The organism is Chlorogloeopsis fritschii PCC 6912, assembly GCF_000317285.1.
GTDB classification, from domain to species: Bacteria; Cyanobacteriota; Cyanobacteriia; order Cyanobacteriales; family Nostocaceae; genus Chlorogloeopsis; species Chlorogloeopsis fritschii.
On record NZ_AJLN01000047.1, the window covers coordinates 57,672 to 115,342 of the forward strand.

51 protein-coding genes and 1 pseudogene (2 of these 52 cut by a window edge) are annotated in these 57,671 nt (G+C 40.9%); 25 read left to right on the forward strand and 27 right to left on the reverse strand.

What is annotated here, in order from left to right:
- Positions 1 to 3,250: the 3' portion of a hybrid sensor histidine kinase/response regulator gene (locus UYC_RS0105465; protein WP_016873641.1), read on the forward strand. Its footprint begins 392 nt before the window's first position; 3,250 of the gene's 3,642 nt are visible here — the last part of the coding sequence; its start codon lies off the left edge, out of view; the stop codon is at positions 3,248 to 3,250.
- Positions 3,251 to 3,358: 108 nt separating this feature from the next.
- Here UYC_RS0105465 and UYC_RS0105470 read toward each other — a convergent pair whose 3' ends face one another.
- Positions 3,359 to 3,730, reverse strand: a complete 372-nt coding sequence (locus UYC_RS0105470) for a transcription initiation factor IIE subunit alpha family protein (protein WP_016873642.1) — start codon at positions 3,728 to 3,730, stop codon at positions 3,359 to 3,361.
- Positions 3,731 to 4,387: 657 nt separating this feature from the next.
- Here UYC_RS0105470 and UYC_RS0105475 point away from each other — a divergent pair.
- Complete coding sequence (locus UYC_RS0105475) at positions 4,388 to 7,141, forward strand: EAL domain-containing protein (RefSeq protein WP_016873643.1); 2,754 nt, start codon at positions 4,388 to 4,390, stop codon at positions 7,139 to 7,141.
- A 241-nt stretch (positions 7,142 to 7,382) separates the two neighbouring features.
- Here UYC_RS0105475 and UYC_RS0105480 read toward each other — a convergent pair whose 3' ends face one another.
- A complete protein-coding gene (locus UYC_RS0105480; protein ID WP_016873644.1) occupies positions 7,383 to 8,987 on the reverse strand; it encodes a bifunctional pantoate--beta-alanine ligase/(d)CMP kinase in 1,605 nt (534 codons plus the stop codon).
- An 82-nt stretch (positions 8,988 to 9,069) separates the two neighbouring features.
- Positions 9,070 to 10,218 carry a septal ring lytic transglycosylase RlpA family protein gene (locus UYC_RS0105485; RefSeq protein ID WP_016873645.1) on the reverse strand — a complete coding sequence of 383 codons (1,149 nt, stop codon included), beginning with the start codon at positions 10,216 to 10,218 and terminating at the stop codon, positions 9,070 to 9,072.
- An 816-nt stretch (positions 10,219 to 11,034) separates the two neighbouring features.
- Here UYC_RS0105485 and glsA point away from each other — a divergent pair.
- Entirely contained in the window at positions 11,035 to 12,012 is a 978-nt protein-coding gene (gene glsA, locus UYC_RS0105490; RefSeq protein ID WP_200862356.1) for a glutaminase A, read from the forward strand.
- A gap of 7 nt (positions 12,013 to 12,019) precedes the next feature.
- Here the strand turns inward: glsA and UYC_RS0105495 are convergent, their stop codons facing one another.
- On the reverse strand, positions 12,020 to 12,373 hold the full coding sequence (locus UYC_RS0105495) for a phenylpyruvate tautomerase MIF-related protein (protein ID WP_016873647.1): 354 nt from the start codon (positions 12,371 to 12,373) through the stop codon (positions 12,020 to 12,022).
- A gap of 297 nt (positions 12,374 to 12,670) precedes the next feature.
- Here UYC_RS0105495 and UYC_RS0105500 point away from each other — a divergent pair, with 297 nt between their 5' ends.
- Both UYC_RS0105500 and ada read left to right on the forward strand, forming a co-directional pair.
- Positions 12,671 to 13,585: a DMT family transporter gene (locus UYC_RS0105500; RefSeq protein WP_235082887.1), complete on the forward strand. Its 915-nt coding sequence runs from the start codon at positions 12,671 to 12,673 to the stop codon at positions 13,583 to 13,585.
- Positions 13,586 to 13,621: 36 nt separating this feature from the next.
- Positions 13,622 to 14,725, forward strand: coding sequence for a bifunctional DNA-binding transcriptional regulator/O6-methylguanine-DNA methyltransferase Ada (ada, locus tag UYC_RS0105505; RefSeq protein ID WP_016873649.1), 1,104 nt, complete (start codon positions 13,622 to 13,624; stop codon positions 14,723 to 14,725).
- 39 nt (positions 14,726 to 14,764) lie between these two features.
- On the opposite strand, the gene UYC_RS0105510 is transcribed toward ada, so the two are convergent.
- The 3 genes from UYC_RS0105510 to lgt all read right to left on the reverse strand — a co-directional run bounded on the left by UYC_RS0105510 (position 14,765) and on the right by lgt (position 17,331).
- Positions 14,765 to 15,244 carry a flavin reductase family protein gene (locus UYC_RS0105510; RefSeq protein ID WP_016873650.1) on the reverse strand — a complete coding sequence of 160 codons (480 nt, stop codon included), beginning with the start codon at positions 15,242 to 15,244 and terminating at the stop codon, positions 14,765 to 14,767.
- A gap of 70 nt (positions 15,245 to 15,314) precedes the next feature.
- Complete coding sequence (gene cobM, locus UYC_RS0105515) at positions 15,315 to 16,145, reverse strand: precorrin-4 C(11)-methyltransferase (RefSeq protein WP_016873651.1); 831 nt, start codon at positions 16,143 to 16,145, stop codon at positions 15,315 to 15,317.
- Positions 16,146 to 16,455: 310 nt separating this feature from the next.
- Positions 16,456 to 17,331, reverse strand: coding sequence for a prolipoprotein diacylglyceryl transferase (gene lgt, locus UYC_RS0105520; protein WP_016873652.1), 876 nt, complete (start codon positions 17,329 to 17,331; stop codon positions 16,456 to 16,458).
- Between the two features lie 182 nt (positions 17,332 to 17,513).
- On the opposite strand from lgt, the gene coaD reads away from it, so the two are divergent.
- Both coaD and UYC_RS0105530 read left to right on the forward strand, forming a co-directional pair.
- Positions 17,514 to 18,086 (forward strand): pantetheine-phosphate adenylyltransferase, encoded by a 573-nt coding sequence (gene coaD, locus UYC_RS0105525; RefSeq protein ID WP_016873653.1) that lies wholly within the window; start codon positions 17,514 to 17,516, stop codon positions 18,084 to 18,086.
- Entirely contained in the window at positions 17,975 to 18,646 is a 672-nt protein-coding gene (locus UYC_RS0105530; protein ID WP_235082888.1) for a DivIVA domain-containing protein, read from the forward strand. The genes coaD and UYC_RS0105530 overlap by 112 nt, the downstream gene beginning before the upstream one ends.
- A 63-nt stretch (positions 18,647 to 18,709) precedes the next feature.
- Here the strand turns inward: UYC_RS0105530 and UYC_RS0105535 are convergent, their stop codons facing one another.
- Complete coding sequence (locus UYC_RS0105535) at positions 18,710 to 19,444, reverse strand: class I SAM-dependent methyltransferase (protein ID WP_016873655.1); 735 nt, start codon at positions 19,442 to 19,444, stop codon at positions 18,710 to 18,712.
- Between the two features lie 153 nt (positions 19,445 to 19,597).
- Here UYC_RS0105535 and UYC_RS0105540 point away from each other — a divergent pair, with 153 nt between their 5' ends.
- From UYC_RS0105540 to UYC_RS0105570, 7 genes are all read left to right on the forward strand, one after another.
- Positions 19,598 to 20,038: a SufE family protein gene (locus UYC_RS0105540; protein WP_016873656.1), complete on the forward strand. Its 441-nt coding sequence runs from the start codon at positions 19,598 to 19,600 to the stop codon at positions 20,036 to 20,038.
- 227 nt (positions 20,039 to 20,265) lie between these two features.
- Positions 20,266 to 21,174: an alpha/beta fold hydrolase gene (locus tag UYC_RS0105545; RefSeq protein WP_016873657.1), complete on the forward strand. Its 909-nt coding sequence runs from the start codon at positions 20,266 to 20,268 to the stop codon at positions 21,172 to 21,174.
- Between the two features lie 384 nt (positions 21,175 to 21,558).
- Positions 21,559 to 22,530 carry a CobW family GTP-binding protein gene (locus UYC_RS0105550; RefSeq protein WP_016873658.1) on the forward strand — a complete coding sequence of 324 codons (972 nt, stop codon included), beginning with the start codon at positions 21,559 to 21,561 and terminating at the stop codon, positions 22,528 to 22,530.
- Positions 22,531 to 22,608: 78 nt separating this feature from the next.
- A complete protein-coding gene (locus tag UYC_RS0105555; protein WP_016873659.1) occupies positions 22,609 to 23,670 on the forward strand; it encodes a WD40 repeat domain-containing protein in 1,062 nt (353 codons plus the stop codon).
- Between the two features lie 201 nt (positions 23,671 to 23,871).
- Positions 23,872 to 24,147 carry a hypothetical protein gene (locus UYC_RS0105560; protein WP_016873660.1) on the forward strand — a complete coding sequence of 92 codons (276 nt, stop codon included), beginning with the start codon at positions 23,872 to 23,874 and terminating at the stop codon, positions 24,145 to 24,147.
- 146 nt (positions 24,148 to 24,293) lie between these two features.
- Positions 24,294 to 25,325, forward strand: coding sequence for a metal ABC transporter solute-binding protein, Zn/Mn family (locus UYC_RS0105565; RefSeq protein WP_026087379.1), 1,032 nt, complete (start codon positions 24,294 to 24,296; stop codon positions 25,323 to 25,325).
- Positions 25,326 to 25,332: 7 nt separating this feature from the next.
- Positions 25,333 to 25,602, forward strand: coding sequence for an HNH endonuclease (locus UYC_RS0105570; protein ID WP_016873662.1), 270 nt, complete (start codon positions 25,333 to 25,335; stop codon positions 25,600 to 25,602).
- A gap of 226 nt (positions 25,603 to 25,828) precedes the next feature.
- On the opposite strand, the gene UYC_RS0105575 is transcribed toward UYC_RS0105570, so the two are convergent.
- Positions 25,829 to 26,029 (reverse strand): hypothetical protein, encoded by a 201-nt coding sequence (locus UYC_RS0105575; RefSeq protein WP_026087380.1) that lies wholly within the window; start codon positions 26,027 to 26,029, stop codon positions 25,829 to 25,831.
- 1,141 nt (positions 26,030 to 27,170) lie between these two features.
- Here UYC_RS0105575 and UYC_RS0105585 point away from each other — a divergent pair.
- Positions 27,171 to 27,500, forward strand: a complete 330-nt coding sequence (locus UYC_RS0105585) for a DUF433 domain-containing protein (RefSeq protein ID WP_016873665.1) — start codon at positions 27,171 to 27,173, stop codon at positions 27,498 to 27,500.
- Between the two features lie 111 nt (positions 27,501 to 27,611).
- Positions 27,612 to 27,752: a hypothetical protein gene (locus UYC_RS37540; RefSeq protein ID WP_157171214.1), complete on the forward strand. Its 141-nt coding sequence runs from the start codon at positions 27,612 to 27,614 to the stop codon at positions 27,750 to 27,752.
- Here the strand turns inward: UYC_RS37540 and UYC_RS0105590 are convergent.
- The 6 genes and pseudogenes from UYC_RS0105590 to UYC_RS0105615 form a co-directional block, all read right to left on the reverse strand.
- Entirely contained in the window at positions 27,718 to 28,086 is a 369-nt protein-coding gene (locus tag UYC_RS0105590; RefSeq protein ID WP_016873666.1) for a hypothetical protein, read from the reverse strand. The two genes, UYC_RS37540 and UYC_RS0105590, sit on opposite strands and share 35 nt — an antisense overlap.
- Before the next feature lie 209 nt (positions 28,087 to 28,295).
- Positions 28,296 to 28,449: pseudogene (locus tag UYC_RS37545) on the reverse strand (LLM class flavin-dependent oxidoreductase); the annotation flags it as partial.
- Positions 28,450 to 28,465: 16 nt separating this feature from the next.
- Entirely contained in the window at positions 28,466 to 28,801 is a 336-nt protein-coding gene (locus tag UYC_RS0105600) for a hypothetical protein (protein ID WP_016873667.1), read from the reverse strand.
- A gap of 304 nt (positions 28,802 to 29,105) precedes the next feature.
- Positions 29,106 to 29,417: a hypothetical protein gene (locus tag UYC_RS0105605; RefSeq protein ID WP_016873668.1), complete on the reverse strand. Its 312-nt coding sequence runs from the start codon at positions 29,415 to 29,417 to the stop codon at positions 29,106 to 29,108.
- Positions 29,418 to 29,432: 15 nt separating this feature from the next.
- On the reverse strand, positions 29,433 to 29,690 hold the full coding sequence (locus tag UYC_RS0105610; protein WP_016873669.1) for a hypothetical protein: 258 nt from the start codon (positions 29,688 to 29,690) through the stop codon (positions 29,433 to 29,435).
- A gap of 18 nt (positions 29,691 to 29,708) precedes the next feature.
- Positions 29,709 to 30,152 carry a hypothetical protein gene (locus tag UYC_RS0105615; RefSeq protein WP_016873670.1) on the reverse strand — a complete coding sequence of 148 codons (444 nt, stop codon included), beginning with the start codon at positions 30,150 to 30,152 and terminating at the stop codon, positions 29,709 to 29,711.
- A 1,259-nt stretch (positions 30,153 to 31,411) separates the two neighbouring features.
- Between UYC_RS0105615 and cysK the strand changes: the two genes are divergently transcribed.
- Positions 31,412 to 32,347 carry a cysteine synthase A gene (cysK, locus tag UYC_RS0105620; RefSeq protein ID WP_016873671.1) on the forward strand — a complete coding sequence of 312 codons (936 nt, stop codon included), beginning with the start codon at positions 31,412 to 31,414 and terminating at the stop codon, positions 32,345 to 32,347.
- Positions 32,348 to 32,362: 15 nt separating this feature from the next.
- Here the strand turns inward: cysK and UYC_RS0105625 are convergent, their stop codons facing one another.
- Both UYC_RS0105625 and UYC_RS0105635 read right to left on the reverse strand, forming a co-directional pair.
- Positions 32,363 to 33,307 carry an ROK family protein gene (locus tag UYC_RS0105625; RefSeq protein ID WP_016873672.1) on the reverse strand — a complete coding sequence of 315 codons (945 nt, stop codon included), beginning with the start codon at positions 33,305 to 33,307 and terminating at the stop codon, positions 32,363 to 32,365.
- 770 nt (positions 33,308 to 34,077) lie between these two features.
- Complete coding sequence (locus UYC_RS0105635) at positions 34,078 to 34,821, reverse strand: Mut7-C RNAse domain-containing protein (RefSeq protein ID WP_016873674.1); 744 nt, start codon at positions 34,819 to 34,821, stop codon at positions 34,078 to 34,080.
- 1,258 nt (positions 34,822 to 36,079) lie between these two features.
- On the opposite strand from UYC_RS0105635, the gene UYC_RS0105645 reads away from it, so the two are divergent.
- A complete protein-coding gene (locus UYC_RS0105645) occupies positions 36,080 to 37,057 on the forward strand; it encodes a sucrase ferredoxin (RefSeq protein ID WP_016873676.1) in 978 nt (325 codons plus the stop codon).
- Positions 37,058 to 37,066: 9 nt separating this feature from the next.
- Here UYC_RS0105645 and UYC_RS0105650 read toward each other — a convergent pair whose 3' ends face one another.
- Both UYC_RS0105650 and UYC_RS0105660 read right to left on the reverse strand, forming a co-directional pair.
- Positions 37,067 to 38,785: a cation:proton antiporter gene (locus UYC_RS0105650; RefSeq protein ID WP_016873677.1), complete on the reverse strand. Its 1,719-nt coding sequence runs from the start codon at positions 38,783 to 38,785 to the stop codon at positions 37,067 to 37,069.
- Positions 38,786 to 39,379: 594 nt separating this feature from the next.
- The gene (locus UYC_RS0105660) at positions 39,380 to 41,266 is read right to left on the reverse strand and encodes an ABC transporter ATP-binding protein (protein WP_016873679.1); all 1,887 of its coding nucleotides are present in this window, start codon (positions 41,264 to 41,266) and stop codon (positions 39,380 to 39,382) included.
- Positions 41,267 to 42,023: 757 nt separating this feature from the next.
- Here UYC_RS0105660 and mltA point away from each other — a divergent pair.
- The 4 genes from mltA to UYC_RS0105680 all read left to right on the forward strand — a co-directional run bounded on the left by mltA (position 42,024) and on the right by UYC_RS0105680 (position 47,057).
- The gene (mltA, locus tag UYC_RS0105665) at positions 42,024 to 43,295 is read left to right on the forward strand and encodes a murein transglycosylase A (RefSeq protein WP_026087382.1); all 1,272 of its coding nucleotides are present in this window, start codon (positions 42,024 to 42,026) and stop codon (positions 43,293 to 43,295) included.
- A gap of 159 nt (positions 43,296 to 43,454) precedes the next feature.
- The gene (locus UYC_RS0105670; protein ID WP_016873681.1) at positions 43,455 to 44,789 is read left to right on the forward strand and encodes an FAD-dependent oxidoreductase; all 1,335 of its coding nucleotides are present in this window, start codon (positions 43,455 to 43,457) and stop codon (positions 44,787 to 44,789) included.
- A 427-nt stretch (positions 44,790 to 45,216) separates the two neighbouring features.
- Positions 45,217 to 46,140, forward strand: a complete 924-nt coding sequence (locus UYC_RS0105675) for an alpha/beta fold hydrolase (protein ID WP_016873682.1) — start codon at positions 45,217 to 45,219, stop codon at positions 46,138 to 46,140.
- Positions 46,141 to 46,307: 167 nt separating this feature from the next.
- Positions 46,308 to 47,057 carry a TerC family protein gene (locus UYC_RS0105680; protein ID WP_016873683.1) on the forward strand — a complete coding sequence of 250 codons (750 nt, stop codon included), beginning with the start codon at positions 46,308 to 46,310 and terminating at the stop codon, positions 47,055 to 47,057.
- A gap of 104 nt (positions 47,058 to 47,161) precedes the next feature.
- Here the strand turns inward: UYC_RS0105680 and ndk are convergent, their stop codons facing one another.
- On the reverse strand, positions 47,162 to 47,611 hold the full coding sequence (ndk, locus tag UYC_RS0105685; RefSeq protein WP_016873684.1) for a nucleoside-diphosphate kinase: 450 nt from the start codon (positions 47,609 to 47,611) through the stop codon (positions 47,162 to 47,164).
- Positions 47,612 to 47,989: 378 nt separating this feature from the next.
- Here ndk and speA point away from each other — a divergent pair, with 378 nt between their 5' ends.
- A complete protein-coding gene (gene speA / locus UYC_RS0105690; RefSeq protein ID WP_026087383.1) occupies positions 47,990 to 50,008 on the forward strand; it encodes a biosynthetic arginine decarboxylase in 2,019 nt (672 codons plus the stop codon).
- Between the two features lie 137 nt (positions 50,009 to 50,145).
- Here speA and UYC_RS0105695 read toward each other — a convergent pair whose 3' ends face one another.
- The 5 genes from UYC_RS0105695 to UYC_RS0105710 form a co-directional block, all read right to left on the reverse strand.
- Complete coding sequence (locus UYC_RS0105695) at positions 50,146 to 51,312, reverse strand: nucleotidyltransferase family protein (RefSeq protein WP_016873686.1); 1,167 nt, start codon at positions 51,310 to 51,312, stop codon at positions 50,146 to 50,148.
- A 61-nt stretch (positions 51,313 to 51,373) separates the two neighbouring features.
- Entirely contained in the window at positions 51,374 to 51,523 is a 150-nt protein-coding gene (locus UYC_RS37555; RefSeq protein ID WP_157171216.1) for a hypothetical protein, read from the reverse strand.
- A gap of 90 nt (positions 51,524 to 51,613) precedes the next feature.
- Entirely contained in the window at positions 51,614 to 52,441 is an 828-nt protein-coding gene (locus UYC_RS0105700; RefSeq protein ID WP_016873687.1) for a segregation/condensation protein A, read from the reverse strand.
- Positions 52,442 to 53,099: 658 nt separating this feature from the next.
- A complete protein-coding gene (locus UYC_RS38780) occupies positions 53,100 to 53,264 on the reverse strand; it encodes a hypothetical protein (protein ID WP_016873688.1) in 165 nt (54 codons plus the stop codon).
- Positions 53,257 to 54,342: an AI-2E family transporter gene (locus tag UYC_RS0105710; RefSeq protein ID WP_016873689.1), complete on the reverse strand. Its 1,086-nt coding sequence runs from the start codon at positions 54,340 to 54,342 to the stop codon at positions 53,257 to 53,259. Before UYC_RS0105710 ends, UYC_RS38780 begins: the two co-directional genes overlap by 8 nt.
- A gap of 185 nt (positions 54,343 to 54,527) precedes the next feature.
- Here UYC_RS0105710 and pdxH point away from each other — a divergent pair, with 185 nt between their 5' ends.
- Positions 54,528 to 55,172 carry a pyridoxamine 5'-phosphate oxidase gene (gene pdxH / locus UYC_RS0105715; protein ID WP_016873690.1) on the forward strand — a complete coding sequence of 215 codons (645 nt, stop codon included), beginning with the start codon at positions 54,528 to 54,530 and terminating at the stop codon, positions 55,170 to 55,172.
- Positions 55,173 to 55,191: 19 nt separating this feature from the next.
- On the opposite strand, the gene UYC_RS0105720 is transcribed toward pdxH, so the two are convergent.
- Together UYC_RS0105720 and UYC_RS37565 are read right to left on the reverse strand one after the other, a co-directional pair.
- Entirely contained in the window at positions 55,192 to 56,361 is a 1,170-nt protein-coding gene (locus UYC_RS0105720) for a tetratricopeptide repeat protein (protein WP_016873691.1), read from the reverse strand.
- Positions 56,362 to 56,492: 131 nt separating this feature from the next.
- The gene (locus tag UYC_RS37565; protein WP_127011381.1) at positions 56,493 to 56,690 is read right to left on the reverse strand and encodes a hypothetical protein; all 198 of its coding nucleotides are present in this window, start codon (positions 56,688 to 56,690) and stop codon (positions 56,493 to 56,495) included.
- 233 nt (positions 56,691 to 56,923) lie between these two features.
- Between UYC_RS37565 and UYC_RS0105725 the strand changes: the two genes are divergently transcribed.
- A protein-coding gene (locus UYC_RS0105725) for an HIT family protein (protein WP_016873692.1) crosses the window boundary here: on the forward strand, positions 56,924 to 57,671 show its 5' portion. 107 nt of this gene lie beyond the right edge of the window; 748 of the gene's 855 nt are visible here — the first part of the coding sequence; it begins with the start codon at positions 56,924 to 56,926; the stop codon falls past the right edge of the window.

Genomic DNA, 57,671 nt, shown 5'->3' on the forward strand with positions numbered 1-57,671 from the left:
ACTAGGAGATGCTTTTGGTGCCGATACTCATATTCCCACGTCCGAAGAACTGGGATTTGATATTGTCCTATCTATATTTGAAACCGGAGTAACACAACGCCTAGAAAGCATTACTGAAGTAATTCAAGCTCCATCAGATGCTCTCACATTAGCTGATATATTACGCTCTCATGCTGAGATTTTTTTCGGCTTGGCAGAATCTTTAAATTTGCCTGGTTTTGGAGAAATTGCCCAAACTATTATTACCGCACTCACAGTTAACCCCACTCAAGCGCTCAAGATTGGCGAAGTTGCTCTTGCAGATCTGCAGCAAGCCAGAGTTCGGGTGATAGCAGGCGATCGCATTCGCGGTGGTGAACCCTCCCCTGCTTTGCAAGCATTCACAAAAGTAACAGATGCAATTACAAATCAAACTAATAATTTATCTATAGGTTCTATAGATACAATAGTTACTCAATCTATTAATAATAACTTTTTGAAAATAGAATTTGAAGAATTATATAATTTTTTGATTAATAATGAGTACCATAAAAAACCGTTAAAACCAGCAATCGCTAAATTTTACTTAACAGTAATTCGCCATCTTTTGGGTTGGTTCAATCATTATCGAGAAATACCAGAACAAGAATTTAGCCTATCTATATTAATTCCTAATTCTCCACCAGAAAATGCTATCAATTATATTGAAAATTGGTTGAAAGATTTCTGGAAATTTTTGCAAAACCAAGAAGATAGCCATAGCCTGTGTCTGTATCGCCAGGGTGCGATCATAAATATCTTGCTGGCGATCGCTAGATTTCAGTACTCCACTGACAGCAATAATCAAGTCATCCGAGCACTCAAAAGCAAAATTGACGAATTAGCAACAGAATATAAAAAATGTCCTCCTCTGACTGCTCACGAAAAAAATTGGATTGAAAACTCTAAGTTAAAAGAACTACTGGTGAGCAAAGAAATTTCTACCTCTACATCTTTTCAAGCTATCAATCCTCTGTTAGAGACAATATGGGGAGAAGAAGAAATTCCTAGTCCTGCTAGCCAATTACCATCGATTCAAGCAGAAATTGAAACTTTTAATTTAACAGAGCGTCCTGAAACACTAAATATTGTTAAGCAGAAAGTAGAAGAAATACCTGAAACAATAATTGAAGTTATTCCTGAGCAAAATATTATAAACAATATTCATAACTTAGAACAAACTTCTGCTTTACCAAATAAAAAAACACTTCATAATTCATCTATCCGAGTAGAAGTTGAAGTATTACAACGCCTCAACTACTTAGCAGGAGAATTGCTAATTTTTCAAAAGCAAGGTGCTTTAAATGATGAAAATATTACAGAATTAATTGAGAATTTATTTAGATATTTGTCCAAACACCAAGCAAATTTAAATAAGTTGCGAGAACTACCGCTAAAACTTCAAAATATCGCTCCTAAAGAGCACTCGCAAAATGTAAGGGAAGTAGAAGTAGAGTTTGACTCTTTAGAAATGGATGAATATACAGAATTTAATCTAGTTTTACACGAAGCTATAGAAGAAACACTACAACTACAAGAAACAGCCGATTCTCTTAACTTACTCATCAAGCAAGCACATCAAATTAAGGACAAAAAACAGCGTTTAGTGCTGAATATGTTAGATAGCTTGACCACAGCCAGAATGCTACCCATCGGAAAGATTCTAAATCGCTTTCCTCAGATGATACAAAATTTAGGAAATGTTTATGGCAAAAGTGTAGAATTGAAACTCATTGGTACAGAAGTGCTAATAGATAAAGCGATCGCCGAAAAACTTTATGACCCTTTGTTACACTTACTGCGTAATGCTTTTGACCACGGTATAGAATCTCCACAAGTTCGCTGTGAACGTGGTAAATCAGAACAAGGTTTGATTGAAATTCGTGCCTACAATCAGGGTAGTCAAACATTAATTGAAATACGGGATGATGGACAGGGATTGAATTTAGAAAAGATTCGTGCTAAAGGTATTGAGCTTAATCATTTACCAGACAATGACAAAGCCACGAGTACAGAAAAACTTTTTGAGCTATTGTTTGTACCTGGATTTTCTACCGCAAGCAAAGTGAGCGAAATCTCTGGACGTGGTATCGGCTTAGATATTGTCCGCTCTCAACTAGAAGCATTAAACGGTTCTATTACAGTTCAATCTGTACCCAATCAAGGAACAATATTTACACTCAAAATCCCTTTTTCTATGACTACCGAACAATTAATGATTGTCCAAGCAGGTGATGCTGTTTACGCCTTGCTTTTAGATAGTATTGAAAAAATCTTACTTCCCAGTGCAGAGCAAATCAGGGAAATTGAAGGCAGAAAAACTTTGTATTGGAGTACAGGTAACGATGAATGTATAGTTAGCATCCGGCAACTTTCAGAATTAATTCAATATAATAGTTCGTTCAACCGAAGTAGTGCATCATATCGGCTCACAAGCAATGAGATTGGGGAAACGATTAAACCCGTGCTTTTGCTTCGCCACAATCAAGAAATTTTAGGTTTAGAAGTTGACCAAATTATTGGTGAGCAGGAGTTATTAATTCGACCTTTAGGAAGTGCGATCGCTCCTCCTCAATATATTTATGGTTGCACAACTTTAGCAAATGGCACCCTCATTTTGGTGATTGATGGTGTTATGTTACTGGAGTCTAAGAAAATGCAAGCAACAGTTGAGATTATGCCATTACCAGTGGCTAATTCGTTCCATCAAAAATCCTTGCCCTTATCTGGAACAACCATGCAATCTCAACTGCTATTGGCTGCCTCTGATTCTACAAATTCTCCAACAATCCCAATCAATCGCCCTCTGGCTCCAACCTACAACACAGTAAAAGTTATATTGGTGGTAGATGATGCAATTAGTCTGCGCCAAACCCTTTCTCTTACTCTTCAAAAATCTGGCTACCAAGTATTACAAGCCCAAAATGGTATGGAAGCTTTAGAACAGTTGCAGCGACATCCTGAAGTTTCGCTTGTAATTTCCGATCTAGAAATGCCAAGGATGAATGGTTTTGAGTTATTAAATAATGTTCGGCAAAACCAAAATTTAGCCAGCAAACCAATCTTAATTCTCACTTCCCGTAGCGCTGATAAACATCGCCAACTAGCACAAGCATTGGGTGCAAGCGCTTACTTAACCAAACCTTATTTAGAGCATGAATTTCTCTCTATTATTAAGAATTTAATGAATGGAGAAATTAATAATTTTAGTAATTTAGTGATGAGTAATTAGTTAGTAGGTAGTAGATAGTGGTTAGTAGTTAACCATTAGCCATTAACCATTAACTATGTACAGACACTCTGTTTGCAGCGTCTCTAACAAATGACTAATGACCAATGACTAATCTTCCAGTGATTGGGCTGGTACTTCAACTGCTGTGACATCAATTGTGCCTTCTGGTGTAAAGCGCTGAAAATGTCCCTGTTGCACTAACAAAGGCTCTCCACAGTTAGGACACTGTAACTGCGTCTTATTCAAACCTGTAAATTCATATTCGCAGACAGGACAGCGATCAGTAACTAGGTTACGTTGCAGCCACCACCTAAATCCGAAAAAGGCAAGAATGGGTGTTAACAAAATTAGCCCAACAATAATCAGCAAGGAATTAACCAACCAACCTAAGCCTAATGACCCTAGCAACCATACAACTGCTATGAAGGTAAGCCAAGGACGGAGATGATACAGATTCAACTCAAAGGTTTTAAAGCTCATTTCTTAAGTGTCGTCTTGCTCTTACTCTAGGATAGCGAGTTTATCGTGCAGTCTCTAGTGCCAAAGGCAGAAGATTGTAATGCCACTCAGGCGTAACTTTTTTGCCTTTTTCAACCATATTGTTATGACTGCTCTTATATATCAATCACTAATAAATTTTTCTGCCTCATAGCAAGCACTAAAACCATTGATTACGAAAATTACGTAGCTGATAGTATTACATATTACACAATGGCTTCGCACCGAGTAATTGGAAGTTGCAGCTGCACAGGCGTTACCTAGCGTGTGATTTCTAATTGCCAGAGCTAGCTCTAGCCTTTGTTGCTACAGAAAAGTTTAAGAAATATTATGTGACTGTGAATTTTTAGTGAAAAATGTAACTATATCTGTCTAAAGGGGTAAATTAAAGAATAGTTTAAGAAGCATATTTAACAATAAAACATCCGTACTTATTTATTCTCAATTAACTCAGAATAATAATGCTGTTTTTATTGTGTGAACTATAAGTGCTAAAACGTTTTTAAGTAAATATACTTAAAACTGTGCTAGAAGTTTATAGCATTTATACAAACTTATAACAGCAAAATCACTGCCTTCCTCTTCTAGTGATACATAAGCAATATGAGGTGACTTGTCAAAGCTTCTTGAAAGGGTGGGATGTTTAGCTTGGTTTCTTTGGCAGTTTATACAACTCTGGCAATGGCTTTTACTCGTAGCAAGGTGTACACAAATCAGCATCAGCTAAACAATAACAAAAAAAAGTTGACATCTGCGACTAAGGAACATATCACTAGCTGTAAGGATACGAATCAAGCCCTATTACAGGAATTGGAATCTTATAAGCAATCAGTATTAGAACCGCAAGAACTACTCTACTCCTTAGCAGAACTTAGCCCATTTCCAATTGTGGTTGTATGTCTCGAAAGCGGCAATATTCTATTTAAAAATCAACTTTTAGAGCCTCTGTTTGGAATCGATTCGTACAAAAAGCTCGACAAAATAACCTCTGAATTTTATGCTAATTCCGCTTTATGGACTCAGTTAACTAACAAGCTTTACAGTGGTGAGCCTGTTAAAAACTTTGCAGTTCAGCTCAAAAAAATTAATGGAAATCTTTTTGAAGCCCTAATTTCAGCCAAAGTTGTTAACTACGAAGATAAACTCGCAGCACTAATCGTATTCAATGAGCAGCCGAGAACAAAGCAGATAAACGCCTTGTTTGGGGATAAAACTGAAGATATAAATGCCCAAGCAAAGCCAGAAAATCTCAACTCTGGTTTTGAAACTAGCACAGGCTCTACGATCCCAGCGTTAGCAATTGAGTACCAACATTTAGAGGCACGCCTACATCTGATGGAACGTGCGCTGGCTGCTAGCAGTAATGGGATTATTTTGACAGATGTCAATCAACCAGACAATCCAATTATTTACGTCAATCCAGCCTTTGAGAAGATGACAGGCTACTGTGCTGGTGAAGTCATTGGACGTAATTGCCGCTTCTTACAAGGAAATGAACGGGATCAGGCAGCTGTTGAGGAATTGCGTATTGCCATTCAAGAACAAAGAGAATGCCATGTGATTTTACGAAATTATCGTAAAGATGGTACTCCGTTTTGGAATGAACTTTACGTAGCTCCTGTGTTTGATGCCTTTGGGTGTCTAACTCACTTTATTGGCGTTCAAAACGATATTACTCAGCACCTGGAGGCAACAGAGGCGTTGCGGGAGCGAGAAGAACAGTATCGTCGGATTGTGGAAACGGCAACTGAAGGAATTTGGGTACTCGATAAAGACAATAAGACTCGCTTTGTCAACCAACAAATGGCAACGATGTTGGGCTACACAGTTGACGAAATGCTCGGTAAGACGCTGTTCTCTTTTATGGATTCAGAAGGACTAGCGATCGCCACTAATCTGCTTTCGCGTCGTCAACAGGGTATTCACGAGACACACGATTTCAAATTTCGGTGTAAAGACGGCTCAGATTTATGGGCGATGATTTCTTGTGCGCCGTTGTTTGACGAGCAGGGAAATTATGCTGGTGCATTGGGGATGGTTACTGACATCACCGATCGCAAACACATGGAAAAAAATTTAGTTCGCCATGCCTTCTACGACGCTCTTACCGGGCTACCCAACCGAGTTTTGTTTATGTGCAGACTAGAGCAAGCCATAGCACGGATCAAACGCTGTCCAGATGACCTGTTTGCTGTACTATTTTTAGATCTTGACCGTTTTAAGCTTGTAAATGACAGCCTTGGGCACTTAGTTGGCGATCGGCTACTAGTAACACTTGCCCAACGTCTCCAAAGTTGCTTGCACCCTGACGATGACGATACTGTGGCTCGCTTAGGAGGAGATGAATTTACTATCTTGCTTTCTCACATTCAATCTGTTGATGACGCCATCCGTGTCGCAGAAGATATTCATCAGATCCTAAAGTCACCATTCAACTTGAATGGATATGAAGTATTTACAACTGCCAGTATTGGTATTGTCTTGGGTACAACTAAGTACTCTCAAGCGGCAGACTTACTTCGAGATGCTGACACTGCCCTTTACCGTGCTAAAGAGCAAGGTCAAGCTTGGCATATGGTTTTTGATACTACCATGTATGATCGGGCTGTAGCACTTTTGCAGTTGGAAACGGATTTGCGCTGGGCAATTGAGCGCAGAGAGTTGCGAGTTTTATACCAGCCAATTGTGTCAGTCGCCACAGGGAGAATTACAGGATTTGAAGCACTTGTTCGCTGGCAGCATCCAGAACGAGGGCTAATTCCTCCTGCTGAGTTTATTCCAGTCGCAGAAGAAACAGGATTAATCGTGCCGATCGATCAATGGGTACTGCGTGAATCTTGCCAACAATTACGACAATGGCAGTTACAATTTCCTGACATCAAGCCTTTGAGCATCAGCGTCAACCTTTCTGGCAAACACTTTTCCCAACCTTGTTTAGTTGAGCAGATCGACCAAATTTTACAACAGACTAACCTTGCTCCCAGCAGCTTAAAGTTAGAAATCACCGAGAGTGTAATCATCGCAAGCCCTGAAAAAGCTGCCTCAGTTCTTCAACAACTCAAAGCTTTGGGGATACAATTGTGCATCGATGACTTTGGTACAGGTTACTCCTCTTTGGCTTATTTGCACCATTTTCCGATTGATGTTTTAAAAATTGACCGTTCCTTTGTGACTCGACTTGACAAAAATGGCGAGCAATTAGCGATTATTCGAGCCATTATTACCTTGGCTGGTAACTTAGGAATGAGTGTAGTGGCTGAAGGAGTAGAAACAACAGATCAATTAGTACAACTAAGGTTGTTACAATGTGACCAAGCACAGGGTTATTTGTTCTCACAACCTTTGAATAGTGACAAAACAAGTATTTTGCTCGCTGCTCGGCCACAGTTTTAGATTGGGGAATAGGGATTGGTTAGTGGTTAGGAGTTAGTAGGGGAGCCAGTGCGATGGGGAGGCAGCGCGGTGGACGGGTTTCCCGGCATAAAGCGACTGCCGTCGGCTCCGCCGACTTGTAGCACCTGGCGTGCGGGTTTTGCTGATTATCTTTGAGTCAAAACAGATAATTTATCTTCTAAACCCGCCCGTACAGTAGTTAGTAGTTAATAGGTTGCTTGTCTATTCCTCCCCTTATCCCCTAATCCCTAGACAAGCGTTGCTGGTAATAGCCCACTATTTTTTCTGTCACTTCATTCACCGAGAGACCATCAGTGTTAACTTCAATGGCATCGGGTGCTTTCTTTAGAGGAGAAACTTTGCGGGTACTATCTTTGCGATCGCGTTCGGCAATATCTTTTTCTAGTTGCTCTACAGAGACTGTAGATTGACCTTGTTTTTTAAAGTCTTTGAGGCGACGACGTGCCCGTTCTTGTACAGATGCAGTTAAAAATATTTTCACTTCTGCATCAGGGAAAACATGAGTACCAATGTCTCGTCCTTCTGCCACCAAACCGCCTTTTTTACCCCAGTTTTGCTGTTGTTTCACTAATGCTTGCCGTACAGCAGTTTGTGCTGCTACTGTCGAGACTTGAGATGTTACTTCTAGTGAGCGAATTGCTTGAGTAACGTCACGACCGTTAATCGAAACTTGTACTGGAGATTGTAAATCCTGACTGGGAGCTAGTTCAATTACACATCTATTAGCTAATTCAGCGATCGCACACTCATCATCAAGGGCAATTCCCTCCTGCAAAATCAGCCAGGTAATAGCACGGTACATTGCTCCTGTATCTAAATAAACTAGACCCAGTTTTGCCGCTACTTGGCGAGCAACGGTTGATTTTCCAGCTCCAGCAGGCCCGTCAATGGCGATGATTGGTTGGCGATCGCGCAAAATCATGTTATCAATCAAACGTGTAGAACCAAGACGAGCAGCGATCGCGATCATTCCTTCCTCCTCAATAATTCCTAAAGGCATCAACGTAGTCGGTTCAACCAATTCAATATATTCCACAGACAAAGAACTGGCGAGTGCAAGTTCTTGCTGCACTATTGAGATCAGCGCTTTAGTGTGACGTTCTCCGGCATGAAACTTGGTTGCTGCTTTTTGCAAACCTCGATACAACATCGTTGCTTGCTGTTTTTCCGTTGCTGTCAAATATTGGTTGCGAGAACTCAAAGCCAAGCCTGATGCTTCTCGCACCGTTGGACAACCAACAATCTCGATCGCAAAATTCAAATCAGCTACTAGCCGTCTAATAATGGCCAGTTGCTGGCCATCCTTTTGACCAAAATAAGCTCGATCTGGTTGTACCAAGTTAAAAAGCTTAGTCACAATCGTGGCAACACCTTGAAAGTGGCCTAGCCGAGAACGGCCACACAAACCTGAAATCATAGCAGATGGAGGAATGACTTGTGTAACCTTTAATTCTTGTAAATTCTTCAAGTCAACTCCCATTTCCTCCGGAGTTGGCGCAAAAATAGCATCTACTCCAGCTTGTTCGCACAGTTGTCTGTCTTGGTCTAAAGTCCGGGGATAACGTTGATAATCCTCGTTAGGGCCAAATTGCAGAGGATTGACGAAAATACTGACAATTACCACAGCATTTTCTTGACGCGCCCTTTCAATCAAGCTTAAATGACCTTGATGCAAAGCTCCCATCGTGGGAACCAGACCGATCGCTGTCAAGGTTCTATCAGTTATTTCAAATTCCGATTGTTCCTGCCGCTCTAGAAGTAGACTGTCCAAGCGACATTTAACTAAATAGCAGCGCAATGCTGCAACTGTTGTCAACAAGCGCACACAAATACCCCTAGTCGTTGCTCTCCCCAGTTAGTTTATATCTGAAAACGTACCGAAGAGACTAGCAACCAGGGGATTTAATTTACCTACCCAGAACTTCTATTCTGACTGGTGCAAGTCCGCTACCTATCATTCCTAAAACTCGTGCTGCACCCGTGGAAAGGTCAATCACTCGACCGCGAATAAATGGGCCTCTATCATTTATGCGCACAACAACGGAACGACCGTTACGGGTGTTAGTGACACGTACTCGCGTTCCAAAGGGCAGGCTGCGATGGGCAGCTGTCATTCCCTCTGGATTGAACCTCTCACCTGTGGCAGTACGATTGCCAGCGAAATCATAGCCGTAAAACGAGGCTATACCTCTGAAGGTAGCTAACACTTGTCCGGCTACTTTCTGGGGCAACTTTGGTATTGACATAGGTACACGCACAGGTGGTAAGTCGGCAATTCCGTTTAAGGGAGATGCGTTACCTATGAGTCTGCGCAAGCGATTAGTTGCTTGTAGTGCATCTTGCGCCAAATCTTTGGTCGTATCTGCTAACCGCGTATTCTCATTGATTTCTACGAGTTCTTTGCCATTGGCTTTGATCAGAAAACGACCGCTAGGCGTATCTTGAGCTGGTAGGCTTTTGTTTTGGCTTTGAGAGACTGCTGTAGATGCATCTTTTGCTCTCCAACTGACAGTAATCTTGCCAGCGTCTACTTTATCCAAAACTAACTGGTTAACTTTTGCTGCTACTACACTAGCTCTTTGCACTGGGTCGTCTTGAGCAGAGTTGGCTTGATTACCTACAACTGCGCCTGTTCCGCCAGTTGTTGCCACCTTGGTAGCGCTGCTGGTATCAAGAGTTTTGTATACCCCGTTAGTATTAGCAATTTCACCAACTTTTGTTTCTGTGCTGGCTACTGACTTCTGACCTGTAAAGGTGAGAACGGGGATATCGCGGATATAGAGAGTTGCCGCTGGGCGACCTGCCGTTTCATGCGTGTGGATCTTCGCGATCGCAGTCGCATTAGAAACAGGATTCGCTGTCGGGGATTTGTATTCTCCCACTTTTACCACATCACCATAAGGCTGAGTAGGAGAGGCTTGAGCCGTTTTTTGTGTCGTTTCAGAACGTCCAATTAACGGTGTCCCCAAAACGGTGCTAACAACAGCGACAACAGTCCACAAATGTTTTTGATTCATGCGTCCAATATTAAAGCAACTGTAGAACAGAGATTTCATGATTCGTGGGGTTTGTACTACTAAGAGTGACTTTGCCCAACAACCGAACTCGTTCCGCTTTCACTTTTTGCTTTGTAACTGCAACAGACTAACATGAACTTTTGAGCTTGGGGATCAGGGTTTTAGCGTAAGTCTAGGTAAATTTATCAAAATTCAATTTAAATTTTAGGGGCAAAACCTTGCTCAAAAGCGGATTTCGCTTTGGTAACACTTTTTTTGATGGATTAGAAATTTTGTTAGTAAAGCTTAATAAGATTTGGTATTTAAATCAAATACGTGATATATTTACCTTGCCGAAAAAGCCCTTTAATGATAAGAGGTGCTGTTGTTTACTATAATGATAAAATAATTACTTACGTAGAGTAAATATACTTAATCAAAATTTTCGCAAACATAACTTAATATTAAGTAACTTTTATAACTAAAAATTTGAAGCGTCAGCTAATTTTAATTTTTTGAAACAATAGGGGAATTGCTCATCGTAAAACAGATAGATGAAATCGGTATTTTAGCCACACTCAAATAAAGTATCCTTTTATTGGTGTAGGAATTGCAACATTGGAATTAATACACTAACTTTCTCCAGCAACACAATGAGTGCAAGCTCTTTAGTTAAATAAAATACAACACTTCCAGAAAAACTGTTTCAGAGCAGCTTTTGTTCAAGGAAGCTTTTTTTACATTGGTAAATATCATCACTTATTTCAAAAATTACCTAGATTTGCTGGTGTGATTCGATTCTTTTGTCACCACGGTAATTAAACACAACAAGTAGCCTAGTGTAGTAGAGAAGGCGTAATCATTCACACTCAGATTATTAACTTCATGGCTAACCAAAAGTCTTTACAGATAGCCTCATTGCCACTTCAATCTTTTTTAGATGACTTGCATGACAAGTACAAGTTAGAGCAAGAGGGTGCGGTAGCGGATTACATCCCAGAACTAGCAAAGGTAAACCCAGATGCTTTCAGCATCTGCATAGCCACCGTTAATGGTGAAGTTTATAAAGTTGGAGATTATAACCAGCTATTTACGATTCAATCGATATCTAAAGTGTTTGTGTATGGATTAGCACTAGATGATCACGGGCGAGATTATATATTGACTAGAGTTGGTGTAGAACCTACAGGAGATGCATTCAACGCCATTGTATTGGATGAGCAATCAAAGCGACCTTATAACCCAATGGTGAACGCGGGAGCGATCGCTACCACCAGTTTGATCAAGGGGTTTGGTGCTAGTGAACGTCTCAACCGGATGTTAGATATGTTCCGCAGATACATTGGTCATGATGTATTTGTTGATATAGCGGTATTTACATCCGAGCGCACCACCGGACATCGCAACCGAGCAATGGCGCACCTCATGCTCAACTTCGGCATGATTGACGAACCAATAGATGAAGCACTCGACCTTTACTTCCAGCAGTGTGCTGTGATGGTGAATTGTCAAGACTTAGCAGTGATGGCGGCAACCCTAGCCAATAAAGGTGTCAATCCGATTTCAAAAGAACAAGCGGTTGATAGCCGTTATATCAAAGATATTCTCAGCGTCATGTACACGTGCGGGATGTATAACTTTGCAGGCGAATGGGCTTACAAAGTTGGTATTCCTGCTAAAAGTGGCATCTCTGGTGGAATTATCGCTGTAGTTCCGAATCAAATGGGAATAGCAGTGTTTTCGCCCAGACTAGACTCACGTGGTAATAGCGTGCGAGGGGTAAAAGTGTGTGAGGAACTTTCCCAGCATTTTGGTTTGCACTTATTTGAGTGTTCCCATAGCAAATGCAATTAAAACCCTATCAACCAAAGGTTGTGCCATTCCACCCCCACATAAAGCCTTTGGCATCAGCAAACTCAATATAAATTCGATTTTTGGGTACACCCAGCTTTTGATTAACTTCCTGGCAAAAGTCTTGACTCATCGCTTGAGTTTGATCTGGCTTCATTGTGCCAACACTTTTAATTTCTATGTAGCAAACTGGATCTATAGTTCCAGCAAAAGTCATGGGAACCTCACCCTCAAAAGTTGTCATGACATAAGATTCTGGTTTTCCCGTATGTTTAGCTAATTTGGCTGACAAGCCTTTAAGCATTGCTTCAACTTCAGTTTTTTCTGGTGTAGATACAGAAGTTTGAACTTTAATTAACGGCATAATAATTTTTCTGATTCGACACTGTTAAGTTTATCGAACCGTAGAGGCACAGAAGAAGAGGACGCGGGGACAAGGGGACACCCAGAAGGAGTGAGGGTATGAAAGAGGGAAGGTACGAGGGTATTTACTCTTATTCTCTCGCTCCCACGCTCCCTCGCTCCCTCACTCTCCCCCTCCCCTTGTCCTCTTCCTAGTCTCTAGTCCCTAGTCCCTAGTTCGATCGCAAGGATCGGATAGAAGTCAATCTGGAAATACGCCTAATCTAGGGTCACTGAGAAAGTTATTGAGATAATCGATATGCAAAAACTCTCAATGGGCATTTCAGAGTGGCTACTTCTCATCACCCTTTCTGTATTATGGGGTGGCTCATTCTTTTTGATTAAAATTGCTCTTAAAGATTTGCCACCACTTACAGTTGTTTTATACAGGGTTAGTTTAGCTGCGATCGCGCTGACTATCTTTGTCTTTATGAGTAGGAAACGAATGCCTGCTTCTTTGAGCTTGTGGCGTGAATTTTTGGTGATGGGAGCATTGAATAACCTCATCCCATTTAGCCTAATTGTTTGGGGACAAACCCAAATTAACAGTAGCCTCGCTGCGATTCTCAACGCAACAACACCTTTATTCACAATTTTGCTAGCTCACTTTTTTACTAAAGATGAGCGTCTGACACCTAACCGTTTAGTTGGAGTTTTTTTGGGATTATGTGGTGTCATTGTATTGATTGGACTAAATACATTACATGGGCTGAGTCTAAATAGTCTTGGACAATTAGCTATTTTAGGTGCTGCTTGCTCCTACGGTTGTGCGGGAATCTACGGTCGTCGTTTCAAAACTTTGCCTGCTACTGTCACCGCGGTAGGAATGCTACTAAGTACAACAATTCTGCTCTTGCCGCTAGTATTGCTGGTAGATCGCCCTTGGACTTTACATTTGAGTACTGTTACTAAATTAGCTGTGCTGGGATTGTCTTTATTCAGTACGGCAATTGCTTACTTGATATATTTTCGTATCTTAGCTGTAGCAGGTGCAACTAACCTATTATTAGTAACATTTTTAATACCAATTAGCGCTTTGGTTTTAGGCATATTTGTTTTGGGCGAGCAACTGCAATGGACTGAATTTGGAGGCATGGTGTTAATTTTTGCTAGCCTTGCCGTAATTGATGGAAGGTTGATTTCTCGTCTATGGCATCCGACTTCAGAAATTTGAACCAAGACGACAAATAGCGGAAGGATAGAGTATAAAATGCAGCAAGTTTCATTATCTGAAGAAATTTTTTGGCAGGCTATCAATAGTCGAGACACAAGTTTTGATGGAGTGTTTTTCTATGGTGTACGCTCCACTTGCATCTACTGCCGCCCAAGTTGCCCTAGTCGCAAACCTAAGCGCAATCAGGTTACCTTCTTTAGAGAGTTTCAAGAAGCTGAAGCAGTAGGTTATCGACCGTGCAAGCGTTGTCAACCACAATATTCAATAGCACCAAATTCTGCCTATGCTAAAGTGTTGGCAACTTGTCGTTACATTGAAGCGCAAACAGAGCATATCCCTACACTTGCTGAATTAGGCGCTCATGTGTCCACAAGTCCCACGCATTTGCAAAGAATATTCAAGCGGATGACTGGTGTAACGCCATTTCAATATGCAGATGTTTGCCGAATGGAAAGATTTAAAAAACGCTTGAAACAAGGGGATATGATCGCTAATGCACTTTATGAAACTGGGTATGGAGCAAGTAGCCGTCTTTACGAAAAAGCACCGCAACAGTTAGGTATGACACCAGCTTCCTATCAAAAACATGGCCAGGGCGAGACTATTCGTTATGCGATCGCCTCTTCGCCTCTTGGAGAAATATTAGTGGCAGCCACTACAAGGGGTTTGTGCTGTGTACGGCTGGGAGAAACAGCAACAGCACTACTAGAGGAGTTAAAACAAGAGTTTGCAGGTGCATCACTCCAGTCTGGTGACGATGAGCTTTATGCTTGGACTCAGGCTTTAGTGGACTACCTCAGTGGAAGAAGCATTTGTCCCAGCCTACCCCTAGACGTGCAAGCTACTGCATTTCAACTTCTAGTTTGGGAGGCTTTACGAAAAATACCAATCGGAACCACAGCTAGCTATAGTGACATTGCCCATGCGATCGCGCAACCAAAATCTGTACGGGCTGTAGCAAGAGCTTGTGCTACTAACCCAGTTGCACTAGTTATTCCTTGCCATCGCGTAGTTCAAAAAGATGGTGGTTTAGGAGGTTACCGCTGGGGAGTTAGTCGTAAAGAAGCGCTGCTCAATCTTGAACAGGGGCTAGAAAAGAAGCAGGGGAGCAGGGGAGCAGGGGAGATGGGAAAAGACTAATGACTATTGACTAATGACTAACCACTAACTCCTAACTATTTAGCCACCATACTGCCAGCCTGTAGTTTCCAGTAGCATCTGTTTACCTTCACGGTGAACGCCAGCAGCTATGACTTCACCAACAAAGACAGTGTGATCGCCACGAGCCACTACATCGACAACCTGACACTCAATGTATCCCAAGGAGTCCGAAATAATTGGACAGCCAGTTTTGCCCAGATAAAATTCTACATCCTCAAATTTATTACCAACCCGGCGCATCTGCTTGAAGAACTTTTGCGCTAAGTCTTTTTGTCCTTCTTCCAAAAAGCTGACAGCAAAGAAGCCGCTATTTTTAATCATTTGATGGGATATGGAATTTTGATTGACACAAATTACGACTAAGGGAGGCTTAAATGAAGCTTGCATTAACCAGCTAAGAGTGAAACCGTTGACTTCTTCCCCATCTTTGACACCACATATATACAATCCGTGGGGAATTTTCTGTAGCATTGTTTTTTTAGCCTGTTCGTCGAGCATAATTTAATCTACTTAAGTGTTCCATTGCTAAGTGTATCGAACAGCGGGAACTGAAAAGCAGGCGTCTAATTTATCCTTTAGGACGAAATATATGGCTGTGTTCGGGATGATATAAACGCGATCGCGCTACGCCCATACTTGGTAAATGCGCTGTTGCTTCTGTTAATGCAGGACTAATTACATAAAGCGTGGTGCGAATTAACTTTTCTTTTTGAGTACAATCTGCCATTTGATTGAGAGGGACGATCCATATTTTTTCATCAGGCCAGCCCAGACGGAAGCAAATTGCTACGGGAGTATCGACTGGATAATGTTCCAGTAATTTGGCTTGGGTTGTTTCAATGTGGCGAGCGCTCAGGTATAGACACAGGCTTGCCTGATGGGCAGCGAGGGAAGCTAATTCCTCTTTGGGAGGGACTTCTGTACGTCCACTGATGCGGCTGAGAATAATAGTTTGAACTAAACCGGGAACAGTCAGTTCTACTTTCAGTTTGGCGGCAGCAGCTTGAAAGGCGCTAATACCGGGAACAACTTCAAAGGGGATTTCTGCTTCAGCTAGCAGTTGCATTTGCTCGTGGATAGCGCTATAAAGACTGGGATCACCAGAGTGAAGACGGACGACAGACTTTTGCGATCGCACCCGTTCTATCATCATCGGCAATATTTCTTCTAAAGTCTTGTTTGCTGTCCGAATGATTTCCGCGTCTTCCCGACAAAATTCTATAATCTGTTGTGGCACTAGAGAATCAGCAAATAAAACTACATCCGCAGCCATTAGCAGTTTCTGTGCCTTAATTGTTAATAAATCTGGATCGCCCGGCCCTGCTCCCACAATATACACAGATGGTTTTAGGCAATCAAGATAATTATCATTACTTAAATTTTTAGTATATTTACGCATATTACCAGCAGAAATTAATCTTTTCAAAAAATTTTTCTGAGTTTTTCTCAGTATCTTTCCGGATAAACCCTCTATATCTAGTAGAGGTGATTGGTAGATGCACCCTGGTTAAGCCCTGGAGAACACTCTGGGGCATTTTTTATTGGGTTAGTTATTAGTTCATTTGTCATTAGACATTGGTTTGTAGAAACGCGATAAATCGCGTCTCTACATTAGTGGTTAGTCATTTGTCATTAGTCAATAGTCATTAGTCTTTTCCTTTCTGCTCTGCTCCCCTGCTCCTTGTCCCCGTGTCCCCTTGTCCCTCTTCCTATCTCCCTTTCTCTCCTTCCTTTTGAGGGGTAGAAACCACATCAGGCAAAGGACGGTTAGCAATATAAAGCCAGGCTAATCCAGCTAATCCTAAGAAGATTCCGATTAAACTCACCACTTGTGCAATTCTGAGTGGCCCAAGCATTAAGCTATCAGTCCGAAGACCTTCAATCCACAGGCGTCCTAAACTGTAGGCTGCTAAGTACAACGTAAACAAAGTACCTGTTTTTAATGGTGGCTTGCCCCGCAAACCGCGAAAAAACAATGTCATGAGCAAAGCAAATACCATTAAATTCCACAGAGATTCATACAGAAAGGTGGGATGAAAATATTCAAAGTTAGCAAGTTCTGGGGGACGGCGCTCTGGGGGAATGTATAGTTTCCAAGGTAAATTGGTGGGATCGCCAAAAGCTTCAGAGTTAAAAAAATTGCCCCAACGTCCGATCGCCTGTCCCAAAATCAATGAAGGAGCCACCAAATCTGCTAGTTGCCAGAAAGAAACTCGCTTCAGTTTGGCAAAAATTATAGATGCTATGAGACCACCGAGAATTGCTCCATGAATAGCAATACCTCCTTGCCAAATGGCTATGATCCGCTCTGGATGCTGGGCATATTCTGACCATTCAAACAAAACATAATACAGCCGCGCTGCTGGAATCGCTCCTATTACCAACCAAATTGACAAATCACCGATCAACTCTGGATTTACATTACGGCGCTTTGCCAGATACTGGGAGAGAGCAACACCAATTAATACTGCTGTCGCAATCAACAAGCCGTACCAGCGGATAGCGATCGGCCCTATTCTCACAAAAATCGGGCCAGGAGATGTAAATTGAAATGCCAAAGGTAAGACGGAAAGATCCAATGCCATGCAGAAGTACCTAACTCAGCACTCATAACTCTAAACTGTCACGCTGCAACTGCAACAGCCACAAAATTGATTGTGACACGCTAAGAACAAACAGGCTGTTGATTGTAAATTAAAAATTGCATCTTGCAATGAATAAACTATGCTTGGATATAATCACGTAAATATCTGTGAGGCAAAAAATTGTGATTGCCATTTATCCAGGTAGCTTTGACCCTATTACTTTGGGACACCTTGATATTATCGAACGCGGCAGTCGGCTATTTGCACAGGTGATTGTTGCCGTACTGCGGAATCCTAACAAAATGCCTCTGTTTACAGTGCAAAAACGCTTAGAACAAATTCGTCAATGTACTAAACATCTACCTAATGTTGAAGTAGACGCCTTTGATGGATTAACTGTTCATTATGCCCAAATGCGGCAAGCTTCTGTCCTGCTAAGGGGGTTGAGGGCAATTTCAGACTTTGAAGTCGAGCTACAAATGGCTCACACAAATAAAACTCTTTCTACCGATATAGAAACTGTTTTTCTAGCAACATCAAACGAGTATAGTTTTTTAAGTAGTAGTGTGATAAAAGAGATCGCAAGGTTTGGTGGTTCTGTCGATCATCTTGTTCCCCCGCACGTCGCCCTGGATATTTACCAATGCTACGCCCAAAACCAGCCCATAGCGAATCAGATCGCAACGGAAGCATTCCCGCCTCGCCAGAGTTCCACGATGGAATCTCTGAAAACTCTACGCGAACGGGAAGCATAGATATTCAACAGGAATTCAATCATCTGGAGGAAATCGTTCTTGCTAGCTTACACATTCCACTAACACAATACACGTTAGTGGATGAGGAAAAATTGCTCGAACAGCTTGATTTTCTCCGGCTGTCACTGCCAACAGCTTTTCAAGAAGCAGCAGAAATTCTTCAACAGAAGGAGGAAATTATCCTACAAGCTGAAGAGTATGGACAGCAGATTGTTGAAGCTGCGCAAGCCAAAAGAGCGCAAATTTTAGATCATAGCGATGTTCTCAAGCAGGCGGAACGAGAAGCCTCCGAACTGCGGCGACAAGTGCAGCAAGAATGCGAAGCGATGATGCAAGAAACTCTTGAAGAAATTGATCGTAAACGTCGCCAATGTCAGCAAGAAATAGAGGAAATGCGAAGAGATGCGATCGCTGAAGCTCAAGCGATCCAAAATGGGGCTGATGAGTATGCTGACAGTGTTTTACAAAATATTGAGGAGCAACTTCACGATATGTTGCGTATTGTCCGCAATGGACGGCATCAATTGCAACAAGATTTGCCAGGGCAACGTAATTCGTAACTTGCGAAAAAGCTGATAATTTCATCTACTTGTGAAAGTGATAAATCTGTTATCTTCGCTACTTCACACTAGTTTCCGTGCAAGGAACGCCGTATGAGCTTTCGGCAGATGGTAGCTTCCATAACTACTCATTTTGCTAACCTGGAAACCTACTCGGCGAAGTTCTTTTGCTATATCTGTAGACTTGTATAATTGCAGACAATGTATTTCGTCAGCCCGTCTATAGTATTCTCCTATTTTCCGAAAGCTGGTAATTCGACGGGTTAATGTCTGAAGATTTGGGTTCTCCTCCTTTTCGACTAGTACCACCCAATCCTCTCCTTGAGAAAACCCTTTAGTTAAGTTTCCTTGTACTACTTGTCCAGGTTCCGCAATATCGAAGACGAAAACACCACCTGGAGTTAAAGCACTGTATACGCGAAGAAACAACTGAACTAGCGTTTGCCAATTATTATCTGGATCAAATAAATAGTTGAGACACTCACCAATCGAAGTAACGGCGTTGCACGGTGGGATATCTGTCTTGAACAGCGATTCGACTCGAAACTCAGCATCTGGGACTCTTGTTCGAGCGATCGCAATGAGCGACTCTGAGATATCAATTCCCAGGACATGATAATCAGCCTTGGAGAGTTCTTGTGCCCACAATCCGCTTCCGCAGCCCAAGTCTACCACCAGACCATTACGTACTTTGTTCTGAGTAAGTATTTCTAAGATCCCAGGGGCGGATTTGAGTGCAAAGTCACTGTGACCGACATCATGAATATAGGCTAAGTCTTCTTTGTACCACTCTTGCATATACCCTGCTGTTAAACGCTTTTATTTAATTGGGTTGAGCTTTCTATTTTGTATTTTTATGGCAAACTATTAGGCTAATAGTCCAATCAAAGCGCAATCAAACCCCAAGATAATCTACACTCAAGGTGGGAGCGTTGATTACCTTGTCGTGTTATGTCCTCTAGCATAGATTCACTACCACCCAATCTCGCCAAAATAGTCCAGCGTTTTAAGCGGGCTACAGATCCAAAGCGACGCTACGAACAATTAATTTGGTACGGTCAGCGGCTAAAGGAATTTCCAGCAGATGATAAACTACCAGAAAACAAAGTTCCTGGCTGCGTTTCCCAAGTTTATGTTATAGCCAACTTGGAAGATGGGAAAGTAGTGTTTCAGGGTGACTCTGATTCTCAATTAACCAAAGGATTAGTCGGTCTGTTGATTGAAGGCTTGAATGGACTCACATCCAATGAAATTGTCCAACTTACTCCAGATTTTATTCAAGAAACTGGTTTAAATGTTAGCCTCACACCTTCCCGCGCTAATGGTTTTTATAATATTTTCAAAACCATGCAAAAAAAAGCTTTGGAATGTCAACCCCCTACAGATGAATGAAAAATTAAGAATTAAAAATTAAAAATTAAAGAATCTAGAATGAATATTTTGAGGAGCTTTACAGCTGTTGTTAACTAGTTAATGGTGAGTAGGGGAGGGTTTTGTTGATTATCTTTGGGTGACAACTATAATTTGTCTTCTAAACCCGCTCGTACAGTAGTTAGTCGTTAAGAGTAAATAACTAATAACCAACAACCAATAACAAAACAACTACAAAATTTTGTCCAATGTCTACCAATTTATTATCAACTCCTACAACTTTCGGTCTAGGTGGGGAAGTAAAAGAATTCTCTTGGAACTGGAAAAACCAGCAATTGCAGGTTGTATATGAAACTCTTGGCAGTGGTTCGCCACTACTGCTGCTGCCAGCTTTTAGCACAGTTTCCACACGAGAGGAAATGAGCGGAATCGCAAAGCTACTAGCTCCCTACTTTCAAGTGGTAGCAGTAGACTGGCCCGGATTTGGCGATTCTTCGCGTTTGCCTGTAAGTTATGACCCTAATTTATATCAGAGTTTTCTCGAAAATTTTGTTACTTCTGTCTTTAATAACCCGATCGCAGTAGTTGCTGCTGGACACAGTGCAGCTTATGTTCTGAAACTAGCAACAGAAAATCCATCTGTAATTTCACGCATAGTTTTAGTAGCACCAACTTGGCGTGGCCCTTTACCGACAATGGGAGCCAATCGACAGGTAGCTGGAATTTTTAGGGAAATAGTGCGATCGCCTATCCTCGGTCAAATACTCTATAAGCTCAACACCGTACCATCTTTTTTAAGTTTTATGTACCGCCGTCACGTTTACGTTGACGCAAACAAGCTTACTCCCAGTTTCATCGAACACAAGTGGCACAATACTCAACAGCCAGGAGGTAGATTTGCCCCCGCTGCCTTCGTCACAGGTTCGCTTGATGCCGTACACAACCAAAGTGATTTTCTGGCACTAGTTCGGGATTTGTCTGTGCCATTGATGGTAGTAATTGGAGAATCTTCTCCGACTAAATCACGTGCTGACATGGATGCTTTAGCAGCTTTAAATGGAGTACGATCAGCAGTTCTTCCTGGTTCCTTAGGAATGCATGAAGAATACCCACAAGCTGTAGCAGAGGCAATATTGCCCTTTTTAGTCAATAGTTAGTGGTTAGTGGATAGTAGGGGCGGGTTTTGCTGATTATCTTTGAGTCAAAACAGATAATTTATCTTCTAAACCCGCCCGTACAGTGGATAGTGGTTAGTGGTTAGTAGGGGAGCCAGTGCGCCCTTGCGGGTTGAGCGCGTTGTAGCAACTGGCGTGCGGGTTTTTTTGATAGAGAATCTTGCCTTTCAAACAGACAATTTATCTTCTAAACCCACCCGTACAGTGGTTAGTAATTCTCTCCCCTGCTCCCTGCCCCTCTGCTTTATTGTCCCCTTTTATCCGTTATATTCGTTAAATCATTTGTTGCCCTGCTTTTCTCTATCTGGGCATCAGTGGTTAAATTGAAATTGATTATCATTTTGAAACGCGAGAGGCATCTGGGATATGGTCAGTGCTGCGACAATAGACGTAGTTCCAGTAACAGTTCTCACCGGCTATCTGGGAGCGGGAAAAACAACTCTGCTCAATCGCATTCTCACCTACGAACACGGTAAGAAAGTTGCGGTGATCGTGAATGAATTTGGGGAAGTAGGTATCGATAATCAATTGGTTATCGATGCGGATGAAGAAATTTTTGAGATGAACAATGGCTGTATTTGCTGTACGGTGCGGGGTGATTTAATCCGCATTATTGGCAATTTGATGAAACGCCGGAATAAATTTGACCATTTAGTAATTGAAACTACCGGACTAGCAGATCCTGCACCTGTGATTCAAACATTCTTTGTTGATGAAGATATGCGGGACAAAATAGAGCTAGATGCAGTAGTTACGGTTGTGGATGCCAAGCATATCTGGGAACATTGGGAAGCGGACGAAGCGCAAGAGCAGATTGCTTTTGCCGATGTGATTCTACTAAATAAAACGGATTTGGTGACACCAGACGTGCTGGATGAGTTAGAAAGGCGGATTCGCTCAATGAATGCGATGGCAAAAATCTATCGTACCCGTGACTCTGAAGTAGAAATGGACGCTCTTTTAGGCGTAAAAGCCTTTGATTTGGATCGTGCTTTGGAAATCGACCCAAATTTCTTAAAAGAAGACGCCCACGAACATGATGAAACCGTGTTTTCTGTGGCTTTAGTAGAAAAAGGGGCACTAGATGGAGAGAAATTAAACAATTGGTTGGGGGAATTGCTGCGAACCCAGGGGCCAGATATTTTCCGTATGAAAGGAATTTTGAATATTGCTGGAGAAGACGATCGCTTTGTCTTCCAAGGAGTGCATATGCTCTTTGAAGGTAAACCCGATCGCCCTTGGAAACCCAACGAAACCCGCAAAAATGAACTGGTGTTCATTGGGCGTAACCTTGATGAAGCCAAACTCAGACAAGATTTTCTCGCCTGTATGGCATAAATGAAGGAAAAAAGTAAAAAGGCTTTAGCCTTTTTACTTTTTTTCTAACAATATTTTAATTTTTAAGTTTTAATTGTTATGAATTTTTCTACTATTGATTCTAAGGAATTTGAACAGTTATTTTCTGCAACACTTTCAGATTACATCACAGCGATCGCTTGGTCACCACAAGGTAAAAGTTTAGCTGTGGCTTCTGCGTTTGGAGAAGTTGCACAATGGGAAAATGAAAAGCTGACTATCCTGCAAGCTGGGAATGATGCATCTTTCAACTGCCTGGCTTTTTCCTATGATGGGCAATTCTTAGCCGTTGGTGGGCAAGATGGACGAGTGAAAATATGGCGAAAAGGTGAATTAATCAGTACTTTGGGAAATAATACTGCTTGGATTGACAAGCTGGCTTGGCATCCCACTAGTAACCAACTAGCTTTTAGTTTGGGGCGCTACGTCCAAGTGTGGGATGCTGATTTTCGTGAGATTGTTGTTACCCTAAATTTTGAGTCATCTTCGGCACTGGGTATTGACTGGTGTAGCGATGGAGAGCACCTTGCTATTTGTGGACATCGGGGGGTAAAGGTATGGAATTGTCAAGATTGGCATCAAGAACCATACATACTAGATATACCTTCTGCTTGTATAAGTATGGCATGGTCGCCGGATGGCAAGTATCTCGCTTCTGCTAATATGGATCGGACGCTGAGTGTTGTTGAAACTCAGCAATTAATCTCTGGTAATGACCCTCAACCCTGGGTGATGCGGGGTTTTCCTGGCAAAATTCGCCAAATCGCATGGTCAAACATTAGTAACCAAAATAGTGCGCCTGTTTTAGCCTGCTGTAGTGTTGATGGTATTATCGTCTGGGAAAAATCGCCAGATGAGTCTTTGGGTTGGGAAGCAACAGTATTAACTAATCATGTAGATGTAATTAATGCGATCGCCTTTGCACCCAACAGCTTGCTACTTGCTTCTGCTGGTGCAGATGGCTGGATTTGTTTATGGCAACAAGCCAAGCAAGTATTGCAAATTCTCACCAGTGCCTCAGAAGGCTTTTCTTGTCTAGCATGGCATCCCCAAGGCAACCAAATTGCCGCAGGTACTGAAAACGGTGAATTAGTTATTTGGTCAAACTCAACCCACAGTTAAATCTTCAGCTATTAAGTAACCCTCATAAACTGCGTACAAGAGGACAAGGAGCAGGAGCGTGAACCACGTCTTTCCCCTTTTCTCCTTGTCCTAATTTCCTTTTGCCTTCTGCCTTTTTCAAGCCAGCAGGAACAATAAACACTCATGACTAATCAGTAATAATTAGCTATGCTGTAGTGCTATGATGTCTTTTTTTCAACTATGAAAATAATCAAACTAATTTTGCTGGCTTTTCCTGTAGTAACTGCTTCGATACTGCTAATCGCCAGTCCAGCGGTTGCATCCAGTATCCAATCTGCACCTGTTACACCCCATTTCACTTTGAGTGCAACACAACCAGCTCACCAATTAATTGCATCAAAGTTTTCTAGTGATTCCAAATCAATCATGGATCAACTTGGTTGTAATTGTGCTACTTGTGTTAAAGCTAAACTCCAAATGGAAGGTAAGCTGACACTTACAAGTTTCTTATATTAACCTCTATCAAGAGTGCTTTAAAATTTGTCTATATGAAGGTGAGGAGTTACTTTTTAGTTCACTCCTCATTTTTCTGTTGACTTCTAGGCGATCGCGCACTGTCTTTTATGCCCCTAACTTCTCATTCAATTGTTAATCGGGGTTTTATGCCAAAAATATTACAGCATAACCAACTTCTACTACGTCTTATCTTCATTACTTTAACCACTGGATTTGTTGGCTGTAGTAATGTCAGTAATTTGCTTAATACCTCTGCTACAACTACTGTTACCTCAGATGAGTTAAGCAGTAACTTACCTAGAGTTATCGCAACCACAAGTGTTCTATGCGATTTAATCAAACAGGTGGCAGAACAGACTGTAGATCTTACCTGCTTAATTCCCCCTGAAGTTAATCCCCACCTTTATCAACCAAAAACAGAAGACCGTCAAGCTATCAATGAAGCAAATATTATTTTTTATAATGGATATAATTTGGAACCAAATTTATTCAAAGTCATAAAGGCAAGTAAAAATGGTGCAGCAAAAATCGCAGTTGCTCAACGTGCTGTTCCCAAACCACTACAATATAAAAAAGATGGAAGAATTGTACCCGATCCTCATGTTTGGCACAATCCTAAAAATGGGATGAGGATGGTAGAGGTAATTAGCTCCAATCTTAGTAAAGTATCTCCTGAAAATGCATCTATCTACAAAAGTAATACTCAAAATATTAAAAAAGAATTAGCAGAAATCGACACCTGGATTAAATCGAGAATAGCTAGTATTCCCCCTAAAAATCGCGAATTAATTACAGTTCATAATACTATGGGTTATTATGCAAGAGCCTATAATATTTCATGGACAAGTGCTTTGCAAGGTTTTAGCAATCAAGAAAAAATTCCAGCTACAAGGGTTAAAACACTAGTTCAAACAATCAAACAAGCAAGAGTTCCACGAATTTTTATAGAGACTACAACTAACCCCAATTTATTGAACACTGTTGCTACACAAGCAAAGATAAAAGTTTCAAAAAGACAATTATTTGCTGATAATTTGGGAGAACCAGGAACTGATGGGGATACCTATCAAAAAATGCTCACTGCTAATACCCGCACAATTGTAGAAGGGCTAGGGGGAACATATCTCATCTTTGAACCACACACAGTGAAAAATTCAAATCAGAAATCTCAAAACTAACAATTATATGGCTTGTGAATTGTGTGAAAGAGAAGTGGAACACTTAACTGTTCACCATCTGATTCCTAAACAAAAAAAAGGTCATCACGGCCCGAAAATTAATATATGTTCTGCTTGCCATCGGCAAATTCACAATTTGTTTGATAATACCCGCCTAGCACAGGAGTTAAATTCAGTAGAGAAACTCAGAAATGAACCACAAATGCAGAAATTTATAACTTGGGTAAGGAAGCAAAATCCTCATAAACGCGTTAAGGTTCATCCTCATAAAGGATAAATATTAAAACTTGGGACTTAACCCTAATTGTGCTACGGCGGTAGTGCAAGATCTAAGTAAGCTAACGCAGATATACATATAAAACTATGGGCGATCGCTGTTGGTATAGATGAGTTTTCAAGACTCAAGCCCACAAAGAGAACTTCTAAGAGCGCACCCCGATTGAGAGCCAGAGGCTCTAGTTCTCGTTACCAGGTTCAACCTGGTAACGAGGATATAACTCTTTCTACCGATCTGCTTGTTTAGCTTCAGTCGGTGGATGTTTTATCTCTCCCTCGCTATAGCCTAATTCATACATACTGGCAGCTTGAGAATCTTGTTCTGGTGGTACTTTAGGTTTGCCTGCCCAGGCATCAGATTTTCCTAAGTTAAACCAATCTTCATCAGTCATCCCAGAGTTGAATGTGTTGTTTGTTGTTTGGTTCATAGTCAGCATCCCTACTTTTGTTAAACGTGTTAGTTTCTTGCACAACTATCGGGAACGATACACAGGCTCTTGGATGTTACTCTATCGCCAGCCGATCGCTTGTTATGAATACAGGTGAGATTGGCTGGGTATTTGGCAGCGTCCATAATTTACGATATTTGCACTACTGTTTAACAAAAGTCGTATACCGTTGGAAAGAATCAGGAAAAATCTTAACGTAATCTACACTTGTAATAAAGTACGGTTAATATTCTTTACCTTAAAAAACTTCCGTATCGATCAGCCTGAAAGTATTTCGGCAAATCTGCAATGGCTTTTGCTACAGTGCGATCGCACCTCATGAGTGCAACAATTACTGATATGAGTTAGCAAATAAGTAAATTAAGAATGTAATTTGCCGTTTGCTTGCGGAAAATACCTTTAGGAGTGCGCGATTTACTGAAATGAGAAAGCGATTAGGCTTTTTGAGTAAGCAATATGCCTTTTTGCTTGCGGAAAACACCTTTAGGAGTGCGCGATTTACTGAAATGAGAAAGCGATTAGGCTTTTTGAGTAAGCAATATGCCTTTTTGCTTGCGGAAAACACCAAAATGAGAAAGCGATCGGGCATTTTGAGAACCCATTTAAGCATTTTGAGTAAGTAATATGCCTTTTTGCTTATTGAAATCGACTAGATCTATTTTCCTGATGTAGTGATTAGTTATGGCGATCGCAAAAATCTAAAAACCAAAGTATAACTGAGAACAGTATTAACTGGTGGATGGGTAAAGTATGCAGACGATTCAAGTGTAAGCAAAGGGAGAAGATCCAACAACAGCCTACAACCCAACTAGACTTGTCCGGAAATTTATAACCCAGTTTAGACAAGGGTTTTAAAGGTTGACTATATGTCTTTACTCAACGTAGTAATAAGGGTTCGGCATTAACGCAAATTTAACTTCCGGATCGGTCTACTAATGGTATGCATTGATTTACGGCGCGATCGCGCTTCCACCAGATATTCTTACAGAAAGCGTCACCAAATTACAGCAACTTTCACTTTGAGGCTAGCGACCGCTTAAACATAACTCACAATCCTCAAGATTGGTTAGGGCTTCACCTTATACTAGAAACAGAAGACTAGACAAATCTTGCTCTCAAAATGCTACTTATCCCAACAGCTGAACCAATTCCGCTTGTTACTGATGCCAATGGCGTTGTCCGCATAAGTAAAAGTCGTGTCACTTTAGATACAGTGGTTACAGCTTTTCTGGAAGGATCTACAGCAGAAGAAATCAAGGAGCAGTACCCATCGCTTCGACTTTCTGATATTTATTCTGTGATTGGCTATTACTTAAGACATCAAGCCGATGTTGATGAATATCTTCTAGAACGTCAGCGCCGAGCTTGCGATGTTCGTCAAGAAGCTGAGAGACGTTTTAACCCTGTTGGGATACGCGATCGCTTATTAGCCAGGTTCCAGTTGGTTTAGCAATCGAGGAAATCCTGTTACTAGATGAGTGCAGCTTGGAAGGGGAATGGGAAGGGCAAGTACGATTCTTGCCGTTGCGCTAGCGATCGCCAAACTAAACTTTATTAGATTATGAAGAAGCGATTGTTGAGTTCCTTTCTTGCCTGCTTAAACAACCTGTGCGATCGCTATCCAGTAGATTTTATTACAGAAAGCGATCGCACTTGGCAGCTAACGTTTAAAGCCAATCTCGATAAGCCGAAATTTCATTGACGCTAATTTCAAATGGCATTCCTTTACCCATTGGCGGATAAACGCGGATTTTTGCTTCACTGCTAAACTGCTCTAGCTTCGTTCCAATCTGGGTAATGTTGTTGACGATATGCCAATAAGTTACTATGTCTGGGCAGTCAATCACTAACTTTAGGTTGCTCGCATCTGCCATCAGATACCACTGACATTGAGACAATAATGCTTGGGTAATGCGATCGCACGCCTGATAAAAGCATGAACCAATAGATTGTTCTAGTTCCAGATGTAGCATTCTATCTTGTTGCGTCACCTCAGTGGGTGGTCTATCATCTGGATGCAAGAAGGGTTTATTCATAAATACTAGCCCTTTCTACAAAATTTGTTAATTGCTAATTGTTAATCGCTAATTGGTAATTGTTTATTGTAATTAGCCATTAGCTATTAGCTGTTAGCTATTAATCATGAAAGATTAACCACTAGCCATTTCACACATAATTCCGTATTTCTTGATTGTAGCGTGTCAAACTTTCCAGGTTTTTTTGCACATTCAAAGATGAGGGTTCTGAGATTGGATTCACTGAAATGTTGTTCCGTCACCCACGCTTCATCAAAACCCAAGCTTTCCAAGTGTTTTACGAGTGCGACTTGTTCTTGATTGGCGCAACGGGCATCTTGGTGATGATTTTCGGGCGTTGCAGAATAGTCCGGATTTCCGCAGCGATCGCCTTGTGTTTTTATGTTGCAACCCAGTGCAAATCTAACCACAAGCGCGGATCTGCCTGCTTAATCTTCGACATTGGATCGCGCAAAAGTCGCGAGGCATTTAGGAAGACTACCTGAACTAGCCCCATATTGTCTGCTAATTCTCGTAGTACTTCTTTGTGAACTTGCACATGAGGCATCATTTCATCAGAACAATAAATGCCTATATATCGCAAGCGTTTAGGCGGGCGTCCCCAATAATTGGTAATGACTTTTACATGACAGCCATCCAAAAGTTCTCCAATTTTTGGGTAGTATTTACTGACTACCCTGACAAATTCTTTTGCCAAGATATCTTCTCTAATCATGACAAAATTTACGTAATGTAGGGTTGATTACATATTTAAATATAGCATAATTTTGTTATGTAAAATTGACTTATTAAGTAAAAAAATCTGTTTTTTATATATTTTAATCTTAGCAAAAAAAGAACAAAAATCATTAAACTATTATTGGATCTACTCTAAATAAATAATTTATATTAATGACTAATTTTATAGATTTTGCAATCATACAGCTTTTTGATTTCTTAAAATAAAATTCACAATTTTAAAGAATGTTTTGGAGAAAACACCAATTGTGAATTTTTAAAGATTAAATTGTAAATTTAACTTATCGAGAATTACGCTCCGATACTAAAACTTCTGCCACCAGATGCGGAATATTTGTGAGGTCTGTATATCCGTCTGATCCAGAAATAGGTGAGATAAATGTATAATTTGGATCGCACTCTCCTGTATCGTAGACTTGGACGTACCATCGATCGGGAAATCCTTCTACAGCCAATTCTACAATGTACCAACTCTGACCAACGAGACGAGAGCTAATAATTACAAACCACTCCCTATCTTCTTCTAAGATATTCCACTCAGCTAAGATAAATTCTAAAGCAATTCGTCCTGCGTCAGTTGCGGTCAGTAGCATTATTACTCCTATTTTTTACTCCTTATTTGGAACTTCAGGATACAAACCCAATTCCTTAGATAATTCACGAGCAATATGAATTAAAAATTTTGCTCCTTCTTCATTACCTTGATGTGCAAATACAGTTGCCACTTGTAGTATTGTTTGTATTAAACCAGCATCAATTAATTCCGGTTGAGCTTCCAAAATTTCTGGTTCTTCCCCATTAGGACATTTTAGTAACTTATCAATCAAGTCAAAATATTGATTTTGGCGTTCTTCTGTTAGTGTCATTTTTTTATTACAAATAAACTATTGTTCAATACTTTCATGCCACAACTTCTCTAGTATATCTACTTGGCGTTGAAAAACTGTAGCACGATAAACCAAGTACCTGTCATATAAAAAAATTAATATACCCAGACAAATAGGAAACAGCAAAAAGAACCATTTTAAGAAATCGACAATTTTATATTTATATAGTTGAATAAGAGAAAGTTGTGAATTGAACAATTTAGCATCAAATATTTTGATACTAACTAAGTCTTGAGCATATTTTTGACATTCTTGTTGAAAAGCAGTTTTGCTAGTATTTTGAGAGGAGGCAGCTCTAGAGTTAAATTCACACATGAAATTTTGTGTTTCTACTAGCTGCATATGTTGCTCCCAAACCACACTTAATACTACTAGCTCTGGAGAAAGAACTATTAAAGTCAACAAACTAACTGTTAGAAACTTTAAAAATTTTAATTTCATGTTGGCTCTCCTGAACTCGGCAGTATGCACCCTGTCAGACAGTCTTTTTGAGATTTAATGTAAGCAAACTTACATTTGTAGGCTATGTCTTAGAAATCTTAATTCAGGTATGCACACCCAGAAGTTAAGCCGTTGCGTACTCAGTTAGCATCTTTTCACATAGGAGACGAATTTTTGATACGTATGCCATTAACAAAATTCATCCCAATTTTCAATAAAGCTAGAACTTGAGAACTGAACTTACGCCTTCAAAACCTTTCTTCTTACCTTGTAGTTGTAGGGGTTTAAGAAGTCCCCTCCTTTGCAGGAGGGGATAGAGGGGAATCTCTGCGTAAATCCTATAAGTTTTATAGCAGCCATCTCGATAGGGAATAGATTTTCGTTGCTGGATCAAGAATTATTAAATTAATTAAGTGTGTACTCAAAACCTGTGACTTCCATCTTATCCACATTCAAAAAATTTTTTGGGGTATGGGTACTAGTATTTAGAGGGTGTAGGTACTCGCATTATTGAGGTAGGGTGCTGGCATTGTTGTACTCAATTAAAAATTAAAAGAAGCGATAAATAAAGCTTTTTTCAAGTTTCAGGCTTTAATAAAAATAATTTTGACAACCATATGTTTTCTTGTCTGGATGAAATTTGTATAGTGAGTAAATTATTACATAATAAATGTAGATTATAGAAACAATAAAAATATAAAAATATCCTATAATGTCAGCCTCAGATAAACTAGCAATAATATTAAAAATATTATTAAAATTTACAGCAAATAATATGAGAGTTTTTTAGAATATCTGGTGAGTCATCCCAAGTGATTAATGTCCAAACTGCACTTAAAAAGGCAACAGTAAAAGTTTTATATTGTCAAATTAAATAAGTAACAGGATACGGGTGACAGGAAAGCCAATCAGAGTGAGAATTAAGTACTTAGGTATTAGGGAAAAGAGATTCCTAGTCCTTGTCTTCTGTTCCCTATCTAGCAATATTTTTTTTCATTACCATGCTCTGCATGGTAATGAAAACTGTGAGGCTCTGCCTCTTGATTGGAGCAGAGCCTCAATCAATGCTTTCTTGGGCTGCCAGCCTGGGAAAGAGAAAAAAGGGGATTTGGAGTGATTAAATCATTTGTGTGTACACCTTAGTCTTTATAAAGGAGATTTAGGGGGAACTGTAAACCTTGTAGGCATCACGAGTAGTTAGAAATTCTCATTAGGTGCAAGTTTATAGAGAATTGGTACAGTATTTCAGGAGTTAATTAATGCGCATCGCTCATGATATCAGTGAACTAATTGGACGAACTCCTTTAGTTCAACTAAATAAAATCCCCCAAGCTGAAGGATGTGTGGGTAGAATTGTTGTCAAGTTGGAAGGCATGAATCCAGCTGCTTCGGTCAAAGATCGTATTGCCATAAGCATGGTGCGGGCGGCGGAAGCAGCAGGTTTGATTGAGCCAGGAAAAAGTATTTTAGTCGAGCCGACATCTGGAAATACAGGAATTGGACTGGCAATGGTGGCGGCAGTGCGTGGCTATCGTTTAATTTTGACTATGCCCGAAACTATGAGCTTAGAAAGGCGAGCAATGCTGAGAGCTTATGGTGCGACGTTGGAACTAACACCCCAGGCTGAGGGAATGCGAGGGGCGATCGCTAAAGCTGAAGAAATTGTGGCTAGTACTCCCAATGCTTATATGCTGCAACAGTTCCGCAATCCAGCAAATCCAAAAATTCACAGAGAAACCACAGCTCTAGAAATTTGGGCGGATACTGATGGGCAAGTAGATATTGTTGTAGCTGGAGTGGGAACTGGAGGAACGATTACTGGCATCGCTGAAGTTATTAAATCACGTAAGCCTAACTTTCAGGTGATCGCAGTCGAACCCAAAAATAGTCCTGTTCTATCTGGCGGTCAACCAGGAGCGCATAAAATTCAAGGTATTGGTGCCGGATTTGTGCCAGAAGTTCTGCGCATAGATTTAATTGATGAAGTGATCGAAGTCAGCGATGAGGAAGCAATGATATTTGGGCGGCGTTTGGCAAAGGAAGAAGGTTTATTATCCGGTATATCTTCGGGTGCAAATTTGTGTGCAGCAATACAAGTCGCAAAACGTCCAGAAAATAGCGATCGCTTAATTGTGATGATTCAGCCTTCCTTTGGAGAACGTTACCTCAGCACGCCGATGTTTCAAAATAGCTAATCATCAAAAGACGGCTCATTGTAACAAATCTTCCGCCAAAGCCACCGCACCCCACAACGGCGCATCATCCCCCAACGCCGCCGGCACAATCTCAAAATTCACTTCCGGTAATGCTGTCTTTCGTGCCGTCTTGTGAATCACTTTCCACCATCTTTCTCCCGCCTTCGTCACACTCCCACCCAAAACAAACAGCTGGGGGTTGATCAAATTTGCCACGTTACCAATACCCACCCCCAATCCCCAAGCCGATCGCTCTAAAAGTTCCTGCGCCAACTCATCACCCTGTGCCGCCGCCTCACTCACCACCTTCCCCGTAATTAACTCTAAATTCCCACCTACCAAATTTCTAATTACTTCTCCCCCGCCCCTCTGCAATTCCTCCCTCGCATCCTCTGCCATATAAGGCCCAGACGCCAACCTTTCCACGCATCCCCGCTTGCCACACAAACAAATCGGCCCTGTGGGATCTACAACCATGTGTCCAATTTCCCCAGCCATACCTTCCGCACCCCGCCAAGGTTTTCCATCGAGTATCCAACCACCCCCGACGCCAGTGCTAACGGTAATGTAGAATAAATTATTATGGCTTTTACCGGCGCCATAACGAAACTCGCCTAAAGCCGCTACATTAGCATCATTATCAACACTAGCAGGAACACCATATTCTTGTTCCAATAATTGTTGCAAAGGTATATTTTCCCAACCGCATACATGATGCGATAATCTCACAGTACCCGTAGTTGCATTTACAGGCCCGCCGAAGCTAACACCAATCGCGGCGGGTTTCCTATCTTGGAGCACAGATTTGATGAGCGATCGCATAATTTTTAAGTCAGTGCTAGCATTGGAAGCAGCTGGCGACAGTGAGCGATCGTAGCCCAGCCACTCTCTAGCACCCGCATTGACTACAGCTGCTGCCAGTTTTGTACCGCCAAAATCGAGCGCTAAGATTAATGTCATATCATTTTAGATTTGTCTCTGATCTAAAATGTAAGCTTGATTGGGCGCAAAAAAATTTTAGAAGTTGAGAAAGCTACTTATTTGAACTTAAAAGAACAAAAAAAGCCAGTGCTTAAAAAAATCACTGGCAACGCGCAAAGTGAAAGCGATAACAACGAGGCTTGCTGAACTATAACTAAGAATTCCAGAGAGCTAATTTCTTGTAAAGCTAAATACAACTTTTGCGCAACACCCATCACTACTAAATTGACACAACTAAAATGATGCGATAGAAAAGACCTGTAGTAGCGCCGTCTGAACAGAAGTTGACTACCTATATCATAGACTTCTTGCAGCAATTACGAGCATTGTTAATTACAACCACAGATGGACATTGTTTGTAAAGTAAACAGAAAGCTTGCACCACTCTCAATAACCGTAAGGTGGGCACTGTTCATAACATAAAAATAAGGGCATGAGGAAAGTGAAGTAGTGCCCACCCTACAAAAATTGCTACAAAAATTGCAATCAAACCATTGGTGCAAGATGTAAATAAAGACTCTTGAAATAGCGCGTCTCTACATTAGCCTGACTCCGCAGGCTTTGTTTGTATAGCCGCATCCTTCTAGGGTGTCGGAATATCCATAAACGCAATAAAAAGCCAGTGGTTTCCCTTTTCCACTGGCAAAAATGAATCCAAGAGCAAAACAGTCAGAATCGCTGAACTACAAATAAGAATTCCAGAAAATTATTGTTTTTTAAAGTCATATACAACTTTCATGCAACGCTGTCTAAATTTCTGCTAGCACACCGTCAATAAATTGCTGTAATCTTTGGTAATGGGAGCCTTTCCAATAAATCTGAGCACAGCCTTGACAGCGATGAAACTCCTCTATCTCCCGTTGGATGTTTTCTGGCAACTGGTTTACAACAGCTTGTTTACTAACTGGTTTTAACAGGCTATTACAGCGCAGACATCGTTTAAAAGGAGATACTAATTCAAATAAATCAAAGCGCCGCAATACTTCTACAATTTGTTTTTGAGGATCGGTATTTCGCACGTAATAGCCATATGTAACCACACTCCGCATCAACAAACCTTTGTCGCGGGTTAAGAGAATTCGTGTTTGCGTGCTGGAAATCTCAGCTAATTCTGCATCATCATAATCGTTCCGATATAAAGTATCAAAACCCAACAAACGTAAAGATGACGCCAATTTTCCTAAATGAATATCTAAAACAAAGCGAATCACATTTAGTGGTGTCGGTCGTACTAAACTCAAAATGGGTGTTTGTTTTGCTGCGGAAATAGGATAGACGTTGATAATATCTCCATCCTGAACAATATAAGAAAAGTCTACTAATGTCCCGTTTACTTCAATACAATCAACTTCTGGATGGGGGACACCTAATGACTCGATCATGTCCTTGATCGAGCCTCTTTCTCCAAAAAAATGTTCAATTGTCCCATTTCTTTTATTTGTCGGCAAAAAATCATTTAATTCTGCGTAAAAGCTAAAAGTTGCTCTAGCCATAGCAAGAAATCATTATTTTCTCCTATGTTATTCATTGTAACTTTCATGGATAAAAGCAAAGTTTGCGCAGGGAATGAGGCATTAGTTAATTGTTCACGCTCTCAAACTGCCCGTTGCGTCTACAAAATATTCTGATTGCTGACTCTAAGTGGTTCCTTTATCAGTATTTCTACTTACTCTAAGAATTTCTCAGACTATTACAAAAAAACGTAGTATTGAGAATATTTATCTTTTACATTAGTTTTTGCAAGGCTTCTGGTCTCAATCCCTTCTCCTCTTAAACGCTTTTTAACCACTGATATTGCTACTTTTCCTGCTATGGAACCATATAGCTATCTTTAAAATAATTAGTAAAAACTTGCATTTGCCATTAACATCGGCTAGAGTCGAAACAGGTACTGATTTCCAGTCTCTAATTTATTCTTCAGGAGGTACGATCGCTTAACAGGGTAATTTAGGGTGATTTGCATAATTTGCTTTTATATCCTTAGTCTCACAGCCAAGATTTTCCTTAAACCGACGAAAGTCAAGCTAGTAGAAGTACGTAAAAATACTTCTTCTGGTAGTCCTATCATTCACAAATAATTGCTATCATTTCCGTAAAACTCATAAACTCGTTTTAATTTTCTTTTTTTAATTCAATTGAGAATTTTTTGCAAAATGCGCCTATTTAGAGACAAATTTCAACTAGATCAAGGGGGAAATTACTTAACCCTACGTACTATAAACAAATCATTATTTATATTTACAGAAGGAGAAAATAAATTTGCTTATCTATTGAATTAGAAAGCAACTCAAGTTAATTTTTAAATCTAATGTATTCAAAAAATCAGTTAAAGGCAAGATGTAAGTATAAACCCCAGCTGCGTCTTGTTAGGATTAATTACAAATCCGAAAAGAGTCTGTATTTCGCTGATTTTACTTGTGAGACTAAACTAGAGAAAATTGAATTTGCAGCAATAGGAAAAACTATAACTCTTTGCTGTGAAGCAGTAAATTTTTCTCAACAAGTTAGCTGAGATAATTTGTGAAAAAATCATTTACAGCACAAAATCGAGTGAAAAATGATGTTATAAAGTGGCTACTAGGATAAAAATGAAAAATAGTCGTTGTTCATTTTTATCTAGCTTGATAGATGCAAGAGTATTTTGTAGCTACGAAAAAATAGCTAACGAGTTTCTGGGGAGATTGTAACTAAAAATACTAACTCTGTTAGTAATATCCTTTGTCTTTTAGTTCAACCAATTACTACAGTTAGATGAATACTTTCTTTTGTTCTGACAATTCCCGTCAATTAGGAGAAGATATTATTGGCAGTGTGTCCAATCATAAGACTTATATTTTGATTGAGTGTCCTACACCTTGGGCAACAGACGCCTTTCACTCCAAATGGGTTCCAGAAAATTTACGGCTTTTAGTAGAGGAGATAAAGCGTGCTAAACTACCGATAAATTTTCTTTTGATTGCTAATAATCTCTCCCATAAAGTAGAGCGTAAAACTCTGTTAATTTATCAAAAACAAGATGGGTTGAGTCATGGTTATCAAAAGCGAGAGTTTCATTTAGAAAATATAGAGCAAGCAGCAGCTGTAATTAGAAAATGGTTGTGGGATAGAAACTCTAACTATGAAGTAGAGGCAACTGCAACCAGAGATTTTTTAGTATGTACCCACGGCAGTCACGATAAATGCTGCTCTCGATATGGTAATTCGTTTTATTTTAATGCTACAAGTATTGTTGATGAATTAAATTTAGAGAACGTCCGAATATGGAAATCCAGCCACATTGGCGGACATAGATTTGCTCCTACATTAATAGATTTTCCAGCAGGGAGATACTACGGCAATCTCGATCAAGAATCGTTTAAATCGATTTTGACGCGCACTGGCGATATTAAATGCTTGCAAAAAGTTTATCGAGGTTGGGGAATTCTACCAAGTTCAATCCAGGTTTTGGAAAGAGAACTCATCTTTCGCTATGGATGGGATTGGTTTGACTATAAAGTTGCAGGCAGAATCATCGAGCAAAGTGCAGACAAAAATACAATTCGTGCTGAACTAACTTTTGAAAAGCCTGATTGTTCGCAATACAATTATCAGGCTAGGTTAGTTAAAGACGAAACAAAAACCGTGGAATTGAAGAGTTCCTGTCATGCCAAGCATGAATCAGTATATGTTAAATATGCTGTAGCTAGTCTCTGGTTGACTTCTACAAATCTTGCCACCTGCAGTGCTTAAAAGTTATTCTCATTCTGGGCGAATACTTATGTATTTGTCTGTGCGAATGGCATTAATAACGCTGCGAATATGGCTTTCTTCTGCGCCCAAGGTTTTGAGGAGATGATTTCCTAACTCAAGCGCCGCTTCAAATTCAGGTTGTACGACTTCTCTGGCACCCATTTGAGTCAAAAAGTCAATTTCGCTGTCAATGTGCGATCGCACAATAACATCCAATTGAGGTGCGATGGAGAGTGCCCGTTTGAGGAGCAATCTGGTACTAGCAGGATCTGGTAATGCTATTGCTAGAGCTTTCGCAGTTTGCAAATGTGCTTTTTCCAATACCAACTCCGAATCAGCATCGCCGAAAATATAAGGTATTTGGTGAAGACGCAACCTTTGCGCAGCCGCTTCGCTATTTTCAATTACTAAGACAGGATATCCCTGACTTTGTAAAATCTTGACAATGACTTGCCCGACTCTACCGTAACCTGCTACTACTACATGATTGCTCATTCTTTCTGGCATAAATATGGTTTTGGGAGCTGAAAATCGCCGCAGAAAATTTGTTAGCCCAGGTATGTGATTAAAGCTGTCTGCTAGGTGAGGCGCGGAGTCTAGCCACATGGGAGTCAGCACCAGCGTAATTGCTGTTGTTGCCAACAGTAAAAGATAGGTTTGTTGGGAGATGAGTTCTAACCTCCAGCCTTCTAAGGCTAAGACAAAGGAAAACTCTCCAATTTGATTGATACCAAAACTGACGACAACCGCTGTTTTGAGAGAATAGCCAAACCTAAGAACGATAGGTAGAACAATCAGTGCTTTGCCTACCATCACCAACAGCACCAACCCTATAATCAATCCTAAGTTGTGGATGAGCAAAACCGGATCGATTAGCATCCCAATCGAGGCGAAAAAAAGACTGGCAAAAGTGTCTCGTAAAGGTAGAACTTTTGCTAGTGTTTGATCGGCATAGTCAATTTCGGAAATCATTAACCCGGCAACAAATGCTCCCATCGCAATAGACAAGCCCAGACTGGCTGTAGTTAAAGCCACGCCCAAACATAGAGCAATTACTGCTAACAGAAATAATTCATTGCTTTCGGTAGCAGCGAAACTGCTAATCAGGCGAGGCACAATCCATTTACTTAATGCGATCGCTACTGCTACAAATACCAGGATTTTGAATATGGCAATACCAAGTGCCAAGGCAATATTTTCTGGTTGCTGCAAAGCAGGCAAAATTGCTAATATCACACCTAATGCCAAATCTTGGGCGATTAAAATCGCCAGCATGATTTGACCATGTAATGTATTAATTTCTCCCCTTTCTGTCAGTGTTTTCAACACCATTGCTGTGGAAGACAGAGAAAGAACCACTCCTAAGAAGATTCCTTGAGAAAGCCCAGAAGCCCAACCTAATATAATAGTTACAAAAGCTACAAGTGCAGTAGTCAAACCTATTTGTAATAGGCTTCCTTGCAGGGCAATATCCTTAACTCGTTTTAGTTCTGCTAAAGAGAATTCTACACCCAAGGCAAAAAGCAGAAAGGCAACACCTATCTCCGCTAAAGATTTAATTTGGGAAACATCGCTTAAGAGCTTGAAGCCGAAAGGCCCTACAATTAATCCACTGGCTAGATAACCAAGCAAAACAGGCTGACGTAGTCGGTTTGCCAGATAACCTCCCGCTGCTGCTGCCCCTAAGACAATTGTGAAATCCAAAATCAAACTCTGCTCGGTTGCCATGTTTTCTACAGGTTGCCATAACTGTAGTAGTTTACTCTTTCAGGCTAACCTGACATGATGCAAGCTATTCACATCAATATTTAAATACTATAAGTAAGTTATGTTCCCTGTTCCCTGTCACCTGTACCCTAGATTCTAAGATAGGGTAAAACATTTGCGATCGCGCTTCTGTTAATATCTACAGGTTTCTAGCACAAATGTTTGTCCCTAAAGAAGCTCTTTTTTAAGCAACTAATAGAAAATAAATTACTTTTCAGCCATTATTTCCTTTGAAACTTCATCTGCCGTAGTCTGGCTTTGCTTAACTTGCTTTGCTATGGCAATGATGTAGGTTGATAGCAAAATGGTGATGAGAATACCGTCCATCGCCAACCTCCCTGGTAGGTGTTATGTAATTACCGAAAAGGCGCTTAGAGTCCTTAACTAATACATCACCACGACAAACGGTATTTCCAGATTTATATACAAATAATTTAATTTTTCTACCAGATTCACCTAGTAGAAATACTTATTTTGCTGGGGTTAGTCATTTGTCATTAGTTAGTGGTTAGTTGCTCCCCCCCCATCTTCCCCATCTCCCCCTCTGCTCTCTTCTCACGTTCCTAACATCTGCAAGTTGTGTAAAGTTGCATAAAGCCCTCCTTGTTGGAGTAACTCTTCATGGCTTCCTTGTTCGATTAATTCACCACGTTTGAGTACGAAAATTCGATCCACATTGCGAATTGTGGATAGGCGGTGAGCGATAATAATTGCAGTACGTCCCACCAATAGCTTGTTTAAAGCTTGTTGAATCAAAGCTTCTGTTCCCACATCTAAACTGGCTGTTGCTTCATCTAGTACTAGAATTTGGGGATTACGAATAGTTGCACGGGCAAAGGCTAAAAGTTGCTTTTGACCGCTGGAAATATTGGTACCTCGTTCTCTTAGTTGTGTGTGGTATCCTCTGGGAAGTTGTTCTATAAACTGGGCGATATTAGTTCTCTGCGCTGCTTTTTGAATTTCCTCAAACGTGTATCCATCTCCTAAGGTAATGTTGCTTTTAACATCACCAGCAAATAAAAATGCCTCTTGTAAAATAACTGCCATATAACGGCGCAATTCTGCTTGAGGTAGTTCCCGAATATCAATGCCATCAACAAGGATACGCCCTTTGCTGGGTTCATAGAGACGGCATAAAAGGCGAATAATTGTACTTTTTCCTGCGCCAGTAGGCCCCACTAATGCTACTTTCTCACCAGGATGAATTGTAAAAGTTAAATCTTTAATTACGTATTCGTCATCATTTTTGTATGAGAACCATACGTGTTCAAATTTAATTTCTCCTAACTGTGGTTTAGTATTTTGTTCGGAGGAGTCAAGATTTTCTTCAATTTCGTCAATATATCCAAATTGAGAATCAAAAATTGAGATTCTAGGATTGGCGCGATCGCGTATTTCTATCGGTTCATCTAAAATATCAATTACGCGCTCAATTGCCGTGAAACCAGCTTGAATTACCGTAAATTTTTCTGCAAACTGCTGTAGAGGTTGGAATAATCTTTCCGCATACAAAATGAATGCAGATAAAATTCCAAATGTCAAGTTTTTTTGTAATAGTAAATAACCGCCAACTAAAAGAACAAGTGCGATCGCAACCAAAGCCACCCATTCTAGGGTTGCAGAAACCGCAGACTCATTGAAGATAGTTTTGTCTACTTCTTTGATGTAACGCTGATTTGTCTTGCGAAACAATTCGGCATTAAATTTTTCTCGCCGAAATAATTGCACGACATTGATACCAACAATATTTTCTTGCAACTGGGAATTGAGCGCTGAAAGTTCTTCCCTGGCTTTGTAATTAGCACTACGATACTGCTGCTGAAAGTAAATAATTAATGCCGATACTGGTATGAGCATCGCGAGCAATAACAAAGCGAGTTCCCAGCGGATCGAAAACATAAAACCGAGAATCACCAGCATGGAAAACAAATCTGACACAATGCCGACTGCCCCAGTGGAAAATACATCTCCTAGTACTTCCACATCGCTGGTAAGTCTAGTAATTAACTTACCAACAGGTGTACGGTCAAAAAAGCGTACTGCCAGAGATGTGACGTGCTTGAACAAGTCTTGGCGAATTTCGGCGGTAATTTGTTGTCCGATTTTCTGTACTAAATAACCCTGAAAGCCTGTAAAAATTAATCGGATAGATACCGTTACTACTAACAATGCTTCCAAGATATGCAGAGCTTGCCAAAAGGGAAGATTGCGGAGTAATGCGAAAGTACTTGGTTCTTGACGAATCAGGGAAATTACCTGTCCAATTAAAAATGGTTGGACAGCATTAGCTATGGACATCGGCACAAGCAACAACATTGCCAGTGCCAGTGATTTTTTGTGACGACGGGCATAGGGTGCTAGACGTAAAAATAACCGCCAATCGTTTTCACGCCGACGGTACTCTGTGTGAGATTTTGTTTGCGGCTTGGTAATGCTGGTCATAAAGAAATTATATTAATTTTTACAATCAGAAAAACACACTCGGTAAATTGGTGTTTACTTTCCTACCCAGCTTCTATCCAGAAATTAAAGTTAATCCTGTAGTTTAGACATTTTGAGAGAGGCGATCGCCAGTAGTTGCGTTTACCTTGGGGTTTATCTTCCCAACTACAACCGAGTTGTTACTGACACTCTCAATTCCTGTTAATTTTTTCTCGCTCGTGATGCGCTTTGCCTATATTTATACCAATTTGAAAAATGATGGCAACAGATGTATTTATACAATCCAGATGCACGAAAGTGATTCTCAATCCAAAATGGTATTAGATGTTTGATGTGAATTAAAATGGCAAACAAAAATCATATTTTAAAAATCGACCACTGTCTTGGAAAGCTTTGAGCCTCGCTCCGCGTAGACGCCCGAAGGGCGGCTTCTCGTAGAGTGGAGCTACGCTAACGGAGGAAACCTCCGCACCCTACCCTACGGGAACGCCTTACGGCGAACGGGAAGCCGCCTTCGGCGTCTACAAACTTTCCGCAGATGAACACAGATAAACACAGATAATTTATCCGTGTGCATCTGTGTTTATCTGTGGGCGTTATCATCATAAACTTGGATTTTGCAATCAATCTATGATTTGCTGCGACTCAAGGTGAGTTCGGCTAATTCACGTTTACAAGTGTATAAACTTACATCTGTCACGTCTCTACAAAGCTTGAAATAGATTTGATATACCAATGAATACCCAACTATACTGTGATACAGAACCTTCTAAGTAATATTACTATCAGTCTTTGCGTAGTTCCCTTGGTTGTGCTAGTGCCAATACTATCATTTGAGTCGAGAGAACTCAGTCCACCAGAATGTAGAGTACAAAAGTGGCAATTACCTGTACCCTTATCAACCCAAAATCAGACAGCACCACCGCCACTGCTACCCCTACAAAACTCGCCGTTGTTTTGTTGTGAAGGTGATACATCTTGCTTGGATCGACAGATTTGGGGCGAAGATAGTCAACCCTCAGACAAAAAGGCACTCATAGCAGCAATTGATCGCAGTTTGCAGTACTTACAAACCAGCAGGGCTGAAGCTGCCTATCAAAGGTATCAAATAGCTGAAATTGGGCGTCCACACGTTATCAAAAGTTTAAAACGATTCCGCCAATTATTACTCAAATCTAATTCTGCTGCTGAGTTGAATGCAGCGATCGCACGGGAGTTTGATTTTTATCAGTCTGTTGGCAGCGATGCAAAAGGAACGGTTTTGTTTACCGCCTACTTTGAACCGCTCTATTATGCCAGTCGCATTCCCACAGCCGAGTATCGCTATCCCGTCTACCGTTTGCCTCCCGATTTAAACTCCTGGCAAAAGCCCCATCCCACCCGCTTGGAGTTAGAGGGGGCAGATGGTTTGCAAGGCTCACAAGGTAAACTGCGGGGATTGGAGTTGTTTTGGTTTCGCGATCGCCTAGAACCGTATATCATTCAAATTCAAGGTTCGGCAAGACTTCAGTTACCCGACGGCACCCAGACAACAATAGGCTATGCCGGAAATACCGCTTACAACTACAAAAGCATTGGACGCGAACTAGCAAATGATAGCAAACTACCCTTGGAAGAAGTGACAATGCCAAAAATATTGGACTACTTTCAAAAGTATCCCCAAGAGTTAAACGTTTATATTCCACGCGATCCCAGTTTTGTATTTTTTCAAGAAAAATATGGTGCGCCAGCCCAAGGTTCCATCAATGTGCCGCTGACAGCAGAACGTTCTATTGCCACAGATAAATCCTTAATGCCTCCTGGTGCTTTAGCCATCATTCGCGCTCCTTTCCCATTTGTTGATAGTAACGGCAAAACAGAACACCGCATTGTCAGTCGTTATGTTCTCGATCAAGATACAGGAGGCGCGATTAAAGGCGCGGGAAGGGTAGACTACTTTTTAGGTACTGGTAAACAAGCAGGCGATCGCGCTGGTGTCACAGTTAGCTACGGACAACTTTATTATTTGCTGCTTAAGCCTGCATCATAATTTGTAGATAAAAATGTAAAAGCTTTGTAAAATAAATCTTCTAGCCGTGCAATAAGGTTATTCTTATTTGCGAATTTAGGCTAAGGATGTGGTGTAGAGGTGAGTAAATTTGAGCAATGTGCTCATAAATTCCAGTTTTCTATTAAATTTTGAAAAAATATGCAAGCCAATCGCAGCATTTATGAAGTAGCCATCATCGGTGGTGGAATCTCTGGAACTGCATTACTGTACAGCTTAAGCAATTACACCAACATCAAGCGAATTGTTTTGATTGAAAAAAACCCAGAAGTAGCTTTGGGAAATTCTCATAAAACAAGCAATAGCCAAACTCTTCATTTTGGAGATATAGAGACTAACTATACCTTAGAAAAAGCTCAAAAAGTTAAACGAGCTGCCACTTTGGTAAAAAATTATCTTTTGAAAAACGACTCCCAGCAAGAAACCTACAGCCGATATCAAAAAATGGTTCTTGCCATAGGAAAAGAACAAGTTCAAGAACTACAAAATAGGTACCAAGAATTTAAATCTTTATTTCCTCAATTAAAATTGCTACCCAAAGATGAAATAGATTTTCTTGAACCTAAGGTAGTGAAAGATAGAGATACTGAAGAAGAGATTCTAGCTCTATTTAGTGAAGAAGGTTATACAATAGATTTTCAAAAGCTAGCCCAATCATTTCTCCACAAGTCAATTAATAACTCTCAAAAAACTATTGATTTAATGATGGAGACAAAAGTAAAAAGTCTGAGAAAAGAAGGAGAACTATACTACATTCAGACTGATAAAGAAGAGATTACCGCTAGAGTTGTTGTTTTTATGACTGGGGCGTATAGTTTGTTATTTGCGAAATCTCTAGGCTATGGTAAAAATTATGCCCTTCTAAATGTAGCTGGAAGTTTTTATTTGGCACCAGGTGTTTTAAACGGTAAAGTCTATACAGTACAGCTAAAAGAAATTCCTTTTGCAGCTATTCACGGAGATGCAGAAGTACACGATCAAAGCAAAACTAGATTTGGCCCTACTGCCAAAGTTACTCCTGTTTTAGAGCCGTATAAATACACAACTATTTTTGATTATTTAAAAACGGCTGGAATCAGTATCAATGCTTTAATGAGCTTTTTGAGAATTCTTTCCGAAAAAGCAATATTTAAATATATTGTCAAAAATTATCTTTATGACATTCCCATTATTGGCAAAAGACTATTTTTAAAAGAAGTTCAGAGAATTGTTCCTTCACTAAGAATAAATGATATTCAAATTGCTAAAGGTTATGGAGGAATCAGACCCCAAATTGTTAATCTTAATACCAAACGTCTTGAGCTTGGCGAAGCCAAAATAATTGGAGAAAATATATTATTTAACATCACACCTTCCCCTGGAGCTTCAACCTGTTTACAGAATGCTGAATATGATACTGAAAAAATCATCTCGTTCTTGGGTACCGAATATAAATTTGACAAACAGCAATTCTTAACAGATTTAGGGGATGATTAAGAACAACACAGAACGCATAATATTTGGTTAATTACAACCACAGATAGATACCGATAAACATAGATTTTATCTGTGTCCATCTGTGTCCATCCGTGGTCGAATTGTTTGAAAATAGAATGAGTGCAAGAAGTTTGATGCACAAATTTAGTCTTGTTACTAGTTGCTTTAATTGACATCTTGCAGCTGTTGCAACAGCCACCAGGCAGCAACCCACCACCCTTGTTACCAGGTTCAACCTGGTAACAAGAACTAGAGCCTGTGGCTCTTGTTGATCTTGGTGCAAGTTCTTCAGTTAACGCACTGCATGATTGTGGTGCGTTACGGTTAGTTGTTACTCTCTTAAACCCTCAAATCCTTACATAGCTGTAACACGCCCTACAAAATATTACTATGATAAAGATATATAAGCGCTTTACTAAACTTAATAATGACTGTAACTACCCAACAGCAACTAACACAAGACACGTTTGAAAAACTTTTTTGGACTTGGCAAGGTTATAAAATTCAGTACACTGTCATGGGTACTGGAAAACCTTTGATTTTAGTTCATGGATTTGGTGCTTGTATCGGACACTGGCGCAAAAACATTCCTGCTTTAGCAAATGCTGGCTATCGTGTATTTGCCCTTGACCTTTTAGGCTTCGGTGGTTCCGATAAAGCCCCTATTAATTACACTACAGAAGTATGGGTAGAACTGCTCAAAGATTTCTGTTTAGCACATATTCAAGAACCGACTGTATTTGTCGGTAACTCCATTGGCGCACTCTTGAGCTTGATAGCAGTGGCGCAACATCCAGAAATTGCCGCAGGTGCTGTGTTGATTAATCCTGCAGGAGGATTGAGCCATCGTCCCCACGAGTTAAATCCGCCACTGAGAGTCGTGATGACAGCTTTTAATAAGTTGGTTGGGCATCCTATTACCGGAACTTTCGTATTTAATCGTATTCGCCAAAAGCACCAAATTCGCCGTACCCTCTACCAGGTTTATCGCAACCGCGAAGCCGTAACAGATGAATTGGTAGATATGCTTTATACTCCCTCTTGCGAGCCGGGAGCGCAAAAAGTTTTCGCTTCTATTTTAACAGCACCTCCTGGCCCTACTCCTGCTGAAATATTGCCCAAAGTTCAGTGTCCTCTCTTAGTACTTTGGGGTGCTGATGATCCTTGGACACCAATGACAGGGGCAAATATTTACGTAGAAGCCCAAAAAGGGCCTTTCCAGGGAGAACAAGCACAGGAAAATGGTAAAGATATTAAAATTGTTCCCATTCCTAATGCTGGGCATTGTCCCCATGATGAAGTGCCAGATGTAGTAAACTCTCAAATCGTGGAGTGGTTGGCAAATTTATAAGCTGATGATGGGTAATGCTTGCGCTCTACCCATCCTACAAATCTTGCTGTCTTCCAGAATTATCTCCATACACGTTAAGCTTGATTAAGGTAGCAAATTGTTGCACTTCCTAGAGGAATTTCTTCGTTCCTGCTAACTTTGAATTTTCGCTGCTTGAGAAAACCGAAATGCTAGACCGAATTTTTGATTACCTTCACTTCCATTTCAGCATTGAGGCTCCTATTGTTTTGCTTGTCTTGATATTTTTGGAGGCAGTGCTATCTGCTGATAATGCGATCGCCTTAGCTGCGATCGCTCAAGGACTAGAAAACAAAAAACTTGAACAGCAAGCGCTCAATTTGGGTCTAGTAGTCGCTTACGTTTTAAGAATTACCTTGCTTCTGACTGCGACTTGGGTGCAACAGTTCTGGCAATTTGAGTTACTAGGTGCAGCTTATCTACTGTGGCTGGTATTTCAACACTTTACCTCAGCAGAAGACGAAGAACATCACCATCACGGCCCTCGTTTTAGTAGTTTATTACAAGTAATACCTGTAATTGCTCTGACGGATTTGGCATTTTCTTTGGATAGCGTTACCACAGCGATCGCAGTTTCTAAAGAAACTTGGCTAGTGTTAACTGGCACTACGATTGGTATTGTTACCCTGCGCTTTATGGCAGGTTTATTTATTCGTTGGTTGGATGAATTTAAGAATTTAGAAGATGCAGGCTATATCACTGTCGCGTTGGTAGGGTTACGCCTGCTGATTCGGGTGGTAAACGAAGATTTAGTACCACCACAATGGATTATGATTAGCGCGATCGCCCTGATTTTAACCTGGGGATTTTCCCAGCGCAACCTTCCAGAATCATTGCCGGAAGCACCAACACCGGAAAAGAGTGAAGTTAATGTAGAGGGGCTAGGGACTAGGGACTAGGGACTAGGAATGCTAGAAAGGTTGAAGTAAAAAGGATGAAGGCTAAAATTTTTTATACTTCATACTTTTTCCTAGCCTCTAGCCTCTAGCCCCTAGCCTCTAATTTACTCGTGCAGCCAAGGCATCAAATGGGGCTGCCAATTGACTAATTCTTCATCTTTAAACCACAAAGAAATTTCTCGTTGAGCAGTTTCAACTGCATCGGAGCCGTGAATAATATTACGACCGATATTAACGCCAAAATCACCCCGGATTGTTCCTGGTTCTGCCGTTAAGGGATTTGTCGCACCAATTAGCTTTCTTGCCGCAGCAACAACACCTTCACCTTCCCACACCATCGCTACTACCGGGCCAGAAGTGATAAACTCAACTAACCCCGAAAAAAATGGTTTTTCCCGGTGAACATCGTAGTGCGCTTCAGCTAATTCCCGGCTCACTTTCAAAAATTTTAAGCCAACTAAGGTAAAGCCTTTACTTTCAAAGCGGCGGATAATTTCACCAGCTAATTTACGTTGTACACCGTCAGGTTTAATTGCAATAAAAGTGCGTTCCAAAGCTATCTCCTCAAAGCAGATAAATATTTTTTATGCCTTTAGTTAAAAGTCAAAAGTCCCTGATATAGTTTTTGCCTGTATAAGTACGGGCGGGTTTAGAAGATAAATGATCGGTTTGAGCCGAAAAATCATCAGCAAAACCCGCACGGCAATCGCACTCGACGCGCTTAACCCGACGCCAGGTGCTACAAGTCGGCAGAGCGCAAGGGCGCACTGGCTCCGCAACGCGCTGCCTCCCCTACTAAACAAATGACCAATGACCAATGACTAATGACCAATCACAGAATATCTCACAAATCACCTCCAAAGTATATGTGAGTTCAAACACGAATGCGTTAAATTGTAAATTCGTGGGTGAAACATAAAGGTCAAGAAGAAATGCGTCTTGAGTCAACTGCTGCATCAGATGAGGTGGTGAAACCGCCTTCCCATAATGGTAAAAAGGGTGAACTAAAACATCACAAGCAAAAAAAATTGCTGCCACCTGCTACCACACCCGATGGATCGCGCCTGTGGAAAATTGAGGATAGTGAAGCCCTATACCGAATTGAAGGTTGGGGGCAACCTTATTTTTCAATTAACGCGGCAGGGCACATCACTGTTTCTCCCAAGGGCGATCGCGGCGGTTCTCTCGATTTGTTTGAATTAGTCAATGCTCTGAAACAGCGCAATCTCGGTTTGCCTCTGTTAATTCGGTTTTCGGATATTTTAGAAGACAGGATCGAGCGGTTGAATGCTTGTTTTGCTAAAGCGATCGCTCGCTACAATTATCCTGGCGTTTACCGGGGCGTGTTTCCGGTTAAATGCAATCAGCAGCGCCATCTAGTATCAGATTTAGTGCGCTTTGGCAAACCTCATCAATTTGGCTTAGAAGCTGGTTCCAAGCCAGAATTAATGATTGCCCTGGCAATGTTGGATACACCAGGAGCTTTGCTAATTTGCAACGGCTACAAAGACCGAGAATACATTGAAACGGCAATGTTGGCACAAAGACTAGGACAGACGCCAATTATTGTCCTAGAACAAATCGAAGAAGTGGATTTGGTAATTGAAGTCAGTCAGCAGTTAGGAATTCAACCGATTGTCGGGGTGAGAGCAAAACTCAGCACTCAAGGCATGGGGCGCTGGGGAACTTCGAGCGGCGATCGCGCTAAATTTGGTTTGACAATTCCAGAAATTATCCAAGCAGTGGATAAGTTGCGTGCCGCAAACTTGTTAAATTCTTTACAGTTATTGCACTTTCACGTTGGCTCGCAAATTTCTGCCATTAATGTGATTAAAGATGCAATCCAAGAAGCCAGTCGCATTTATGTGGAATTAGCGGCATTAGGCGCTAACATGAAATATCTCGATGTCGGTGGTGGCTTAGGTGTAGATTACGACGGTTCGCAAACCAACTTCTACGCCTCCAAAAACTACAATATGCAGAACTATGCCAACGACATCGTGGCAGAGTTAAAAGATACCTGCTCAGAGCGAGGTATACCCGTACCAACACTGATTAGCGAAAGTGGACGAGCGATCGCTTCCCACCAGTCAGTATTAATTTTTGACGTTCTCAGTACCAGTGAAGTTCTGACAGAAGCGCCCGAACCTCCCAAAGAAGGAGAGTCTCACATCATCAGTTATCTTTGGGAAACTTACCAATCAATTCACGAAGATAATTATCAAGAGTTTTACCACGACGCTACTCAATTTAAAGAAGAAGCAATCAGCCGCTTCAACTTGGGAATTCTCAGCCTCACAGAACGTGCCAAAGCCGAACGGTTGTACTGGGCTTGCTGTCAAAAAATCCTCAGTATCACCAGGCGGCATGAGTACGTACCCGACGAACTGGAAGACTTAGAAAAAATTATGGCTTCCATCTACTACATCAATATGTCTGTATTTCAGTCGGCACCTGATTGCTGGGCTATTGATCAATTATTTCCGATCATGCCGATCCACCGCTTAGATCAAGAGCCAACACGAAGGGGAATTCTCGCGGATCTTACCTGTGACAGTGACGGTAAAATTGACCGCTTTATTGACTTGCGAGATGTCAAGTCAGTCTTAGAACTCCACCCTTTTGAGCCAGGAGAACCTTACTATCTGGGAATGTTCCTGAGTGGAGCGTATCAGGAAATCATGGGGAATTTACATAATTTGTTTGGCGATACTAACGCCGTTCACATCCAATTAACACCCAAAGGTTACCAGATTCAACACGTAGTCAAGGGTGATACCATGAGTGAAGTGGTGGGCTACGTGCAGTACGACTCCGAGGATATGGTGGAAAACATCCGCCAGCGTTGCGAGCAAGCTTTAGAAGAAAATCGCATTACCTTAGCAGAATCACAGCGACTGCTGCAAACTTACGAACAAAGTTTGAGGAGGTATACGTATTTGTCATCTTAAGGACTGGGGACTGGTGATCGGGGATTGGGTACTGGGGATTGGGGATTGGGAAGAAGAGGACAGGAGAATCGTGCTTGACGTTCTTGCCCCTTGTCTCCTTGTCCTCTTCCTAATCCCTAGTACCGAGTCCCTAGTCCCTAATTTGCGTTTGTCCCCAACAATTCGGCGATCGCTTGCCGTTCTAGTGGGGTTTGAGATACTGGTGTTTGTCTAGCATCGGTAATCAACCAGTCTAGAGCTGCGGCTTGAACATCTATCGTTGCCCCAGTCTTATCTACGCAGTATCGTCCAAACACCAACTTATCAACTAGCCGCGCTCCTGGGCCTAAACGCGACCACTCAAAAATTACACTGTTTTCTACCGTTGCGCCACTGCAGATCCAGCAATTGGGGCCGATCATTGTGGGGCCAACAATTTTAGCTCCATCTTCGATCTTGGTCATGCCCCCAATGTATACTGGGCCTGTGATATCGACTTTGTCCCAGTTCACTGCTACATTTAAGCCAGTGTAAATACCAGGGGCAACTTGCTGGCCGGGAATCTGGACGTTTTTAATTTCTCCCGACAGCACACCACGAATTGCTCGCCAGTAATCTGGAACTTTACCAATATCCACCCATTCAAAATCCATTGGAATGGCATAGAAAGGCGCACCTAATTCCACTAGTTTGGGGAATAATTGGCTACCAATGTCATACTCACTACCAGAGGGAATATAGTTCAATACCTCTGGTTCAAAAATATAGATACCCGTGTTGATATTGGTGCTTAGGGCTTCGTCTACCTTGGGTTTTTCTTGGAAAGCTTTAACACGCCCTTCTTCATCGGTGACAACTACACCATAGCTAGGAACTTCTTCCTTAGGAACGGATTTCATGATGATGGTGGCGATCGAACCCTTTGATTTATGCCACTTCACAGCCGCCGTCAAATCTAAATCAATGAGAGCATCTCCGCACAACACTACAAAAGTGTCATCAAAAAATGGGTAAAAGTCCTGAATTTTTTTCATGCCGCCAGCAGAACCAAGGGCTTCTCCTACCAGCGTACCTTCAACAATCCGCCCTTCAAAAGAATAAGCAATCTGGACGCCAAACCGCTGCCCATCACGGAAATAGCTTTCAATTTCCTCTGCCAAATGACTAACGTTGACCATAATTTGGTCAAACCCATGTTGGCGTAACAGTTCTAGTAGAAATTCCATCACTGGCTTTTGCAGGATGGGCATCATCGGTTTGGGCATAGTGTACGTAATAGGACGAACACGAGTTCCCTTACCCGCAGCCAGAATCATCGCCTTCATAAATCTTTATTCCTCAACCACAAGCCAGTTAACTTTCATGGAGTGATACTTCATAATCAGTTTATTTTATGCTCTGAGTCATCCTGACATGGACTGAATTAGGGGAAGTAATGAACATGGTATTAGCATAGGCATAGGTTAATGATATGCGATCGCCTGGATGATTGCTCATCTCTTCACTGTACTCAAATTTTGGGGTTGATTGAAACATTAGCTAAAACACTAATTGTATAAATTATGTGTATTTTTGAGCTAGACGCCTACGGGCGATATTTATCACTCCTGCTGAAGAGCGCCTTATTTAATTCCTTAACGGCTCCAAGCTTTTGTCGGTATTTTGTGAATTTGTGAGCAACCGAATTTTAATATTCTGGTAAAACTCCTCTTGAAAAAGCTCCACTTTGGATTGAGCCGAAAGCAATAACAATGCCCAAAACACACCTACTACATGACTGTTTGGTGAGTCGTGAGCAGATCCATTGTGTTGTGATTGCTTTGTCTGAGTCCACAACTGTACCAATTGTTCCAAATCCAACCAATTTTGTTCTAAGCACAATTGTGTTGACCAACTATACAATACTTGCTCTAATTCTCCAGCCACTTCTGTGAGGTTTTCCTGGTGAGCCAACTCCAGTGCCGCCCGCATAGTTTGCAAACCAGGTTGACGCCGGGGACGAGGTGGTTTGCTGACTTTTTCCACCAGCTTTAAATGTTCTGCCATGAGCTGCAATTGGTCAATCAACTCTTGCAGAGTCACCCGACGCTTTGGCGGAGGCATCGCTGCCGGACGACGACGTAAATGTCGTTCTAATGGCAATCGATGATTTGGAGATAAAACTGCATCCTCTGGTTCTAGTAAAATATCATCTACAAGAGTTTCTTGTTCTTGTGCTGACTGCAACTCCATTAAAGTGTTTGCTTTAAATAACACCAGCATCGATGCTGACAGAATTGCTTGTCCAGATTGAGATAAGTCAGCTTCATAGCTTCTATTTGTAGCTTCTGATGCCATTAATTCTATATAACGGTCAATTACCTCAATTACCTGCACATCCCAAGGATCTATTTCCCCGGCTTGTGCTTGATTGATTAGATTCTCAATTGTTGCCAGTAGCTCGGAAGCATCCATCAACAAATTCTATGGTTAGTAGTTAGTAGTTGGTAGGGGAGGCAGCGCGCCCTTGGAGGTTCCCTCGTTGAGTGCGACTGCCGTGCGGACTTCTACAGATATTTCGTTTTCATCCAGAGATTGCTGATTAAAACCCGCCCGTACAGTAGTTAGTAGGTTAGGATTCGATTTTTCGCTTCAAATCAACAATATTATCTTTCAAACTTCCCTATACAGTAGGTAGAGACGCTTAGGTTTCTCGCATCTTTGATATTAGTAGTTAGCAGTTTATTTTTACCACTATCCACTATCTACTAAATCACTATCCACCAACCTCTCTTTGAATTGTGAATAAAGCCAGAGTTAAGCAAAAGATAAAATTTATTACAAAACTTATTTGTCTCATTGGATACTAGATAATTGGTAGTAAGTTCTGCTGAATGATTTCCTAAAAATCACAAATACTAATATAGGAAATTGTAATTTTTGATACGATAAATCATAAATGTAAGATGTTTAGAGACATACGACTATTGCGAGTTCACAAACAAATGTTATTGGAGAGAGTATAAAAAATCAAGTGTAATATGATATTTACGTGTACAAATAAATGTATCTAAAAATACTTTTATCTTTTTTGTAGTAACCTTTGCAAAAAATAGGGACTCGGTACTAAGGACTAGGGATTAGAAAGAGGAAAAGATGAGGGAGATAGGGAAGATTGGGAAGAATTTACTTTTATTACTTCCTCACCTTCCTCACCTCCCTCAACTACTTGTCCCCGCGTCTCCTTATCTTCTTCTTCCCAATCCCCAATCCCCAGTACCCAATCCCCTTTACTCAATAGGCAGTTCTGGTTCAATAGTAATCTCTGATACAGGCTTTCTGGGCTTGGAATTTTTTAGAGCATCAAAGGTGCCTTTAATTGTGCCAGCAATAGGTACAGCAACGAGTGTTCCCAGTAAACCGGCAATTTCAAATCCCATTAAAATTGCAACAAAAATCCAGATTGGATTGAGTCCGATAAAATTTCCCAGTAATTTGGGGCCTAGCAGGTTATCTTTTATTTGTTGCATGAAAATTGCTGCCAATGCGACTTGAACTGCTAACCACCAACTTTGCAAAAGCAGTAAAATCGTGACGCTGCCAATTCCAAGAGTCGCTCCTACAAAAGGAATCAGTTCCCAGACGCCGATCCAGATAGCAAACACGAGCGCAAAGGGAACTTTCAAAACTAAAAAAATGGGAGTAAGGCTTACTACCATAAATAGTCCCAATAGTAATTGGGAGAGGAAAAAGTTCTGGAAATTTAACCGTAAGGAAGTGGTGAGAGGTACGCGAATACGGAGTGGTAAAAGCTTCACCAAGCCATACCAAACGCGATCGCCATACAACAGCATATAAAATGCCAGTACAACCACTAGTACCACGTTAATTATTCCTGATAGCAAAGTTCCGGCAAATCCAACAGCAGTTGAAGCTAGTTGCTGCACCAAACTCTGAATATTGGCATTGATTTGATTGCTAACTACAGTAAAATCTAAAGGCAAACGTCGCTTCTTAGCCAAAGCTTCTATGTAATCCAAGTTATCCTGACTAGTCGCAAGCCAATCAGGTATCTTGTTTAATAGTTGGATAGTTTGGTCAATAACTATTGGTACAAGCGTAACGCCCAAGACTACTACCAGCGTTAAAGTCAGTAGTAATACTACAATCACTGCCTGTGTACGAGAAATGCGAGCGTTCTCAAAGAACTTAACTGGGTAGTTCAATAAAAATGCGAGAATTGCCGCAATACTGAGAATAGTAATTGGATGCTGGAAATAACGATAAAAAACAGACAGCAACCATACATTGAGCGCGATAATTGGGCCGCTCAAACCATAGACTAACAGATTTTGAAGAGAGGCCCAGCGGCGCATTTGAGGCAATATATTTACAAAACTCCTTGGCTATTGTAAGTAAAAACTACTCAATGCTAATTATCATCATCACAGATATTTTTAGTTATTAGTCTATTGGTGAGGGTTCTAGGCGTGTTTACTTTTCGTAACATAGGTATGATTATTTCCACTCACCTAATTTAGAAAGAAGGAAGCAGAGCGCAATGGAAAAAACCTTAGCCGACCTTCGCAAAGATTATACATTGCAGGGTTTGAGCGAAAATGATATTGATCCAAATCCTTTTATACAATTTCAAAAATGGTTTGACCAGGCACTAGATGCCCAATTGCCAGAACCAAACGCTATGGCTGTTGCTACCGCCACACCAGACGGCAAACCCTCAGCAAGAATGGTGCTGCTAAAAGATTTTGACGAACGGGGTTTTGTTTTCTTTACCAACTACAACAGTCAAAAAGGACAAGAGTTAGCCGAAAACCCTCAAGCTGCCTTAGTTTTTTGGTGGGCAGAACTAGAACGGCAAGTCCGTATTGCTGGGTATGTGGAAAAAGTTTCTGAACAAGAGTCAGATGAGTATTTTCAAAGTCGCCCTTTCAATAGCCGTCTCGGCGCATGGGCATCTCATCAAAGTGAGGTAATAGCAAGCCGAGAAGAATTGGAGCAGCGTTTGCAAGCACTGCAAGCCAAATATGAAAATCAAGATATACCCCGCCCTCCTTACTGGGGAGGTTTGCGCGTGATCCCGACAGAAATTGAGTTTTGGCAAGGACGTCCTAGTCGCCTGCACGATCGCTTGCTGTATACTCGCCTCAACGAGCACAGTTGGAAAATAGAGCGTTTGTCACCCTAAAACAGAAAACTATTTCTGTTTACATCAACCCCATCTCCTGTAAACCCTGGCGTAGCCGTTTTGCTTCTTCAGGGTTGTGTTTTTCATGGAGGGCGATCGCTTGGCGAAAAGCATTTAAACTGCCTTGTACATTGCCGACTTTCAGTAGCACTACTCCTAAGTTCTGATAAGCATCTGCATTTTTAGGGTTTAAGACAATTGCTTTTTGATAAGATGCGATCGCCTCTATAAATAAACCCATCGCTTTAAGAGTCATTCCCAGATTGTAATGCCCAGCAGCAAAACTAGGGTCTATCTGCAAAGCCGTTTCATAAGCTGTTTTCGCACCTTTTAAATCTCCAGTTGCTTTTAATAAATTGCCCAAATTATTGTATGCTCCCAGTTTCAGCATGGGATAAATAGGTAGTTTGATTGCAGCTTGATAGTAAACGATAGCCTGTTTGGGATTTTGCAAACGACTGCAAGCAATGCCTAAATGATAGTAAAGTTCGTATAAAATATCGTAGTTTTCCCCGGCAATTTTAACTCCTTTTGCCAGTAAATCTACACCTTCAGCTATTTTTCCCGTCTCTACGTACAAAGCACCCAATTTACTGCACACATAAGGATCTTGGGGATGGGTAGCAAGAAACTCTTCCATCGCCTTTTGGGCTTTAGCGTGTTTGTTGCTTTGGTTAATAGTACTTTTTTGATAACCGGAATGTAGAATTGCCACACCTTGTAAATAACCAATTTGCCAGTGGGGTTCTTGGCGTAAAATCTCGGTGACGCTATCATCTACCAAAGCGTGGTAAGGACGAGAAAAGCGAATTTGCGGATGATTGCGAAATAGGCGGGAAACTAAAGAATAGGGAGATTGTACAGCACCCAGTTCTTGGCGAAGGAGGTTAATAAGTAGGTATTCTTCACTGTGGATCACCTCTCGCAACTGCGGCACAATCTTCTGCGTCAGGCTTTCATCCGCATCTAATACCAAGATCCAATCGCCTGTGACGTATTTTAAAGCTGCATTTCTGGCAGCACTAAAGTCATTGCACCATTGAAACTGATGTACTTTGGCACCAAACTTCTGAGCAATTTGGGGAGTGCGATCGCTCGAACCTGTATCTATTACTACTATTTCGTCTACCACATTTTTGACGCTGCCCAGGCATTTGGGTAGTACTCGTTCTTCGTCTTTGACAATCATGCACAGGCTCAGTTTCATATATCCAGACTTACTGCAAATAAGAGGGCGATCGCACTATGGATGCTAATTCTGATTTATAGCACTGTCTGGATTGGATAGGATGTAAAGCAAATCTAAGAAATTACTCAACATTACTCAGGAGATGCGATCGCCATATCTTCGCATCGTCTGTCTTTTTGATAAAAAGGATTAGAATATCGTTTACAAAAGTTGCGTAAGTGGGCTGTCAAGGATTTCAAAAAGTATCTAATTTTTGGCGTTGCTGAATCGCGGTATGAATTTGATGTGTAGAGACGCGATATATCGCGTCTGGGCAGGGGTTTTGCCATTACGAAAAATTATTTTCATAGCCTAAATCAGCAACGCCTAATTTTTTACTTTGAACAAGATTGAGCTAGATCGCATACCTTTTTTAGTTGAAATACTAGTGATTTTTTTTGTAACGACTATATAGAATGTAGCAAATACTACTCTTATCTCCAAGTTCTCTGAAAAAAGGGCTTGGATTTTAGCGATCGCGCTTTTTTTTCAGCCTAACTATCTTCTCTATTTCCTCTAGCAGATGAAAAAGCAAAAAAATAAATATAGTCACCTCACAGCCATAGAAAGAATTTACCTATCAGTACCTACACAGTTTTTATTTGCAAAAAAATTGCTTCAAGGTAAAATTCTAGACTTTGGTTGTGGCTTTGGCAATGATGTTAAATTATTACAACAAAAAGGAGTTGATATTACAGGTTACGATCCGTATTATTTTCCCCAGTATCCTAACGAAAAATTTGATACTATTATTTGCTTATACGTTTTAAATGTTTTATTTCCTGAGGAGCAAGCAAAGGTTCTTATGGAAATATCGCATCTATTGGAACCAGGTGGTAAAGCATATTATGCAGTGAGAAGAGATATAAAAAGAGAAGGGTTTAGAGAACATTATATTCACAAAAAACCTACATATCAATGCATTGTTAAACTTCCTTTTCAATCAATATATTTAGATGATTCTTACGAAATTTATGAGTACAGACACTACAACCTCCAGAGAAATTCCTCCAATAATTGCCTATTCTGCAATCCTCATAAAAACCTAACTATACTAACCGAATCAGCAACAGCTTATGCTATGTTTGACGGCTATCCTGTAAGTAAAGGTCATGTTTTGGTTATTCCAAAACGTCATGTCAGTAATTATTTTGAGCTACCTCTGAAAGAGCAATCTGCTTGTTGGCTTATGGTTAATAAAGTGCAAGCCATTCTCAGTCAAGAATTTGAACCAGATGGTTTTAATGTGGGCATGAACATCAATCGAGATG

What these genes read in the sequence shown, in the direction of transcription:
- UYC_RS0105470 (WP_016873642.1), bottom strand. Translation starts at nt 3,730, where the DNA reads ATGAGCTTTAAAACCTTTGAGTTGAATCTGTATCATCTCCGTCCTTGG.
- UYC_RS0105475 (WP_016873643.1), top strand. Translation starts at nt 4,388, where the DNA reads ATGTTTAGCTTGGTTTCTTTGGCAGTTTATACAACTCTGGCAATGGCT.
- UYC_RS0105485 (WP_016873645.1), bottom strand. Translation starts at nt 10,218, where the DNA reads ATGAAATCTCTGTTCTACAGTTGCTTTAATATTGGACGCATGAATCAA.
- UYC_RS0105495 (WP_016873647.1), bottom strand. Translation starts at nt 12,373, where the DNA reads ATGCCGTTAATTAAAGTTCAAACTTCTGTATCTACACCAGAAAAAACT.
- UYC_RS0105500 (WP_235082887.1), top strand. Translation starts at nt 12,671, where the DNA reads ATGCAAAAACTCTCAATGGGCATTTCAGAGTGGCTACTTCTCATCACC.
- ada (WP_016873649.1), top strand. Translation starts at nt 13,622, where the DNA reads ATGCAGCAAGTTTCATTATCTGAAGAAATTTTTTGGCAGGCTATCAAT.
- UYC_RS0105510 (WP_016873650.1), bottom strand. Translation starts at nt 15,244, where the DNA reads ATGCTCGACGAACAGGCTAAAAAAACAATGCTACAGAAAATTCCCCAC.
- cobM (WP_016873651.1), bottom strand. Translation starts at nt 16,145, where the DNA reads ATGCGTAAATATACTAAAAATTTAAGTAATGATAATTATCTTGATTGC.
- lgt (WP_016873652.1), bottom strand. Translation starts at nt 17,331, where the DNA reads ATGGCATTGGATCTTTCCGTCTTACCTTTGGCATTTCAATTTACATCT.
- UYC_RS0105530 (WP_235082888.1), top strand. Translation starts at nt 17,975, where the DNA reads ATGCTACGCCCAAAACCAGCCCATAGCGAATCAGATCGCAACGGAAGC.
- UYC_RS0105535 (WP_016873655.1), bottom strand. Translation starts at nt 19,444, where the DNA reads ATGCAAGAGTGGTACAAAGAAGACTTAGCCTATATTCATGATGTCGGT.
- UYC_RS0105540 (WP_016873656.1), top strand. Translation starts at nt 19,598, where the DNA reads ATGTCCTCTAGCATAGATTCACTACCACCCAATCTCGCCAAAATAGTC.
- UYC_RS0105545 (WP_016873657.1), top strand. Translation starts at nt 20,266, where the DNA reads ATGTCTACCAATTTATTATCAACTCCTACAACTTTCGGTCTAGGTGGG.
- UYC_RS0105550 (WP_016873658.1), top strand. Translation starts at nt 21,559, where the DNA reads ATGGTCAGTGCTGCGACAATAGACGTAGTTCCAGTAACAGTTCTCACC.
- UYC_RS0105555 (WP_016873659.1), top strand. Translation starts at nt 22,609, where the DNA reads ATGAATTTTTCTACTATTGATTCTAAGGAATTTGAACAGTTATTTTCT.
- UYC_RS0105560 (WP_016873660.1), top strand. Translation starts at nt 23,872, where the DNA reads ATGAAAATAATCAAACTAATTTTGCTGGCTTTTCCTGTAGTAACTGCT.
- UYC_RS0105565 (WP_026087379.1), top strand. Translation starts at nt 24,294, where the DNA reads ATGCCAAAAATATTACAGCATAACCAACTTCTACTACGTCTTATCTTC.
- UYC_RS0105570 (WP_016873662.1), top strand. Translation starts at nt 25,333, where the DNA reads ATGGCTTGTGAATTGTGTGAAAGAGAAGTGGAACACTTAACTGTTCAC.
- UYC_RS0105575 (WP_026087380.1), bottom strand. Translation starts at nt 26,029, where the DNA reads ATGAACCAAACAACAAACAACACATTCAACTCTGGGATGACTGATGAA.
- UYC_RS0105585 (WP_016873665.1), top strand. Translation starts at nt 27,171, where the DNA reads ATGCTACTTATCCCAACAGCTGAACCAATTCCGCTTGTTACTGATGCC.
- UYC_RS37540 (WP_157171214.1), top strand. Translation starts at nt 27,612, where the DNA reads ATGAAGAAGCGATTGTTGAGTTCCTTTCTTGCCTGCTTAAACAACCTG.
- UYC_RS0105590 (WP_016873666.1), bottom strand. Translation starts at nt 28,086, where the DNA reads ATGAATAAACCCTTCTTGCATCCAGATGATAGACCACCCACTGAGGTG.
- UYC_RS0105600 (WP_016873667.1), bottom strand. Translation starts at nt 28,801, where the DNA reads ATGATTAGAGAAGATATCTTGGCAAAAGAATTTGTCAGGGTAGTCAGT.
- UYC_RS0105605 (WP_016873668.1), bottom strand. Translation starts at nt 29,417, where the DNA reads ATGCTACTGACCGCAACTGACGCAGGACGAATTGCTTTAGAATTTATC.
- UYC_RS0105610 (WP_016873669.1), bottom strand. Translation starts at nt 29,690, where the DNA reads ATGACACTAACAGAAGAACGCCAAAATCAATATTTTGACTTGATTGAT.
- UYC_RS0105615 (WP_016873670.1), bottom strand. Translation starts at nt 30,152, where the DNA reads ATGAAATTAAAATTTTTAAAGTTTCTAACAGTTAGTTTGTTGACTTTA.
- cysK (WP_016873671.1), top strand. Translation starts at nt 31,412, where the DNA reads ATGCGCATCGCTCATGATATCAGTGAACTAATTGGACGAACTCCTTTA.
- UYC_RS0105625 (WP_016873672.1), bottom strand. Translation starts at nt 33,307, where the DNA reads ATGACATTAATCTTAGCGCTCGATTTTGGCGGTACAAAACTGGCAGCA.
- UYC_RS0105635 (WP_016873674.1), bottom strand. Translation starts at nt 34,821, where the DNA reads ATGGCTAGAGCAACTTTTAGCTTTTACGCAGAATTAAATGATTTTTTG.
- UYC_RS0105645 (WP_016873676.1), top strand. Translation starts at nt 36,080, where the DNA reads ATGAATACTTTCTTTTGTTCTGACAATTCCCGTCAATTAGGAGAAGAT.
- UYC_RS0105650 (WP_016873677.1), bottom strand. Translation starts at nt 38,785, where the DNA reads ATGGCAACCGAGCAGAGTTTGATTTTGGATTTCACAATTGTCTTAGGG.
- UYC_RS0105660 (WP_016873679.1), bottom strand. Translation starts at nt 41,266, where the DNA reads ATGACCAGCATTACCAAGCCGCAAACAAAATCTCACACAGAGTACCGT.
- UYC_RS0105670 (WP_016873681.1), top strand. Translation starts at nt 43,455, where the DNA reads ATGCAAGCCAATCGCAGCATTTATGAAGTAGCCATCATCGGTGGTGGA.
- UYC_RS0105675 (WP_016873682.1), top strand. Translation starts at nt 45,217, where the DNA reads ATGACTGTAACTACCCAACAGCAACTAACACAAGACACGTTTGAAAAA.
- UYC_RS0105680 (WP_016873683.1), top strand. Translation starts at nt 46,308, where the DNA reads ATGCTAGACCGAATTTTTGATTACCTTCACTTCCATTTCAGCATTGAG.
- speA (WP_026087383.1), top strand. Translation starts at nt 47,990, where the DNA reads ATGCGTCTTGAGTCAACTGCTGCATCAGATGAGGTGGTGAAACCGCCT.
- UYC_RS0105695 (WP_016873686.1), bottom strand. Translation starts at nt 51,312, where the DNA reads ATGAAGGCGATGATTCTGGCTGCGGGTAAGGGAACTCGTGTTCGTCCT.
- UYC_RS37555 (WP_157171216.1), bottom strand. Translation starts at nt 51,523, where the DNA reads ATGTTTCAATCAACCCCAAAATTTGAGTACAGTGAAGAGATGAGCAAT.
- UYC_RS0105700 (WP_016873687.1), bottom strand. Translation starts at nt 52,441, where the DNA reads ATGGATGCTTCCGAGCTACTGGCAACAATTGAGAATCTAATCAATCAA.
- UYC_RS0105710 (WP_016873689.1), bottom strand. Translation starts at nt 54,342, where the DNA reads ATGCGCCGCTGGGCCTCTCTTCAAAATCTGTTAGTCTATGGTTTGAGC.
- pdxH (WP_016873690.1), top strand. Translation starts at nt 54,528, where the DNA reads ATGGAAAAAACCTTAGCCGACCTTCGCAAAGATTATACATTGCAGGGT.
- UYC_RS0105720 (WP_016873691.1), bottom strand. Translation starts at nt 56,361, where the DNA reads ATGATTGTCAAAGACGAAGAACGAGTACTACCCAAATGCCTGGGCAGC.
- UYC_RS37565 (WP_127011381.1), bottom strand. Translation starts at nt 56,690, where the DNA reads ATGGCAAAACCCCTGCCCAGACGCGATATATCGCGTCTCTACACATCA.